At 45.6% G+C, this 57,671-nt stretch carries 53 protein-coding genes, 1 rRNA gene and 1 riboswitch (1 of these 55 running past the window's edge); of the genes, 10 read left to right on the top strand and 44 right to left on the bottom strand.

The window, feature by feature from the left end; genetic code table 11:
* Positions 1-564: the beginning of a 23S rRNA (uracil(1939)-C(5))-methyltransferase RlmD gene (gene rlmD / locus B5X77_RS01700; protein ID WP_079505824.1), read on the bottom strand. The gene continues 816 nt to the left of window position 1, outside the view; only the first 564 of its 1,380 coding nucleotides appear in the window; its start codon is at positions 562-564; its stop codon lies off the left edge, out of view.
* A gap of 233 nt (positions 565-797) precedes the next feature.
* On the bottom strand, positions 798-1,136 hold the full coding sequence (locus B5X77_RS01695; RefSeq protein WP_079504480.1) for a hypothetical protein: 339 nt from the start codon (positions 1,134-1,136) through the stop codon (positions 798-800).
* A gap of 335 nt (positions 1,137-1,471) precedes the next feature.
* Between B5X77_RS01695 and B5X77_RS01690 the strand changes: the two genes are divergently transcribed.
* The gene (locus B5X77_RS01690) at positions 1,472-1,852 is read left to right on the top strand and encodes a hypothetical protein (RefSeq protein WP_079504478.1); all 381 of its coding nucleotides are present in this window, start codon (positions 1,472-1,474) and stop codon (positions 1,850-1,852) included.
* A 333-nt stretch (positions 1,853-2,185) separates the two neighbouring features.
* Positions 2,186-2,461 carry a hypothetical protein gene (locus B5X77_RS01685; protein WP_079504476.1) on the top strand — a complete coding sequence of 92 codons (276 nt, stop codon included), beginning with the start codon at positions 2,186-2,188 and terminating at the stop codon, positions 2,459-2,461.
* Positions 2,462-2,489: 28 nt separating this feature from the next.
* On the opposite strand, the gene B5X77_RS01680 is transcribed toward B5X77_RS01685, so the two are convergent.
* The 9 genes from B5X77_RS01680 to B5X77_RS01640 all read right to left on the bottom strand — a co-directional run bounded on the left by B5X77_RS01680 (position 2,490) and on the right by B5X77_RS01640 (position 12,715).
* Positions 2,490-2,939 carry a BsuPI-related putative proteinase inhibitor gene (locus B5X77_RS01680; protein ID WP_079504474.1) on the bottom strand — a complete coding sequence of 150 codons (450 nt, stop codon included), beginning with the start codon at positions 2,937-2,939 and terminating at the stop codon, positions 2,490-2,492.
* Positions 2,940-3,262: 323 nt separating this feature from the next.
* Complete coding sequence (locus tag B5X77_RS01675; RefSeq protein ID WP_079504472.1) at positions 3,263-4,153, bottom strand: ABC transporter permease subunit; 891 nt, start codon at positions 4,151-4,153, stop codon at positions 3,263-3,265.
* Complete coding sequence (locus B5X77_RS01670; RefSeq protein WP_079504470.1) at positions 4,146-5,099, bottom strand: ABC transporter permease subunit; 954 nt, start codon at positions 5,097-5,099, stop codon at positions 4,146-4,148. Before B5X77_RS01670 ends, B5X77_RS01675 begins: the two co-directional genes overlap by 8 nt.
* Before the next feature lie 61 nt (positions 5,100-5,160).
* A complete protein-coding gene (locus B5X77_RS01665; protein ID WP_079504468.1) occupies positions 5,161-5,583 on the bottom strand; it encodes a hypothetical protein in 423 nt (140 codons plus the stop codon).
* 414 nt (positions 5,584-5,997) lie between these two features.
* Entirely contained in the window at positions 5,998-8,130 is a 2,133-nt protein-coding gene (recQ, locus tag B5X77_RS01660; RefSeq protein WP_079504466.1) for a DNA helicase RecQ, read from the bottom strand.
* A 119-nt stretch (positions 8,131-8,249) separates the two neighbouring features.
* The gene (locus B5X77_RS01655) at positions 8,250-9,305 is read right to left on the bottom strand and encodes an ATP-binding protein (RefSeq protein WP_079504464.1); all 1,056 of its coding nucleotides are present in this window, start codon (positions 9,303-9,305) and stop codon (positions 8,250-8,252) included.
* A gap of 122 nt (positions 9,306-9,427) precedes the next feature.
* Positions 9,428-10,903 carry a nicotinate phosphoribosyltransferase gene (locus tag B5X77_RS01650; protein ID WP_079504462.1) on the bottom strand — a complete coding sequence of 492 codons (1,476 nt, stop codon included), beginning with the start codon at positions 10,901-10,903 and terminating at the stop codon, positions 9,428-9,430.
* Positions 10,904-10,945: 42 nt separating this feature from the next.
* Positions 10,946-11,497: a cysteine hydrolase family protein gene (locus tag B5X77_RS01645; RefSeq protein WP_079504460.1), complete on the bottom strand. Its 552-nt coding sequence runs from the start codon at positions 11,495-11,497 to the stop codon at positions 10,946-10,948.
* Between the two features lie 276 nt (positions 11,498-11,773).
* Positions 11,774-12,715, bottom strand: coding sequence for a diacylglycerol kinase (locus B5X77_RS01640; RefSeq protein WP_079504458.1), 942 nt, complete (start codon positions 12,713-12,715; stop codon positions 11,774-11,776).
* Between the two features lie 310 nt (positions 12,716-13,025).
* Here B5X77_RS01640 and plsY point away from each other — a divergent pair, with 310 nt between their 5' ends.
* The 3 genes from plsY (at position 13,026) to B5X77_RS01625 (ending at position 16,167) form a co-directional block, all read left to right on the top strand.
* Positions 13,026-13,640, top strand: coding sequence for a glycerol-3-phosphate 1-O-acyltransferase PlsY (gene plsY / locus B5X77_RS01635; RefSeq protein ID WP_079504456.1), 615 nt, complete (start codon positions 13,026-13,028; stop codon positions 13,638-13,640).
* Positions 13,641-13,827: 187 nt separating this feature from the next.
* The gene (gene putP / locus B5X77_RS01630; RefSeq protein WP_079504454.1) at positions 13,828-15,303 is read left to right on the top strand and encodes a sodium/proline symporter PutP; all 1,476 of its coding nucleotides are present in this window, start codon (positions 13,828-13,830) and stop codon (positions 15,301-15,303) included.
* Positions 15,304-15,423: 120 nt separating this feature from the next.
* Positions 15,424-16,167, top strand: a complete 744-nt coding sequence (locus B5X77_RS01625; RefSeq protein ID WP_079504452.1) for a hypothetical protein — start codon at positions 15,424-15,426, stop codon at positions 16,165-16,167.
* Between the two features lie 73 nt (positions 16,168-16,240).
* Here B5X77_RS01625 and gatB read toward each other — a convergent pair whose 3' ends face one another.
* The 8 genes from gatB to pruA form a co-directional block, all read right to left on the bottom strand.
* The gene (gene gatB, locus B5X77_RS01620) at positions 16,241-17,668 is read right to left on the bottom strand and encodes an Asp-tRNA(Asn)/Glu-tRNA(Gln) amidotransferase subunit GatB (protein WP_079504450.1); all 1,428 of its coding nucleotides are present in this window, start codon (positions 17,666-17,668) and stop codon (positions 16,241-16,243) included.
* A gap of 13 nt (positions 17,669-17,681) precedes the next feature.
* On the bottom strand, positions 17,682-19,139 hold the full coding sequence (gene gatA / locus B5X77_RS01615) for an Asp-tRNA(Asn)/Glu-tRNA(Gln) amidotransferase subunit GatA (RefSeq protein ID WP_079504448.1): 1,458 nt from the start codon (positions 19,137-19,139) through the stop codon (positions 17,682-17,684).
* Positions 19,140-19,150: 11 nt separating this feature from the next.
* Positions 19,151-19,441 (bottom strand): Asp-tRNA(Asn)/Glu-tRNA(Gln) amidotransferase subunit GatC, encoded by a 291-nt coding sequence (gene gatC, locus B5X77_RS01610; RefSeq protein ID WP_079504446.1) that lies wholly within the window; start codon positions 19,439-19,441, stop codon positions 19,151-19,153.
* Positions 19,442-19,667: 226 nt separating this feature from the next.
* Positions 19,668-20,177: a hypothetical protein gene (locus tag B5X77_RS01605; RefSeq protein ID WP_079504443.1), complete on the bottom strand. Its 510-nt coding sequence runs from the start codon at positions 20,175-20,177 to the stop codon at positions 19,668-19,670.
* Positions 20,178-20,442: 265 nt separating this feature from the next.
* On the bottom strand, positions 20,443-20,892 hold the full coding sequence (locus B5X77_RS01600; protein WP_306807279.1) for a YueI family protein: 450 nt from the start codon (positions 20,890-20,892) through the stop codon (positions 20,443-20,445).
* Between the two features lie 440 nt (positions 20,893-21,332).
* A complete protein-coding gene (aceA, locus tag B5X77_RS01595; protein ID WP_079504439.1) occupies positions 21,333-22,613 on the bottom strand; it encodes an isocitrate lyase in 1,281 nt (426 codons plus the stop codon).
* 46 nt (positions 22,614-22,659) lie between these two features.
* Positions 22,660-24,255 carry a malate synthase A gene (gene aceB / locus B5X77_RS01590; protein WP_079504437.1) on the bottom strand — a complete coding sequence of 532 codons (1,596 nt, stop codon included), beginning with the start codon at positions 24,253-24,255 and terminating at the stop codon, positions 22,660-22,662.
* A gap of 333 nt (positions 24,256-24,588) precedes the next feature.
* Entirely contained in the window at positions 24,589-26,136 is a 1,548-nt protein-coding gene (gene pruA, locus B5X77_RS01585; RefSeq protein ID WP_079504435.1) for an L-glutamate gamma-semialdehyde dehydrogenase, read from the bottom strand.
* A 365-nt stretch (positions 26,137-26,501) separates the two neighbouring features.
* On the opposite strand from pruA, the gene B5X77_RS01580 reads away from it, so the two are divergent.
* Entirely contained in the window at positions 26,502-26,960 is a 459-nt protein-coding gene (locus B5X77_RS01580; RefSeq protein ID WP_079504433.1) for a DinB family protein, read from the top strand.
* 34 nt (positions 26,961-26,994) lie between these two features.
* Here B5X77_RS01580 and B5X77_RS01575 read toward each other — a convergent pair whose 3' ends face one another.
* The 9 genes from B5X77_RS01575 to B5X77_RS01535 all read right to left on the bottom strand — a co-directional run bounded on the left by B5X77_RS01575 (position 26,995) and on the right by B5X77_RS01535 (position 38,674).
* Complete coding sequence (locus tag B5X77_RS01575; protein WP_079504431.1) at positions 26,995-27,462, bottom strand: hypothetical protein; 468 nt, start codon at positions 27,460-27,462, stop codon at positions 26,995-26,997.
* Positions 27,463-27,668: 206 nt separating this feature from the next.
* Positions 27,669-28,880 carry a CamS family sex pheromone protein gene (locus B5X77_RS01570; RefSeq protein WP_079504429.1) on the bottom strand — a complete coding sequence of 404 codons (1,212 nt, stop codon included), beginning with the start codon at positions 28,878-28,880 and terminating at the stop codon, positions 27,669-27,671.
* A 14-nt stretch (positions 28,881-28,894) separates the two neighbouring features.
* Positions 28,895-30,901, bottom strand: coding sequence for an NAD-dependent DNA ligase LigA (gene ligA, locus B5X77_RS01565; protein ID WP_079505822.1), 2,007 nt, complete (start codon positions 30,899-30,901; stop codon positions 28,895-28,897).
* A 172-nt stretch (positions 30,902-31,073) separates the two neighbouring features.
* On the bottom strand, positions 31,074-33,302 hold the full coding sequence (gene pcrA, locus B5X77_RS01560; RefSeq protein ID WP_079504427.1) for a DNA helicase PcrA: 2,229 nt from the start codon (positions 33,300-33,302) through the stop codon (positions 31,074-31,076).
* 66 nt (positions 33,303-33,368) lie between these two features.
* Positions 33,369-34,055: a heptaprenylglyceryl phosphate synthase gene (locus B5X77_RS01555; RefSeq protein ID WP_079504425.1), complete on the bottom strand. Its 687-nt coding sequence runs from the start codon at positions 34,053-34,055 to the stop codon at positions 33,369-33,371.
* A gap of 249 nt (positions 34,056-34,304) precedes the next feature.
* Positions 34,305-35,345, bottom strand: coding sequence for a DUF3231 family protein (locus tag B5X77_RS01550; protein ID WP_079504423.1), 1,041 nt, complete (start codon positions 35,343-35,345; stop codon positions 34,305-34,307).
* A gap of 135 nt (positions 35,346-35,480) precedes the next feature.
* Positions 35,481-35,801 carry a YerC/YecD family TrpR-related protein gene (locus tag B5X77_RS01545; protein ID WP_079504421.1) on the bottom strand — a complete coding sequence of 107 codons (321 nt, stop codon included), beginning with the start codon at positions 35,799-35,801 and terminating at the stop codon, positions 35,481-35,483.
* Between the two features lie 31 nt (positions 35,802-35,832).
* Positions 35,833-36,870, bottom strand: a complete 1,038-nt coding sequence (locus B5X77_RS01540; RefSeq protein ID WP_079504419.1) for a DUF3048 domain-containing protein — start codon at positions 36,868-36,870, stop codon at positions 35,833-35,835.
* A 64-nt stretch (positions 36,871-36,934) separates the two neighbouring features.
* Positions 36,935-38,674, bottom strand: a complete 1,740-nt coding sequence (locus B5X77_RS01535) for an adenine deaminase C-terminal domain-containing protein (protein ID WP_079504417.1) — start codon at positions 38,672-38,674, stop codon at positions 36,935-36,937.
* Between the two features lie 345 nt (positions 38,675-39,019).
* Here B5X77_RS01535 and B5X77_RS01530 point away from each other — a divergent pair, with 345 nt between their 5' ends.
* Both B5X77_RS01530 and B5X77_RS23950 read left to right on the top strand, forming a co-directional pair.
* Positions 39,020-39,292, top strand: coding sequence for a YgaP family membrane protein (locus B5X77_RS01530; RefSeq protein WP_079504415.1), 273 nt, complete (start codon positions 39,020-39,022; stop codon positions 39,290-39,292).
* Positions 39,293-39,372: 80 nt separating this feature from the next.
* Positions 39,373-39,486, top strand: a complete 114-nt coding sequence (locus B5X77_RS23950) for an EYxxD motif small membrane protein (protein WP_324782409.1) — start codon at positions 39,373-39,375, stop codon at positions 39,484-39,486.
* Here B5X77_RS23950 and purD read toward each other — a convergent pair.
* From purD to B5X77_RS01460, 14 genes are all read right to left on the bottom strand, one after another.
* A complete protein-coding gene (purD, locus tag B5X77_RS01525) occupies positions 39,464-40,726 on the bottom strand; it encodes a phosphoribosylamine--glycine ligase (protein WP_079504413.1) in 1,263 nt (420 codons plus the stop codon). The two genes, B5X77_RS23950 and purD, sit on opposite strands and share 23 nt — an antisense overlap.
* A gap of 56 nt (positions 40,727-40,782) precedes the next feature.
* The gene (gene purH / locus B5X77_RS01520; protein WP_079504411.1) at positions 40,783-42,321 is read right to left on the bottom strand and encodes a bifunctional phosphoribosylaminoimidazolecarboxamide formyltransferase/IMP cyclohydrolase; all 1,539 of its coding nucleotides are present in this window, start codon (positions 42,319-42,321) and stop codon (positions 40,783-40,785) included.
* On the bottom strand, positions 42,300-42,902 hold the full coding sequence (gene purN, locus B5X77_RS01515; RefSeq protein ID WP_079504409.1) for a phosphoribosylglycinamide formyltransferase: 603 nt from the start codon (positions 42,900-42,902) through the stop codon (positions 42,300-42,302). Before purN ends, purH begins: the two co-directional genes overlap by 22 nt.
* Positions 42,899-43,936 carry a phosphoribosylformylglycinamidine cyclo-ligase gene (purM, locus tag B5X77_RS01510; protein ID WP_079504407.1) on the bottom strand — a complete coding sequence of 346 codons (1,038 nt, stop codon included), beginning with the start codon at positions 43,934-43,936 and terminating at the stop codon, positions 42,899-42,901. The genes purN and purM overlap by 4 nt, the downstream gene beginning before the upstream one ends.
* Before the next feature lie 246 nt (positions 43,937-44,182).
* Positions 44,183-45,595: an amidophosphoribosyltransferase gene (purF, locus tag B5X77_RS01505; RefSeq protein ID WP_079504405.1), complete on the bottom strand. Its 1,413-nt coding sequence runs from the start codon at positions 45,593-45,595 to the stop codon at positions 44,183-44,185.
* Positions 45,580-47,796 (bottom strand): phosphoribosylformylglycinamidine synthase subunit PurL, encoded by a 2,217-nt coding sequence (gene purL, locus B5X77_RS01500; protein WP_079504403.1) that lies wholly within the window; start codon positions 47,794-47,796, stop codon positions 45,580-45,582. The genes purF and purL overlap by 16 nt, the downstream gene beginning before the upstream one ends.
* On the bottom strand, positions 47,780-48,466 hold the full coding sequence (gene purQ, locus B5X77_RS01495) for a phosphoribosylformylglycinamidine synthase subunit PurQ (RefSeq protein ID WP_079504401.1): 687 nt from the start codon (positions 48,464-48,466) through the stop codon (positions 47,780-47,782). The genes purL and purQ overlap by 17 nt, the downstream gene beginning before the upstream one ends.
* Entirely contained in the window at positions 48,463-48,717 is a 255-nt protein-coding gene (gene purS / locus B5X77_RS01490) for a phosphoribosylformylglycinamidine synthase subunit PurS (RefSeq protein WP_079504399.1), read from the bottom strand. The genes purQ and purS overlap by 4 nt, the downstream gene beginning before the upstream one ends.
* Positions 48,710-49,429 (bottom strand): phosphoribosylaminoimidazolesuccinocarboxamide synthase, encoded by a 720-nt coding sequence (gene purC, locus B5X77_RS01485; protein WP_079505820.1) that lies wholly within the window; start codon positions 49,427-49,429, stop codon positions 48,710-48,712. The genes purS and purC overlap by 8 nt, the downstream gene beginning before the upstream one ends.
* A 348-nt stretch (positions 49,430-49,777) precedes the next feature.
* Positions 49,778-51,070 (bottom strand): adenylosuccinate lyase, encoded by a 1,293-nt coding sequence (purB, locus tag B5X77_RS01480; protein WP_079504397.1) that lies wholly within the window; start codon positions 51,068-51,070, stop codon positions 49,778-49,780.
* On the bottom strand, positions 51,067-52,227 hold the full coding sequence (purK, locus tag B5X77_RS01475) for a 5-(carboxyamino)imidazole ribonucleotide synthase (protein WP_079504395.1): 1,161 nt from the start codon (positions 52,225-52,227) through the stop codon (positions 51,067-51,069). The genes purB and purK overlap by 4 nt, the downstream gene beginning before the upstream one ends.
* The gene (gene purE / locus B5X77_RS01470) at positions 52,214-52,696 is read right to left on the bottom strand and encodes a 5-(carboxyamino)imidazole ribonucleotide mutase (RefSeq protein ID WP_079504393.1); all 483 of its coding nucleotides are present in this window, start codon (positions 52,694-52,696) and stop codon (positions 52,214-52,216) included. Before purE ends, purK begins: the two co-directional genes overlap by 14 nt.
* Positions 52,697-52,829: 133 nt before the next feature.
* Positions 52,830-52,931: riboswitch (purine riboswitch) on the bottom strand.
* Between the two features lie 95 nt (positions 52,932-53,026).
* A complete protein-coding gene (locus B5X77_RS01465) occupies positions 53,027-53,233 on the bottom strand; it encodes an NETI motif-containing protein (protein WP_079504391.1) in 207 nt (68 codons plus the stop codon).
* Positions 53,230-53,772 (bottom strand): DUF2179 domain-containing protein, encoded by a 543-nt coding sequence (locus B5X77_RS01460; RefSeq protein WP_079504389.1) that lies wholly within the window; start codon positions 53,770-53,772, stop codon positions 53,230-53,232. Before B5X77_RS01460 ends, B5X77_RS01465 begins: the two co-directional genes overlap by 4 nt.
* Positions 53,773-54,035: 263 nt before the next feature.
* Here B5X77_RS01460 and B5X77_RS01455 point away from each other — a divergent pair, with 263 nt between their 5' ends.
* Complete coding sequence (locus B5X77_RS01455) at positions 54,036-54,401, top strand: NIPSNAP family protein (protein WP_079504387.1); 366 nt, start codon at positions 54,036-54,038, stop codon at positions 54,399-54,401.
* Positions 54,402-54,420: 19 nt separating this feature from the next.
* On the opposite strand, the gene B5X77_RS01450 is transcribed toward B5X77_RS01455, so the two are convergent.
* Entirely contained in the window at positions 54,421-56,127 is a 1,707-nt protein-coding gene (locus B5X77_RS01450) for a methyl-accepting chemotaxis protein (protein ID WP_176167193.1), read from the bottom strand.
* Positions 56,128-56,500: 373 nt separating this feature from the next.
* Between B5X77_RS01450 and B5X77_RS01445 the strand changes: the two genes are divergently transcribed.
* Complete coding sequence (locus tag B5X77_RS01445) at positions 56,501-57,358, top strand: manganese catalase family protein (protein ID WP_079504385.1); 858 nt, start codon at positions 56,501-56,503, stop codon at positions 57,356-57,358.
* A 46-nt stretch (positions 57,359-57,404) separates the two neighbouring features.
* On the opposite strand, the gene rrf is transcribed toward B5X77_RS01445, so the two are convergent.
* Positions 57,405-57,520 (bottom strand): 5S ribosomal RNA (rrf, locus tag B5X77_RS01440).
* Positions 57,521-57,671 lie beyond the last annotated feature (151 nt).

Genomic DNA, 57,671 nt, shown 5'->3' with positions numbered 1-57,671 from the left:
CTGAATTCCAAGCTTGCCTGCAATTTCTTTTACCGCCTTAATCGCATCATTTATTTCATCAAGGTGGAGCAGACTCTCGTCTGTATCGACAATTTCATGGCTGCGTGGCTTGAAGAATCCAGCGACCAGCTTGCCATCCTTCTCGCCAACCGGCACCTGTGCTTTATTACGGTAATGCCATGGGTTGTCCATTCCCAAAATTGGGTGCACTACTACATCCTCAAGCTTGCCGATTCTTGTCAATACCTGCTTCACCTGGTTTTCTTTATACTTCAGCTGTCCTTCATAACTGATATGCTGCAGCTGGCAGCCGCCGTATTTATGGGAATCCTCAGCTGGGCACTCAACACGGAAGGTGCTTCTTTCCAAAATCTCCATCAGGCGTCCAAAGCCGTAGCCCTTGTTCACCTTGGTCACTTTAATTTTTGCTCTTTCGCCAGGAAGTCCCCCCTGGACAAAAATCGGATAGCCATCAACCTTGGCCACACCCGCTCCGTCATGCGACAAATCCTCAAACTTAACATCTATATAATCATTCTTTTTTACAGGAGTCGTTTTGCTCATCATTTCCGTCCTTTGCTGTGAATTAGCTAAGTCAGATTTTATCATATTGCTGGTGTGATTGCGAAACGAGGTCTGCAACTTTTTTGAATACAGTGCATTTAGATCAAGACCCATTCGCCACTCTTCGACATCTACTTTAATATCTAAGTAAATAAGCACAGCGAATGGGAATAAATTCGCTGTGCTTTTCTTCAGTTTTTAAATTGAGTCTCTTATCATTCATTATAAAATCCCTACCGGCCGTGCCAATGGCCTCCATGCCAGTGCGGGCCCCCTATCCATGGACCGCCAGGATATCCGGGACCTCCTCCATGCCAGGGAAATGGTCCGGGACCACCATGCCAATGGTGATGATGTCCATATCCGCCCTGCCACGGCATTCCATGGTATGGGCCCAGCCCTCCAAATTGGCCATATCCTGGCATTCCCGGATAGCCGAATCCACCGCCATAGCCTGGTCCTCCCTGGTAACCGTATCCCCCGGGCTGCAATAACCCAGCTAACGATCCCATACCGCCTGCTCCGAAGGTTCTCTCATCTGCAAAATGGGCATTCATTGTATCTGTATACATCTAAACTCTCCTCTCATTGGGTTTTCAATAGTTCCCTTAACACCCTATGTAAGTTTAGGCAAATCGCTTAGTACAATTGCCTATTTTTGCGGGAAATGGGCAATATGAGGTAAAGTTCGTAAGCTATGAGACTATCTAATTCTGATATAGGAACGGGTTGGAGCTCTTTTCTTCTGCTCCTGAAAAACATCAATATATATAATTCATATTATGAGTAAACAATATGTCTCTTAGGCACTTCCCTATAGCCGATTCACTTTACATGAATATAATTCATTATCTGGACTATCACCATGAGCCGGGAAAATCTGCACAATGGACTGGAGGAATACTAAGTGGAGTCATTTTATAAAGAGAAGGACCGTTTGAGCAAAGAGGAGCTTATTGCACAAATTGAAAAGCAGATTTCAATCTCACTCTACATTCAGGCAGCTGCCCAGATTACAGAGGCGATTTTATTATCCAGGTTATATGCCCTGAAAGAAGAAACAGATGGAGAAAGTGAAATTGTCACCGGCGTGTGGCTGCAGTCAATCGGACAGACGATTGAAGCTATAGCTGTAAGCAAAGAACTTTCTGCCATAAACCAGGAGGATCTGATTACCCTGGAGAAAATAATTGTCTCTTCTGACTTTATACAATCTTTCGGTGCGGCAATAGAGGGCATTGGAGGATTAAAGGTTTTGAGGCAAACACCCCTACCTTTTATTCCATAAAAAAGAAAGCCAAAACCATTTGATTGGCTTTGGACCTTCTTCAATTTACTAGCATTCAACTCTATTTGATGCAGCCTGCTCAGGGACGTAACTCTTACGGCTCCGTATGACCGAACACCTTTTGATTGCATTTTTTTAGTCCATTCCCCTGCACCCATACTCCAGCCAGATTAACTCCTCAACCGAGACACAATACTTGGAACATCTGGGTTCATTCTAGATCACCTATTCATCTCAAATGTGGGCATCACTAAAACCTTTCGATTAGGTACAAGCCCCGTCTTAAAAACTTTTTACGAATAGAATATAAAAAAGCACAAAGGATGATTTGGAATGGATAATCTAAAACTTAAGATAAAAGAACTGGAGCTGAAAATAGAGGAGCTTGAAGCCTTGCTGGATAACCTTCAAGAGTCTTCACAGCAACAATTGAATCATGATGACGTACGGACATTGCTAAATCAATTGCTTGATGAAAAAGAAATCGTTGCCTCTGCAGACCTCGAAAAAAGATTGAGCCAAAATCAGGTTCAGACAATCAAGTGGATTGTTGGAACCGGTATCAGCATCGTATCCATAACATTCGCCATGATTCAATTTCTATTGTAATTCCTTCCGCCTTTACCGTACAGGGTTCTCAATCAACGGAGAAAGGTTTCGTCACCTTAAACTTTTTTCCTTCTTTCGGAGTCATCCAGACAGAAAGAACATAGTCCCCTTTTTCAAGGGAAAGCTCATGAAGGTCGATTTCATAGCTCAAAGCCTCACCCTGCTTTACCTTTTCTTCCCCTAATACTTGTAAAAAGTTTGCGACACTGGAGAAGAGGAAAATTTCCTTCCCGCCCTTCGCTTCTACTGAATAATCGAACCGCTGAGAACTTGTAAATTCTAAGGTTACTTCCTGTTCCGTCTGATTTTTCACTTCATATTGGAAAATGAACGGGCTTTTCTCAGTTATAGTTGCAGCCATCTCTCCTGCCACGATTCCAGCACCTCCCTGTTCTTGATCATTATTTGAAACCTGGTTACCTGTTCCACAACCGGTCACCAACAATCCAAACAGCAACGCCATTAATAATTTTCTCATCTTAAGTTCCTCCTGATGAATCTATTCTTAATATATTTGTCAGATGAAACAATCAAAAGGTTACATTCATTGATAAACATAATTAGCCCTTTTTAAACAAGGCTCTTTTCTCAAACTTTGTTGCTATTGATGACAAAATAGGATGGAATTGCCTAAGTTTCTGCACAAAATGAACGCTTCTGAAGAGAAAAGAGCTTGCCAACTTAGTACCGACCTACAAAATGGCTATAATCACGTTAAAATCGGCTTTAGGATTTTAACAACAATCTTTACGAAAACAGCCTTAAACAAAAAGGAGAAGTGCCCATACACCTCTCCCACGTTTACGCTCTTTTATACTTTTTGTCAAAATACTTCTGCAGCCCGCTGCTCATCATTGAAAATGCAAAAATGGTAATTCCGATTGCAATGGTTCCGGTGATCGGCAGCCATGGGTGTGACCAGATATGGTTCGTGATATCCACAAAATAGGTTGGCCATACATTGGAGGTGTTCAATGCTTTATAAGCTCCATCGAGTTGGGAAACGAATTCGACGCTCAAGAAGATCCCGACAATTCCCAGCTGGCCGATGAGGAACAGCGTCCTTCCAAGGTCTGAGAAAAACTGGACGATGAAAAATGGTCTTAATGGCGGCCAGTAGTAGTTTTTCAGCATCTTCAATGGTGAAGAGCCCGAGACAATCCCTGCTTCCACATAAGGTTTTTTTGAGATATCCACCATCCCCTGATAAAAAATGTCCGCAACCCGCCCTACTTCAATAAGGGCAAGGACAAGCATGATCCAAAGATACCGATTACCTGAAAAAATAATAAACGGAGTGCCCAGAATTAAAATCACAAAGAAAATTGGCGGCATGAAAGAGAACAACCGATTCCAAACAATAAGGATTTTGTGAAAAAATCCCGAATAAAAACTCGCCACCGCCAACGGAATGGCAATGATATACCGAATCAGGACGATTGCCAATATGGTCAACAAAGTTTCTTTCGTCCCCAATAGCACCCTGCTCAATAAATCAACGCCATTTGCATCTGAACCGATTGGGAAATCAGCTGATGGCCCGAACGGAGGAAGCTCAAGTCCTCCACCTTCCTTTTGCCTCATCACTGTTTCCTTTAATGACGTATCCACGATTGGGAGATATGGCGCTATCAATGCGATGACAACTAGAAAAGACAAAATAATGAAGCCAAATAATAATGATTTATTCATGATTCATCTCCTGCGAAATCGGGCTGACAAGACTTTTGAAAATCTGTGTAACCAGATTGGAAACCAAAATGATTGAGGCAAAAAAAACTGTATAGCCGGCTGCCGAGATACCGTCGACCATGATTTCCAGCCCCACCGTGAAGCCTGTCCCCCTTAGAACAGCATTAAACAGCCCATCTGCAGCCCCTTGAAAGTTCATCAATTTTTCAACAATGAATAGATTTGATAAGACATAGAGTGTGATTGTATTTGCATGCGCCAGAATTCTAGGAAACGAATTTTTCAGAATATGTATGAATAAGATTTTCACGCCAGGAGTCCCTTTTGATTTCGCTGTTCGAATGTAATCATTCCCCGTCTGCTCCTGCAGACTCACATTAGTAATATTAGCAAGGTAGAATACAGGATAAATCAGCAAAAATAGAATCCCAACCACATAGGTTTCAAGCTTTTCACTCCCATACAACGTCACATGGAAAAACAAGCCTTTTTCATATAAAAACATCAGGCCTATCTGAATGATGATGATGAAAAAAAGATCCGGCATCGAGATGAACAGCCAGGTCGTCCCATTGCCAAGAAAGTTCAGTCTTCTTTTTTGCATCCGGAAATCAAAGATTCCTTTCAGGACCCCAAAGATATAAGCTAGACCCAAAGTTGGCACGATCAAAAGCAAGCTCTTCCACGCTTTGCCCGCAATCCTGTCTGCATTCGACTGTCCAGGGACAAACTCCCCGAGGTCTGGGTTTTCTTTTATATAAGCAAAAAAACCTTTAATATTCTCAATATGCTTGTCCATCTCATAATCATAGCTAGCGGATTCAAACTGTCCGCCCGGTCCAGTCTCGAAGTCCGTCGTAACCGGCAAAAACAATATCCCGATAAACAAAAATACACAAACGATCCATAATACAAACTGTCCGATTGCCTTTTTAAAATAAACCATGTAGCCTCCTGCTGGAAAATGATAAAAAAGCTGCTATGAAGCAGCTCATCCTACTTTTCTCTTAATCTCCCAAACCCTCATAGTGAAGCCCTTCTTCAGGCAATTCAGCATCCGGCACACCTATCCCCACCTGTTTAATCTGATTGTCGTTGACAGAATAAGAGTAACTCCAGCCCGGCTCATTAGCGAACCTTACGTCCATATGATAAGGATTATAGCTTCGGCTCGTTCGATAGCTGATCTTGAATTCCTCTCCAGGGTATTTCTCCTCCAGATGTTGGGTGAGCTGCTCCGTTTTTTTTCCAAGATGATAGTCAATCCAAAGAGGGCGGATTGCAAAAAAAGCCAGCTCTATGACTATTACAGTCAGGACAATTTTCATCGCAGTTTTTCGCTTTCTCTTGGGCAAAAAATAACTGCCCACTAAAATCAGCAAGACCAAACCCACAGCCAACAAGATCTCAATTACTGTAATAGGATGCATCCTAACACCAGCTTTCTTAAGTCACTAGTTATATTTTACCATTTTTAACTTTTCTGAAAAGTATTAATTTAATTTAGTTTTGAGTCATGCAAGCTTTCCCGCACTTACCCTATCTTGTAAGTTACCCTTTTCGTCTGTTCGGGCAAATTTCCTTCCTTTATGTGACCGGTTTTCCCCTTACTTCACCTAACGAGGAACATATTAGTTCTTTATTTGACCGGTTTTTCCTTTTTTTCACCTGACCGGGGACATATCGCTATTTGTGTGACCGGTTCTTATGCGGGTAGACGCTTTGGGGTACACAACGCTTTAAATGTAACCTGACGAAATTAAGTAAATCACAACAAGATCCTTAGCAAGAGAATCGACGGAAATAGTCACAAAAAAAGACGAAGCCCGCGGGCGTCGTCTTCCTTAATGTACTTTCTTCTTAGACATATACAAAAATGCTTTAATCATAAAATAGCTGACTTCATCGGGCAGCAATTCCTTGATAGGTTTTAGCCTGTCGCGGCCTGCTTCTGCTACGGCCCGCTCCAGGTCATCGATATGCCCGGCGGGGATCAGCAACTCATAATCGACTTCCATTCCCTGCTGGATACACTGGATAATATGATTTTCAACCGTGCTTTCCACCAGCTCGCGCTTTGCAGCAATCTCGGCTACGGTCAGTTTCTCCTGATGCAGCTTGTAGGTTTCGAGATGGGAATCTCCGACAGCCTTCCTCGCCGGTTTCCTGACAGGTTCCGAAACGGCATTCAAAACAGGCTGCCGATCCGGATTCTCCTCGCAAAACTCGATAATTCGTTCAATGAATGGTGCGCCATACTTCTGCAGCTTGTGCTCTCCGACTCCAGCTACATTGAGAAATTCCCCATCCGTGAGCGGCAGCTTGAGGCACATGTCCTTCAATGAGGAATCCGAGAAAATCACAAATGGCGGCACTTTTTCCGCAGCCGCTATATTCTTCCGCAATTCCCGAAGCTCTTCAAACAGTGGATCATCATTCGAAACCTGCTTGACCTGCAGAGCTTCCTTCCTGAACACCTTCGTCTTGCCAAGCAAAACTTCCTTCCCTTTTTCCGGAACATAGATCGTCGGGTAGGTCCCGTGCTCAACGCCAATCAGTTCCTGGGAGATCAGAAATTCAATCAGGTCATTCACCTGCTTGGTGCTCCGATTCTTCATCAACCCGTAAGTTGGCAATTTATCCAGGCGGAACTCAATAACTTTTTTATTCCGGGAGCCGGTCAAAACATTCGCCGTCATCGCCTTGCCATACTTCTGCCCCATCCGGATGATACACGACAGCACCATCTGGGCATCCTTTGTGACATCCTCAGTCTCACGGGAATCTGTACAATTGCCGCAGCGGCCGCACGGTTCTGTTTCCGTCTCGCCAAAATAATGAAGGATATAGGATTGCAGGCATTCCTCGGTATGGCAGTAACCGACCATTTGCTGCAGCTTTTCCAGCTCTGGAGCTATCCTCTCTCTGTCAGCAGACTGGTCGATCAAAAAGCGCTGTACCTGGACATCCTGCGAAGAATACAGCACGATACATTCACTGTCCAGTCCGTCACGACCGGCACGGCCGGCTTCCTGATAATAGCTCTCCATATTCTTTGGCAGCTGAAAATGGAGGACATAACGGATATTGCTCTTATCAATACCCATTCCGAAAGCCGATGTTGCGACCATGACCGTGGCCTCGTCCTGTAAAAACCGCTCCTGTTCGCGATTTCGGTCTTCATCATTCATTCCAGCATGGTAACGGGACGCATTGAAGCCTTCTTTCTGCAGCCATTCATACAGTTGGTCTACAATTTTTCTGGTTGCTGCATAAATGATTCCAGCTTCCTTTTCATTCTTTTTGATAAAATCCCTCAAATAAGCCTGGCGATCTTGGCCTTTTACAACAGAAAAACTCAAGTTACTGCGCTCAAATCCTGTAATCACCGTGTTCTCAGGGTTTATTTTTAGTGAGGCGCAAATATCCTCGCGTACTTTTGGCGTTGCTGTTGCGGTCAATGCCAGGACGACCGGCTTCTTAGGCAGACGATCCGCCAATCCTGAAATCTGCAGGTAGCTTGGCCGAAAATCATGACCCCACTGGGAAATACAGTGCGCTTCATCCACCGCAATCAAAGGAATTTCCATATCCTGCAGATCATCAATAAACTCCCAGGAACCAAGACGTTCGGGTGCGATGTACAACAGCTTGTACTTTCCGTTCCTCGCATCATTCATCCTTGCCGCAGCTTCACCTGAAGTCAGCGAACTGTTGATATATGTCGCCGGAATGCCAAGCTGGATGAGGGTATCCACCTGGTCCTTCATTAACGAGATCAGCGGCGAAATGACGATTGTTGTCCCTGGCAGCACGAGTGCCGGGATTTGGTAGACAATGGACTTGCCTCCTCCAGTCGGCATGACGCAGACGGTATTCTTTCCTTCGAGTACAGAGGTGATTGCCTGTTCCTGTCCTAGGCGGAATGAGGAATAGCCGAAATGGGTTTGCAATAATTCATGGGCTTTTTGCAGCATTTTGCGGGCTCCTTTCAGTGAGAAAAAATGGGGGGATGATGAGGGACATACTCTTTCATTGTAACAGAGAGACAGGAAAAATGCTCTGCTCCAATAGAAGCAAAGCATGTTTTATTTCGCTATTCGCAACCATGAATTTTTGGCAAACTGATCCTGATCGTTGTGCCCTCTCCGAGCTTGCTTTCAATATCAATAGTCCCCTTGTGGAGGTCAATGATCCGTTTACAAGTGAGCAAGCCTAACCCTGTCCCTTTTTCCTTCGTAGAATAGAACGGTTCGAAGAGGCGATTGAATCGTGCTTCTGAAATCCCGCAGCCCTTATCTATAATCGTCACCGCGACTAAATTCTCGCTCATATCATCGAGTCTCACATTGATAAAGTGGCCGTTATCGTCCGTAGCTTCAATTGCGTTCTGAAGCAGGTTGATGAAAACCTGTTTCATTTGATTTCGGTCACAATTCAAGCTCATGTCGTCCTTTATTTTACTTTCTATTTTTATACTTTTTAAGTTCGCCTGTGGTTCCATGAAGTGGATACAATCATGTAATAGCTGGCTGAAGTTGGTATCCTGGAATTTCACATGCTCCTTCGGTTTGGCTATGAACATGAACTCATTGACGATTTCATTGATCCGGTCCATTTCATTCAGCATGATATCAAGGTATGGCTCGAGCTTCTGGTCAGCTACACTCTCCTTCACGATTTTAGCAAAACCTTTCAGCGAGGTGAGCGGATTCCGGATTTCATGCGCGATGCCAGCCGCCAATTCTCCTACCACAGAAAGCTTTTCCATTTGCTGGACGTGTTTCTCTCTGTCTTTTTCCTTCGTAATGTCAATTGCCGTCCCAATTACTTCAACTGTCACTCCTTGTTCGCGCACGGGGCTGAGGACAGCCAGATAATGAATACCGCCCAGGCTCCCTTCATAGTTGACATGCTCTCCATTCCATGCCTTTTCGTAAAAGGCTCCTTTGAGGAGTGCATGTTCAGCAGGAAGGAACTCAGATAATGTTTTCCCGACAATTAATTCAGGGAAAAAACCAATCTTTTCGACCAGTTTACCTTCAATAAAAGTATGAACAAAGGTGTCGTCTTTTTTTTCAAACTTGAAAATAAACCCCGTTTCTCTAGGAATGAACTGTTCGTAATCTACCTTGCACTTCTGGTCATTCACGTGGCCACACCCTTAAAAAAGATTCGTTCTCTAATAATTCTTTTTTTATAAAAAAAATCCTTTTTATGGGATGACAATATATTGAAAAAGCTGTCTTCCTTTTCGGAAGGCAGCCCTTACGATTATTTATTCTCTCCAGTCATCTCCATGACCTTTTCTTTCACTTCTTCTATATTGCGCATTTTGTTATCCCAGCATTTTTGGCTGAGATCGACCGGGTATTCTTCAGGATTGAGCATTCGCGTATATTCTTCCCAAAGCACCCCCAGGCAATATTTTGAATGCTTGCGGATCTCATCCAAACTTGGCTGCTCGTACACCAGCTCTCCATTTTCGAAAATATCATGGTGCAAATCCCTGGCATCAAAGTTGGTGACGAACTTACTGACAAAGGTGTGCACCGGGTGGAACATTTTCAGGCGCTTTTCTTGCTGTGGGTTCTCGCCTTCAAGCGTGATATAATCACCCTCTGAACGGTTATTGGCTTTGTTGATGATTCTGTATACATTTTTAATTCCAGGGGTGGTGACCTTTTCTGGATTGGAGGAAATCTTGATCGTGTCCTCCATCGTTCCATCTCCCCGTTCCACTGACACAATTTTATAAACAGCCCCAAGCGCAGCCTGTTCATAGGCAGTAATCAGCTTGGTACCGACTCCCCAGGTATCAACCTTTGCACCTTGCGCTTTCAGGTTCATGATTGTGTACTCATCCAGGTCGCTGGATGCCACGATTTTAGCATCCTTAAATCCTGCTTCATCCAGCATTTTACGGGCTTCCTTGGATAGGTACGCAAGGTCCCCGCTGTCGAGACGGATGCCGATAAAGTTAATTTTGCCGCCGAATTCCCTGGCAACCTTGATGGCATTCGGCACCCCTGACCTTAATGTATCATACGTATCTACGAGGAATACGCAGTCCTTATGCGTTTCGGCGTATTTTTTAAAAGCAAGGTAGTCATCCTTGTAGGCCTGAACCATTGAGTGGGCATGTGTACCAGCGATTGGGATGCCGAAAAGCTTACCCGCACGCACATTACTCGTTGAATCAAAACCCCCGATATAAGCAGCACGAGTGCCCCATAGCGCCGCATCCAGTTCATGGGCTCGGCGCGTGCCGAATTCCATTGCCACTTCATTCTTCACTACCTGCTTGATGCGGGACGCTTTAGTCGCAATCAATGTCTGGTAGTTCACTATGTTTAGAAGCGCTGTCTCGATTAACTGGGCTTCAGCAAGCGGAGCATCGACCCGGACCAGCGGCTCATTGGCAAAAACAATTTCGCCCTCCTGCATGGCCCGAATTGAGCCTGTGAACTTTAAATCTTTTAAAAAGGCCAGGAAGTCATCACCGAATTTCCCTTCTTCTCTCAAATACTGAATATCATCCTCTGTAAAGCCAAAGTTCTCGATATAATTGATGATTTTTTCAAGTCCGGCGAAAACCGCGTAACCATTGCCAAAAGGCAGCTTGCGGAAAAATAAATCAAACACTGCCCGGCGATTATGGACGCCATCCCGCCAGTAAGTTTCCATCATATTTAATTGGTATAAGTCCGTATGAAGCATTAAACTATCATCCGTGAATTTCGTACTCATTAAAAAACCTCCAAATTTACTGCGATATAAGTAATTGATATCCTACCTGACCTCTGCCCCGATCGAGCTCTCAAAGTGGCGGAGCGACCATTCATGGCCGACTTGGTCAAAGGAAGCCACCGCATTCTTATACACAATAACCTTAAATCCTTTGTTGTAAGCATCCACCGCTGTATGAAGTACGCAAATATCCGTACATACGCCTACAAGATGAACTTCCGTTATGCCCCGCTCACGCAATTTTATTTCCAAATCCGTGCCTGCGAATGCTGAATATCTTGTCTTATCGATATAATAAACATTTTCAAGGCCCTTGTTTTCCTCATAAACCTCTTGAAGGCTGCCGTACAAATCTCTTCCCTTCGTACCGCGGATATTATGAGGCGGGTACAGCTTCGTCTCCGGGTGGAAATCGTCTCCCTCATCATGGACATCAATAGCGAAAACCACATAGTCACCATTTTTGATGAATTCCTTTGTCACGCCAACAAGGTTTTCTTCAATCGCCTGTCCAGGCTCCCCGCAAGTAAGCCGTCCATCGTCTGCCACAAAGTCATATGTATAGTCGATATTGATCAACGCCTTCTTCCCCATTATGTATCCACATCCTTTTATCATATTATCTATTATTTTCTTCCAATTATGTTTTATAGGCAAATTTTTCATATCGAAGGCCAGTTATGCATTCATGAATTTTAATTTAGGAATAAATTGCACTTTACAGGAATATGTCCGGCTTTCCAGGAATATATCTGTAGTTTTAAGGAATATATTTTAATTTTAAGGAATATAACCTCTTATTAAGGAATATCCTTCTATACCCTATTTCAAAACACAAAAAAACCACCCCAGCACCGGAGTGGTTTCCAATCATTCTGCTTTAAAATTCAATTCGAGGTTCTCCGGACGGTCTTCTGGGCGGATTTCGTCAAGAGGCACATAGACTTCGATATGCCTGAACAGGTTTTCGAATTCGGCTGGAAGGTTTCCGCCGTATTCACCATCGAGATTCAACTGGACCGTTTCCTTCGCCTGCACCTTAATCCGATTTGCCTGTGTGTAAATTACGCCAGGATCATGGATGTGTTCGCCTCTCACTGCCAGGGAAGCAATCCTGATAAAATCAGCCAGGTTTGTCTTTTTTAAGATCAACAGCGAGAACAAACCGTCGTTAATCGATGAATTAGGTGCAAGGCGCTCAAATCCTCCGACAGAGTTCGTCAGGCCGACAAGGAACATCATGGCCTCACCTTCGAACAGCTTGCCATCGTATTCAATCGTCACTTCGGATGCACGTATGGATGGCAGCATCTCGATTCCTTTTAGATAATAAGCGAGCTGGCCCAGCATCGTCTTGAGCTTGCTTGGAACTTCATATGTAAGCTCAGTCAGCCTGCCGCCGCCTGCGATATTAATGAAATATTTATCGTTGATCCGGCCTACGTCGACCGGAATCGTTTCACCTTTTACAATGATGTCCACCGCTGCCTCGATATCCCGTGGAATATGCAGCGCGCGTGCAAAGTCATTCGTTGTGCCTACTGGAATGACGCCAATTTTTGGGCGGTATTCCTGCTCAGCAATGCCATTGACCACTTCATTGATCGTCCCATCACCGCCAGCTGCAATCACCAGGTCATAACGCCGCTCGACCGCAATCCTCGCAGCCTGCGTCGCATCCCCTTCACCTGTCGTTGCGTGGCAGGAGGTTTCAAAGCCGGCATTTTCCAGCTTCACCAAAACCTCGGCAAGATGCTTTTTAAAAACTTCACGTCCTGAAGTCGGATTATAAATGATTCTTGCTCTTTTCATACCCATCATCCTACTTAATATGGTTTTTGATTCCATCATTTTACATCATAGCTTATATTTCTCGTCCAGGCAATCACCCGAATACTACCGGATATATCATAAACCACTTACACCTATTTATCAAAGAGAAACATATCATTTAATCAAAGTGGTAACTATCGTATTTTTCGAAAAACTCTTCCAATCATACAAGTTATTTTTTACAATACAGGGAGGGTGGTTACATAAATTGGTAATACCCCCAATGGCAACTTTCACAGATGAGGCTTTCCATCTATCTATCATAAACTAGATTAGAGGGGTGATTTTTATGACCTGGATGATTCTCCTGGCTGCATATTTAATCGGTTCAATTCCCACGGCAATATTGATTGGCAAATACTTTTTCCATGTAGATATCAGAGACCATGGCAGCAAAAACCCTGGTGCAACCAATACGCTGCGGGTAATGGGAAAAAGAGCCGCCCTCGTTGTCCTGCTTATTGATGTGGCAAAAGGCATGCTTGCAGCCTCTCTTCCGCTGATTTTCAATATCCCGGTAGATACATTGTATACCGGATTAATTGGGGTTATTGGACACTGCTTCCCGATCTTCGCAGGATTCCGCGGTGGAAAAGCAATTGCCACAACTGCCGGAGCATTATTGATAATTGATATCGGGATGTTCCTCACAGTTTACATAACTTTTTTTGCCGTGATCTACCTGACCAAATATGTGTTCATGGGTTCCATTTCAGTTGGGGTCGCAATGCTCATTTATTCTTTCTTCACTCCGGACAAAAATGAACACCTAATTTTTACTGCTTTTATTATACTTTTAATTTTTCTGCACCGTTCAAATTTGCAGAACTACTTTAACCGTACAGAACCGAAGATCAATGATAAAAAAGTGAAGAAAGACCGTCTCCCCCCTAAAAAAGCATGATGATAAACCATGGTGATCCAACCATGGCTTTTTTCTATAAATATATTAACAAAGTAAATTACTATTTATTAGATAGCATTTTCAGCAAAAAAATAGATTGTTATTCATTTAAATGAAATGATAGAATATTATTTGTATTAGCAATATTTTTTTAATATTTTTTCAAAATAATAAAGGGGGAAAGATGATGTCCAACGATATGTATCAAATCATTTCTATCGGAATTTACATGGCCGCGATGCTTTATATCGGCTGGTACTCCTACAAAAAGACAACCAATCTGACGGACTACATGCTTGGCGGCAGATCACTCGGTCCGGCAGTCACAGCACTTAGCGCAGGAGCGGCCGATATGAGCGGCTGGCTGTTAATGGGGCTGCCAGGCGGAATTTATGTAAGCGGTTTAGCGAGCGCGTGGATTGCCATCGGCCTGACTGTAGGCGCATATCTAAACTGGCTGTATGTAGCACCTCGACTTCGTTCATACACACATGTGGCGAATGACTCCATCACAATACCAAGCTTCCTGGAAAACCGTTTTAAAGATGATACAAAGCTTTTAAGAATTGTATCCGGAATTGTTATTCTTCTATTTTTCACTTTTTATGTTTCCTCCGGAATGGTTGCCGGAGCAGTTTTCTTCCAGAGTTCATTCGGCCTTAATTATCATACTGGCTTAGTGCTGGTTTCCGTTGTTGTAGTGGCATACACATTATTTGGCGGCTTCCTGGCGGTAAGCTATACCGACTTCATACAGGGAATGATGATGGTCCTCGCTCTGCTGCTTGTCCCGATCATCGGATTCACAAAAACAGGCGGACCTGCAGAAACGTTCGACACTATCCGTTCCATCGATCCTGCATTGCTTGATTTATTCAAAGGAACAACAGTACTCGGCATCATTTCAACTGCAGCATGGGGCCTTGGCTACTTCGGCCAGCCGCATATCATTACCCGCTTCATGGCCATCACATCAATAAAAGAAACAAAGAGTGCTAGACGAATCGGAATGGGATGGATGATTTTCTCCTTACTTGGAGCCATTCTAACCGCTCTGGTCGGTCTTGCTTATTTTAAACAGAATCCGGATGTTAAGCTGGATAACCCTGAAGCAGTCTTCATTGTGCTCGGGCAAATCTTCTTCCATCCGTTGTTTGCAGGATTCATGCTTGCCGCTGTCCTGGCTGCAATCATGAGCACGATTTCCTCCCAGTTGATCGTTACATCAAGCGCCCTTACAGAAGACTTATACAAAATCTTGTTCAAAAAAGAGAAATCAGATAAGCAATACGTATTTTTCGGACGTATGGCAGTACTCGTTGTAGCAATCATCGCTGCTGCTCTTGCATGGGTACAGAATGACACGATTCTCGGCCTGGTTGCATACGCCTGGGCAGGCTTCGGAGCAGCGTTCGGACCAATCATCCTCCTCAGTCTATACTGGAGGAAGATGACCAACTGGGGTGCCATTCTCGGTATGATTGCCGGTGCAGCTACAGTTGTCATCTGGAGCAATGTCGGCTTGAGCGATGTGATGTATGAAATCGTCCCTGGCTTCCTTATCAACCTGGTTGTTTCCATAGTGGTCAGCCTGGTTACTTATACTCCGAATTCAGAGATTGAAAAGGAATTCGATATGAGTATTGAAAATTTAAAATCCTAACCTGATGCCACAGAGAACCTTTCTCTGTGGTATTTTTATTTTTTCGATAAAATCTTACAGGAATTTACATATCTTTAAGGGAATTGATATAAAGAGAAAATCAATTCTTAGGAGAAAATAATGAAAAGAAAGCTGTTATTCTATGGAACTACTGCTATATTGCTTTTAACCGTATTGATTGCCATGGACCGTTTCAAATTATACAAAGAGGAAAAGCCGCCTGAACCCAGCATCACGGTGAATGGACAGGAGATTCCAATCATACTCGGCCAGTATGAGTGGCATGGCACCAAAACGAAAGAAATAAATCCAATCAAAGCCATGGCTGGCATGAACCCATCTAAAGTGAAGGAAAAAGAGATACTAGCAGTCTCTTTTCCTTCAGGTTTTAAACCTGAAAGAATAGAAATCAGCCAGGTTAACGCCGCACCCGGGATGGAAAAGAAAAAGGTTGTAGCGCACACCATGTCGATTCCTAAAAGCCTTTATATGGATAGGATTTACTTTAAGATAAAAGCAAAATGGGAAAAGGGTTACAGCACATATTATGTAAAAATAATAATTGAAAACCTGCCACCTTTTAATGATTTCCTTTCGAAGAATCCTGAGAAACTTTCTGTCCTGGCAATTGTTCCACGTGGAGAGTCAGAAAAGTATGACATTCCCGACGACGCAAAGGAAAAGCTAGACTCCTTCCATATATCAGATGATATCGAAGGACTGAAGAAGCAGTATCCTGAGCTGCAAACCAATATGGTTCCTGTCTATATGATCTTTAATACAGAATCTATGCAATATGTTGTTGCAGATAAGAAGGCATTCTTCAGCATCATACACGATCATGAGTTGCAGGTGGGAAATTAGTATAATTTCGTTTTTATCATTTCTCGGGAAATATCGACAAAAAAGCTGACGAACAAATCGTCAGCTTTCGCTATTATCTCTTATTCAATTCCTCAACAAGCAATTTGTTTACCAGCGGCGGGTTAGCCTGCCCTTTTGTAGCTTTCATGATCTGGCCGACCAAGAAGCCTTTTGCTTTATCTTTCCCGCCTTTGAAATCTTCTACAGACTGCGGGTTAGCATCGATAATCTCGGTAATGATCTTGAGCAGCGCTCCTTCGTCAGAGATTTGGATTAGTCCCTTCTCCTTGACGATTGTCTCTGGGTCGCCGCCGTTTTCGACCAATTCTTTGAACACCTGCTTGGCAATCTTGGAAGAGATTGTGCCGTCTTCAATCAGCTTAATCAAACCGGCAAGCCCTTCAGGAGTCAACGCCGTCTCATTCAGTTCTTTCGATTCAGCCTTCAGGTAGGCTGAGAACTCACCCATCAGCCAGTTGGATGCCTGTTTTGGGTCAGCTTCTGCTTTGACCACTGATTCAAAGAAATCCGCCATCTCTTTTGATACAGTTAAAACCTCTGCATCGTATGCTGGCAATCCCATCTCCTCGACATATCGCTTTTTGCGCTGATCTGGCAATTCAGGGATTTCGGCACGGACTCTTGCCTTCCACTCTTTATCGATATAAAGGTCAGGCAGATCAGGTTCAGGGAAATAACGATAGTCATCCGATCCTTCCTTTACTCGCATAAGGATGGTGGAGTTCGTTGATTCGTCATATCGCCTTGTTTCCTGCTGGATTTCACGGCCAGCGAGAATTTCCTCTTCCTGCCGCTTTTCCTCGTATTCCAGACCTCTGCGTACGAAGTTGAAAGAGTTCAGGTTCTTCAGCTCTGTTTTTGTACCAAATTCCTTTTGGCCAACCGGCCTGATCGAGATGTTGGCGTCACAGCGCAGTGAACCTTCTTCCATTTTACAATCCGATACGCCCGTGTACTGTATGATGGACTTTAACTTTTCAAGGTAGGCATATGCCTCATCCGGCGTTCGTATATCGGGCTCCGATACGATCTCTACAAGCGGTGTTCCCTGGCGGTTGTAGTCAACTAGAGAATATCCATTGCCATGTGTCAGCTTGCCTGCATCCTCTTCCATATGGATCCGTGTAATACCGATTTTCTTTTTATAGCCATTGACCTCAATTTCAATCCAGCCATTCTCGCCAATTGGCTTATCAAACTGGGAAATCTGATAGGCCTTCGGGTTGTCCGGGTAAAAATAGTTTTTCCGGTCGAATTTCGTGTGCTCAGCAACTTCACAGTTCAGAGCCATAGCGGCCTTCATAGCGTACTCAACTGCTTTTTTATTCACCACCGGCAGTACGCCAGGGTAACCAAGATCGATCACGCTTGTATTTGTATTCGGCTCCGCTCCAAAATGGTTCGGGCTCGCCGAAAAGATTTTCGATTCTGTTTTTAATTCTACATGGACCTCAAGGCCAATTACCGTTTCAAATTTCATCGTGTTCCCCCCTTTACAGCTCAGGTTGTTGTTTATGGAATTCGGTTGCCTGCTCGAATGCATGTGCAACCTTATATACAGTGCTTTCATCGAAATGGCGGCCGATAATTTGCAGCCCAAGCGGCAGGCCTTTGTCCAAGCCGCAAGGTACCGAGATGGCCGGTACACCTGCCAGGTTGACCGGGATTGTCAAAATATCATTTACATACATCGTCATCGGATCCTTAGTGTTTTCGCCAAGCTTAAATGCCGGAGTTGGTGCTGTCGGTCCGATGATGACATCATACTGCTCAAACACTTTCTCGAAGTCCTGCTTAATGAGAGTACGGACCTTCTGAGCCTTTTTATAGTAAGCATCATAATAGCCTGAGCTGAGAGCAAAAGTTCCAAGCATGATACGGCGTTTTACTTCCTCTCCGAAGCCCTCTGCACGAGTCTTTTTATACATTTCAATCAGGTTCTCAGCATTTGGTGAACGGTAGCCATAGCGGACTCCGTCAAATCGGGCAAGGTTGGCAGACGCTTCAGAAGATGACAACAAGTAATATGTCGACAGAGCATACTTCGAGTGCGGCAGTGATACCTCTTCCCAAGTTGCACCCAGGCCCTCAAGTACAATAAGTGCATCCAATACTGATTTACGGACTTCTTCACTAACGCCCTCACCGAGGTATTCCTTCGGCACAGCGATCCGAAGCCCCCTGATATCACCAGTCAATGAAGCGATATAGTCAGGGATGTCCACGTTTGCGGAAGTTGAATCCATTTCATCATATCCTGCGATCGCTTTTAATAGAAAAGCATTATCCTCTACATTGCGTGTAATTGGTCCAATCTGATCCAGTGATGACGCAAAGGCAATCAGGCCGAAGCGGGAAACAAGCCCATAAGTAGGCTTCATGCCGACCACCCCACAATATGATGCGGGCTGGCGAATCGAACCGCCTGTATCGGATCCAAGCGAGAAGAGCACCTCTCCTGCCGCAACCGATGCTGCAGATCCGCCAGAAGAACCTCCCGGCACTCGATCAAGATTCCACGGGTTTAATGTCTTTTTAAAACCTGAGTTTTCATTTGATGATCCCATTGCGAATTCATCCATGTTCAGTTTGCCGATTGTTACCGTTTCCTCTTGCTTCAATTTCTGGACAACCGTAGCATCATAAATAGGATCAAAGTTTTCGAGGATCTTGCTCGCTGCCGTCGTCCGCAATCCCTTGGTGACAATATTGTCCTTGATTCCGATAGGAAGGCCATATAATTTATTGGTTGGAGCGTTCTGTACCGCCTTTTCATCCAATGCTCTCGCTGCTGCTCTCGCATTTTCTTCATCCAATGTTAAAAACGCCTGAACCTTGCCTTCAACCTCGCCAATCCGCTTGAACGATTCATCAACCAGGTCGGAAACGCTTAGGTCTCTTTTATGTAAAAGCTCATGAAGCTCTGAAATCTTATGTTCAAATAAACTCATCGACGATCCTCCTACTCCATAATTCCAGGTACTTTAATCTGTCCATCCTTATGTTCAGGCGCATTCTTCAAGACCTCTTCGCGTGGCAGTCCCTCTTGTGCACGGTCTTCGCGCATAACATTTTTTATTTCAAGAACATGTGCTGTCGGCTCAACATTATCTGTATTCAGCTCATTCAACTGCTCTGCATATGTAATAATTTTAGCCAGCTGGTCTGACAGCTTTTCTGCCTCTTCTTCAGTTATCGCTAATCTCGCCAGGTGTGCGACATGCTTCACCTGTTCCTCTGAAATCCTTGTCATAAAAGCACCTCCATTGTAAATCGTCAGACAATAATAATATTGATGATAGCAAAGTTTTGCACGTTAAAGCAATACAAGCCTTGCTGTTTGTTCTATTGTATCAAAAGTCAAAGGATCGCAGGAGATAAAAGACGTTTTCAACATCATTCTGAATTTTACGAATACTAATAAGTTAAAAAACAAAAGGGACAAAGCATGTTAGCTTATCCCTATTGCTGTAAGTTATTTACTCATCTAGCCATTTATTTGTCGATTGAGTATTAATATCGTTTAATGATGGAATCGAGTGGATTCGGGTATTTCTGACTACAAGAAGATCGGAGTGGCGAAAGAACAGTGTGGGTTCGTTCATTTGGCTTCCATCTGTGACCCTTTGTCCAACAAAAGACAACTCTAGCTTTTCTGCCTCATCACCAAGGTCGCCTACTGCAAAAAAACGCAGCTGATCACCTACTCTGGCTCCAATGTCCGGAACTATTAAAAATGGGAATGTTCTGTTTCGACAATTATTTGCAGGTATAATAAATTCATCATCCGGAAAAATCTCTTCTCTTAATCCAACTCCTGAACCATCCTGTGCTATATAACATACTTCTGCAAACAGCCTAATCCTAAAACTTCTTGTTGTTGGATTCTTAATCGACACACGCATCACTTCAGGCGGCCCGCCTTCAGGGTCACCTGTAACCCTTCCCGGAATTTTCATAGGTCCCGTTGTTAAAATATTGTTGTGCATACAACCTTCACCTCCTTAAAAGTATCTAAAATAATATATGAGGAGGTGAGAAAATTTGAATGGACAAACCTGCTAGGATAGATGTACATTTTTCAACTATTTTATGAATAAGATAAATGGCTTCTTAGTAGTGGAAATTACCATTTTTCTAAGCACCCGTGAAGAAAAAGTAAGGAACAAACAATCGAAAAGTTAATTTTAAATCGAAGTATTTGTGCTTCTTAAATAAGCAAATAAAATAAGCGGTCCTCGCAAGCCGCTTATTTTATCTCCCGAACAGCTTTGAAAAAAAGCCCTTCTTCTTTACCTTAGGACTCGTTTGTACGACTGGCCTCACTTTTTTCGAAAGATAAATCTCCTCTTTATCAATCGCATGGTCATGTGCCAAAACAAGTCCAAGCTCCGAATCATACTCCTTGTTCGTGACAATCGTAAACTCGATGCCGCGCTTTTCTGCCGCTTTAATGTATTCAGATAAATGAGTATAGGCTATATTTCCGTTTAAAAAGAGGTGGGCTTCACGATTTTCATCCATCAGCTGCTCCACCTCGGGTTCAACGCCCTTCCTCATGACTTCACCCTGAGAAAGCGCAATGATCACCCGCTCCCTCAGTGTGGTAAGGAATCTCCTTCTCTCATCCGGCTTTGTCTGTTTCGCACCATGGATCCCCTGCTGCAAGTAATCATCCAATTTGCTGTTGCTCAACTTAGTCACCCCCAACTTAATACAACAATGGTTTTGTGTTTTACATTCAATACACTAATATTAACCCTTTAGACTGGCCTTGAGCTAAAACCACGCTCCCTGCTGATTCAATGACGGACAAAAATCATGATTACCCTTCACTTTCTGTCCATCATTGCCTTGATGACGGACAAAAATCCTTAATTCCCTTCATTTTTTGTCCATCATTTCCTTGACCGCGAACAATCTCATTTTCTGTCTTTATGATCAATATAATACTATGTATGTTTCCGCCCAAGAGTCTGTGCTAGTTTAAGGTTATCCTATTTTCCCGCAAAAAAACCTCCTCTTCAGATCGAAGAGGAGGACACAAATAGGAGAATGCAAGGTGAAAAAGTCTAAAACATTATGGTAAATCTTCGCCTGAATTGGAGGGCCCAGGCGAAGAGCAAACCCGCAATAAAGCTAAATCAAGAAGCAGTAAACTGCGCTTCTTCCGTTGAGCCTTTCAAAGCAGTCGTTGAAGAAGTCCCTCCGGAAATGACCATTGATACATCATCGAAGTAGCCAGTTCCGACTTCGCGCTGGTGCCTTGTTGCTGTGTAGCCATACTGCTCGCTGGCGAATTCAGCCTGCTGCAGCTCGGAGTATGCAGCCATGCCGCGCTCTTTGTAGCCGCGTGCCAGTTCAAACATGCTATGATTCAGGGCGTGGAAGCCTGCAAGTGTGACGAACTGGAACTTGTAACCCATCTTGCCCAGCTCCACCTGGAACTTAGCAATCGTTTCGTCATCCAGCTTCTTTTTCCAGTTGAATGATGGTGAGCAATTGTATGCAAGCAGCTTGCCAGGATACTTTTCATGGATTGCTTCTGCAAAGCGGCGAGCTTCCTCCAGGTCCGGTTCAGATGTCTCGCACCAAACCAGGTCTGCATATGGAGCATAAGCAAGGCCACGGGCGATGGCCTGGTCAAGGCCAGCCTTGACACGGAAGAATCCTTCAGGAGTCCTTTCACCTGTGATGAACGGAGCATCATATGGATCAACATCGCTTGTGATCAAATCCGCTGCATTAGCATCTGTACGTGCCACGATCAACGTAGGCGTTCCCATTACATCAGCTGCAAGGCGCGCCGCAATCAGGTTGCGTACAGCCGTTTGTGTAGGAAGCAGCACTTTTCCGCCAAGGTGTCCGCATTTCTTTTCGGAGGAAAGCTGGTCTTCAAAGTGGACTCCGGCAGCACCAGCTTCAATCATGCCTTTCATTAGTTCAAACACATTCAACTGGCCGCCGAAGCCTGCTTCTGCATCCGCCACGATCGGTGCAAACCAATCGATTGAATCGTCTCCTTCACCGTGAGTAATCTGGTCAGCCCGCTGAAGTGCCTGGTTAATGCGCTTGACGACTGCAGGAACACTGTTTGCCGGGTACAAGCTCTGGTCAGGATACATATTTCCGGAAAGGTTTGCATCTGCCGCAACCTGCCAGCCGCTCAGATAAATTGCCTTCAAGCCTGCTTTTACCTGCTGAACCGCCTGGTTACCGGTCAGAGCGCCCAGTGCATTGACGAAGTCCTCTTCATTCACAAGCGTCCAAAGCTTTTCAGCACCGCGACGTGCCAGTGTATATTCAATATCAATCGAACCGCGGAGCTTGATGACGTCCTCTGCAGTATATGTCCGTTCCACTCCAGCCCATCTGCTATCCATTTCCCAGCTTTCCTGCAATTGCTTTACACGATTTTGAGTCATTATCTGTTCCTCCTAATAATTATTTTTATATTAATCTATCAAACTATTAAGCCAGCGCCCGGTATCCAGGCAATGTCAAAAACTCAACAAACTCATCGTTTAAAATTAATTGATCAAACAGTTCTGCTGCCTGCTCAAATTTTCCGTTTTCAAAAACGGCTTCGCCGACTTCCAGTTTAATTTTTTCAAGTTCTTCTACTTTCAGCTCATGATACATTTCTGCTGTCACTTCACGGCCATCATCAAGAACACCTTTCGGGTGGCGGATCCATTGCCATAACTGCGCACGGGAAATCTCCGCTGTTGCTGCATCTTCCATCAGATTATGGATCGGGGCTGCGCCGCGGCCATTCAGCCAGGAAGCGACGTACTGGATGCCGACATTGATATTCATGCGGACCCCAGCTTCTGTTATAGTCCCCTCTGGTACAGCCAGAAGGTCTTCAGCATTTACTTCTATGTCCATCTGCTTACCTGATTCAATTTGATTCGGCTGCAGCATTTCCTGATTGAATGCCTCCATCGCTACAGGTACCAATCCCGGATGTGCGACCCAGGTTCCATCATGGCCATCGCGGGCTTCACGTTCCTTATCAGCTCGGACCTTGGCGAATGCTTCAGCGTTTGCTTCCTCATCGTTCTTAATCGGAATTTGTGCCGCCATGCCGCCCATTGCTGGTGCCTTGCGCCTGTGGCAAGTCTGGATCGTCAGCAGGGAGTATGATCTCATGAACGGTACCGTCATCGTCACCTGTGAGCGATCAGGTAAAATTACATCATCCTGCGAGCGTAGCTTCTTCAAGTAGCTAAAAATGTAGTCCCAGCGGCCGCAATTGAGTCCAGCCGAGTGCTCCTTCAATTCGTAGAGAATTTCATTCATTTCGAATGAGGCCAGGATGGTTTCTATTAAAACAGTTGCTTTAATCGTTCCCTGTGGAATGCCGACGTCATTCTGTGCGTAAACGAACACATCATTCCATAGGCGGGCTTCAAGGTGGCTCTCCATTTTCGGGAGATAGAAGTATGGCCCTGTCCCCTGCTCCACCAACTTTTTCGCATTATGGAAAAAGTACATTGCGAAATCGAATAATCCGCCTGAAATTGGGTTACCATCGAGCAATATATGTTTTTCTTCCAGATGCCAGCCTCGCGGGCGAACCATTAAAACAGCTGTTTTTTCGTTAAGTAGATACTTCTTTCCGTTAGGATTTTCAAAGGAAATCGTCCGATTGACAGCATCCCTTAAATTGATCTGCCCCTCCACTATCGCTTCCCATGTCGGCGAAGTTGAGTCTTCACAATCAGCCATAAATATTTTCGCTCCGGAATTAAGCGCGTTGATGATCATCTTCCTGTCTGTTGGACCTGTGATTTCCACCCGCCGATCCTGCAAGTCTTTTGGCAGCGGAGCGATCGTCCAATCTCCTTCACGAATATGCTTTGTTTCTGGCAGGAAGTCCGGCAGCTTGCCAGTATTAATTTCCGCCTGACGCTTTTTACGGGCTGCCAGCAGTTCCACCCGGCGCTCTCCAAAATGTCTCTCAAGCCGCTCAACAAAATCAAGCGCTTCCGGCGTCAAAATTTCTTCATATCCGCTTTTCATGCTGCCTATGATTTCAATACCTGTAGTTTGCGTCGACATTTACTATCCTCACCTCTTTGTTATAGTACAGTATCAATAACTCTAATATGTATTATATAACAGTGTTTTTAGATTGCAACTATTTTGTTAAATTTTTCTGAAAAATTTTTCAGATTAAGAAAATCGACCTATAGAAAAAAGACTCTTTTCATCAAGAAAAGAGTCTTGAAACCTTACCATATCAACGTTTGGACCAAAGAGGAATATTTCAGACCTAACAGTACAGAAGCCCTCCATATCATAAAAGAGGTTCTCGTGCTTTGCCCTTAGTTACAGGTTTTTTGTGAAAACAAAAAAATCCCCTCTCAAAATGAGAAGGGATTTAAATCTGTATTAGTACATTTCAGATGTAGTTTTTGCTTGCATGTGAAGAAGCAGATAGTCTGGTCCGCCAGCTTTTGAATCTGTTCCTGACATGTTGAATCCGCCGAATGGCTGGTATCCTACGATTGCACCTGTGCAGCCGCGGTTGAAGTAAAGGTTTCCGACATGGAAATCTTCACGAGCCTTCTGGATGTTTTCACGGTTGCGCGTGATGACAGCTCCAGTCAGGCCGTACTCAGTGTTGTTCGCGATTTCAAGGGCATGGTCGAAGTCCTTCGCCTTTGCGAATGCGACAACTGGTCCGAAGATCTCTTCCTGCATGATTCTTGCATTTGGATCAAGATCAGCGAAGATTGTAGGCTTGATGAAGTAGCCTTTTGAGCTGTCTCCTTCGCCGCCAGTCATCAAACGGCCTTCTTCTTTGCCGATTTCGATGTAGCTCATGATTTTGTCGAACGCACCCTGGTCATTAACAGGACCCATGAAAGTGCTTTGATCTGTAGGATCATCAAGCTTAAGCTCATTTGTAAGCTCAACTACACGATTAAGAACTTGATCATATACATCTTCTACGATTACAGCACGTGAACATGCAGAGCATTTTTGTCCTGAGAAACCGAAAGCGGAAGCAGTGATCGCCTGGGCTGCTAACTCAAGATCAGCATCTTTGTCGACAACCATAGTATCTTTTCCGCCCATTTCAGCGATTACACGCTTAAGCCAGATTTGGCCTTCGCTCAATTTTGAAGCGCGCTCGTAAATGCGCAGACCCACGTCACGTGAACCTGTGAAGCTTACGAAGCGAGTATCCTTATGGTCAACAAGGTAGTCGCCCACTTCTGCGCCGCTTCCCGGTACAAAGTTAAGAACACCCGCAGGAAGACCTGCTTCTTCCATAACTTCAACAAACTTTGCTGCAACTACTGGAGTTGTAGAAGCTGGCTTTAATAGAACTGTGTTACCAGTAACGATCGCTGCTACAGTAGTACCGGCCATAATCGCTAATGGGAAGTTCCAAGGTGAAATAACGATTCCCACTCCGAGAGGAATGTAATCATAACGGTTATATTCATTTGGACGGCTGTTTACTGGCATACCGTCTTTGATTTTCAGCATTTGGCGGGCATAGTACTCTAGGAAATCGATTGCTTCTGCTGTATCAGCATCTGCTTCGTTCCAAGGCTTGCCTGCTTCTTTTGTTAAAAGGGCAGAGAACTCATGCTTGCGGCGGCGGATGATCGCTGCAGCCTTGAATAATACATCTGCACGTGTTTCAGGCTTTACTTTCTTCCATGTTTTGAACGCTTCAACAGCAGCCTGCATTGCTTTTTCAGCTAAATCGCGGTTTGCCTTTGAAACGCGTCCAATAACTTCTTCTTTATTGGATGGGTTGTAAGATACAATCTTGTCTTCAGTTGAAATTCTCTCTCCGCCAATTACCAAATCGTAATCCTGGCCAAGATAGCCTTCTACTGTTTTTAGTCCTGTTAAGTATCCTTCACGGTTTTCATCAACTTTAAAATTCGTGAAAGGCTCGTGTTTGTATGGCTGAACCATTCTATCCCCTCCTGCATACTAAAACGTTTTCATTCCTTCCCCATTCTATCATGAGAGTCTTGTAGTGTTCAATGCCAACGTACTAGCAAGTCTTGGATTGCGAATTTTCTCATTTTTTATTATGTCAATATTATAATTTGGAGGTTTTTTTCAGTGTGGTCGATATATTTTAAAATGTGATCGATATATCCCGAAATGTGGTTGATATATTTCATTTTCCGCTGATATATTCAAGAATGTGGTCGATTAAATCAGATTATCGCCAATAAATTGATCCTTACAATAAAATCGCACTCTCCTTCAGAAGGGAAATACGAAAAACTAGAGAATATTTATCTATCATTCATAAAAGGAGATCATTTTATATGAAAAAACGTCACGAAGTCTTGTTCAATCTACTCGAATCCTGCCGCAGCGAGGTTTTAGCTGTTTCAGATACGGTTACTGCTGAGGATGCAGAAAAGATCCCCGCGGGTTTCCATAACAATTTCCGCTGGAATCTTGGACATATTTATCTTGACCAATATCTATGGATCCAGGCTGTGACAAAGGAAAAAGCGGATATTCCGGAAAACTTCAATAACTGGTTCGGCTATGGAACTTCTCCAGCGAATTTCACCGAAGAAACTCCTTCCTATGCTGAGTTAAAAGAATTGCTCAAAGCCCAGCCTGCGAGAATCAAAGAGTTGTACGGCGATCGCCTTGAGGAGGAATTCCCGCCAACCGAGATGGGGATGCACACCATCGAACAGGTTCTCGTCCGGACGATTTTCCATGAAGGAATGCATCTCCAGACAATACTTGATATCAAGAAATGCATGTAAAAAGCAAAGAGCAGCCCTCTTTGCTTTTTCAATACTATTTTCCATCAACTTCAGCCTCAATCTCTTTAACCAGCTTGTCTACATGGCTTGTTGGGTAGTTAAGGGCTTTTTTCTCAGCATAGTAGGGGAACATGTCTTTAATATCAGCAGCATAAAAACTTCCGTCTCTTGGCTCAGTATGGCTGAGTACTTTTAGGGGACTTTCAGTTTGATCAACCTTGAGCACCATCGGAACAGACATTCCAGTACCCTGTTCTATATTTGTGCCTTCCCTGTAGTATTCCTCGATTAACGCCCAAATGTATAGTTCACTTTTCTCATGGTCAGAGCCCAATATCTCATATGCACTAAAGATTTCTCCGCCAAAGTTTGCTGACATCACTTCCTGCCGGATGTATTTTTCAATCTCCTGTTGGTCTTCTGCTGTAACAGGGATGGACCCAGATTGTGTACAACCGGCCAATAAAATGAGAAGCATCCCACACAGGAGTAGAGACTTCATCTAATTCCTCCTCAAACCAGTTTCTTATTTAGACGAATTACTTAGAATGATAGATACACCTTTAATGACCAAAATTTCCGGGCTGCCCTCACTTCAATAAACCTCTTTTTAATTCCCAATATCCCGTTCCCTGCAAAGCACGCATATGGCTTCGCCTTTCTCTCCAATGTAAAAAAACAAAGAGCCAATTAGCTCTTTGCTTTTCCTTATTGATAAATATGGACAAATGGTTCATCCTGATCTGGCTTTTTGACAATCAGGGCTTCCTGGCCAACGACGGAGGATACACTGACCTGAACGGAGATGTAGTTAGGGAAATGCTCCATCACCAGGCCGGTCACGTACTGGGTGAATCCGATTGATTCTGCTTTTCCGTAAAACTGGATAGGAATCTCGATGTTAAGCTCCTGCAGCTGTCCATCCACATAAAAGCCTTTTCCTATGACGCCGTTGAAGTTAGGGAAGTACTCTTCTACGTCTTGTTTGAAGTTTTCAAAAAAGGTCAGGTCATCTCTGTGTTCCTTCTCGGCTTTGGCAGATGGGAAGAGAATATACTCTTCTTTTACATCTTTCCAGCTGCCGATATTGTTGCTGCCTTGTGAAACTTCGGCATAAGTGAAGAAGTTTCCTGGTACAACAGAAGACCGGCTTTCCTGCTCAAACAATCCAATAGTGATTGGCACATTCCTTAATTCTTCGATGTTCCGGAGTCTGCTTACGACCTGCTGGGCGATTTTTTTGCCTTCTGCCTCCAGCACTTTACGAGAAATATTTTTCTCGAACACAGCTCCAAATGCTTCCTCACGATAATAGTGGACGGAATTCAGCGCCAGCCCAATGGCAATGCCGCCAAGCTGGTACGTATCCTTTTCACCCGACTGGACGAGATAGTTATGTTCCAGGATGTGGGCGAGGTAAATAGGGTTCTTTTTATTTCGATCGTGGACATCTCCCTTGCCGGGGTCGGCAGGGTTTAGGCCCAGGTTTTTCACTGTAACCTTCTTATTTTTGTTTTCTTGCTTGGCTTTGAGCTCTTTTTCCTTTGCCGCAGCCTGCGCCGGAGTCATTTCGCGTTCCAGCCAGGCGGAAACTGTGTCTCCATCAAGGTACTGTCCTTCTTTAAAAACATACTTATCGGTTGGAAAAGAGTTCTGGGCCACGCGCATCAGTCCGGTTTCGAACTCGGTTATGTCATAGCGCGTATTCAGGTTGTTGACGACCATGCCGCGTGCTTCCCCGGGCTCAAACGGCATGATTGTACGGTAATATTCTTCCGAAATCTTGTATTTCGGGATAATCGCTTTTTCTTTAGTATCATCATCCTTCTTCTGGACAACCTGTTCCTGCTTTTGAAAATTCGGGGCACAGGCCGTCAGCAGAAGGACAAGGGATAGAGCGACCATTGAGAGCTTTCTCATGGCGTGTACACCTCTTATTTGTTTAATTCTTCAAGCATTCTCTCCTCATTCCACACTTCAATCCCAAGGCTTTCAGCTTTTGTCAGCTTCGAGCCGGCATCTTCTCCGGCAATGACCAAGTCTGTTTTCTTGCTGACGCTGCCGGCTACATTGCCGCCTAGCGCCTCAATCTTATCTTTCGCTTCGTTTCGGCTCAACTGCTCGAGCTTGCCTGTCAACACGATTGTTTTACCGGCAAAGAACGAATCAGAATCTTCTGCGGTAATCTTCTTAGGGCCTTTGTATTCCATATTGACGCCGACTGCTTTCAACTCGGAAATCAGTTCGCTCACTTCATCGCTGTCAAAATAAGTGACGATGGAGTCGGCCATTTTATCGCCGATTTCATTGATGGCAGTCAATTCTTCTTTCGATGCCTTCATCAGGTGGTCCATCGTTCCAAATTCCTGCGCCAATGTCTTGGCGGCTTTTGCTCCAACCAGGCGGATACCGAGGCCAAACAATAGCTTCTCCAATGAATTTTCCTTTGTGGCTTCAATGGCAGACAGCAGATTATTGACGGATTTCTCGCCCATTCGCTCGAGAGCCAGCAATTGCTCCCGTGTCAGCTTATAAATGTCGGCTACATCCTTGATCAATTCTTGTGCAAACAACTGGCTGACCACTCTTTCTCCCAGCCCGTCAATGTTCATCGCATCGCGGGAAACAAAGTGGATCAAGCCTTCTCTTATCTGGGCAGGGCATTTCGGATTGATACAGCGAAGCGCGACTTCGCCTTCAATCCTCACAAGCTCACTGTCACATTCAGGGCAGTGGGTTGGCATATGGAATTCAATCTCTTCGCCCGTCCGCTGCTCGGCAAGGACATTGACGACTTCAGGAATGATATCCCCCGCTTTTTTGATGACGACTTTGTCACCAATTTTAATATCCTTTTCGCGGATCAGGTCTTCATTATGCAAGGATGCACGGCCAACTGTCGTGCCGGCTACCTGGACTGGTTCAAGGATGGCCGTCGGCGTGACAACTCCGGTGCGGCCAACGCTCAATTCTATGTCCTTCAAAGTTGTCACGACTTCTTCAGCCGGGAATTTGAAAGCGATGGCCCAGCGAGGGCTTTTTGCCGTTGTTCCCAGTTCTGCCTGCTGATCGAGTGAGTCAACCTTGATGACGATGCCATCAATATCATACGGAAGCTCTGGGCGTTTTTCGACCCAGCCGTTAACATAGTCAATAACGCCCTCGATGCTGTCCACTTTCCGGCGTTCTTTATTTGTTTTAAATCCAAGCTGCTCCAGATAGTCCAGGCCTTCGCTGTGGGAGCGGATTCCGGTATCACCGACATTGGCGATTCCATAGAGGAAGACATCAAGATTTCTTGAAGCCGCAATCTTCGGGTCGAGCTGGCGCAAAGAACCAGCTGCCGCATTCCGCGGATTGGCAAATGGCTCTTCTTCCCGTTCTTCCCTTGCTTTATTCAAGGCTTCAAATGACTTCTTCGGCATGAACGCCTCACCGCGGACTTCAAGCGAAACCGGCTCCTTCAAGCGGATGGGCATAGAACGGATTGTCTTCAGGTTAGACGTAATATCCTCACCTGTGGTTCCATCTCCGCGAGTGGCACCTCGCACCAACAGGCCATTCTCATAAATGAGCGACACTGCAAGACCATCGATCTTCAGCTCGCAGACATAGGAAACATTGTCGCCAACACCCTGGCGCACACGACGGTCGAAATCACGGAGGTCCTGGTCATTAAATGCATTTCCGAGACTTAGCATCGGAATCGCGTGCTGGACCTTGTTGAACATCGTTAAAATTTCCCCTCCGACACGCAGTGTAGGAGATTCTGGTGTCTGCAGTTCAGGGAATTGCTCCTCTATTTCAATCAGTTCCCGCAGCAGCCTGTCATATTCCGAGTCGGGAACCGACGGCTGATCCAGTACATAATATTCGTAAGCATATTGATTCAGCAGATTTTGCAAATCCTTGGCTTTTTTCTCAGCGCTTTGAAAATCCATAAATCCAGCCCTTTCATAACCGTAAAGGACAAGCACCTTAGCCAGCCCGGATAAGTGACTCGAACTCTCAAAGCTAACGCTTCTCGCAAGATAATCGAGGAAACTCTCACAGGGATGATAACTGGCAAGGCACTTGAGCCAGACAGTAATTTAATTGTAAGAATGATATAGTTTACGCCTTGGTAATCGGTGCGAACTTGGCCAGCAATCGTTTGATTCCGGTTGGGCTTGGGAACGCGATATCAAGCTCGGTTCCTTCTCCGGATCCTTTTACGCTGACCACCGTTCCTGTTCCCCACTTGCCATGCTGGGCTTTATCGCCGACCTTCCATTCAATGCCTTCGCCCCCGCTGGCTGCAGCAACCGGACGGGTAACAGCTCCGCGAGTTGGCATGGATGGTCTTCCTGACACGGCAGGCCTGCCGCCGCTCATTGGTGAAGGTTTTCTTACTTTCGGAACGGCGTCTTCAATTAATTCAGCTGGAATTTCCTTGATGAAGCGCGATTCCGGATTCATATTCGTGCGGCCGAAAAGGGTGCGCATCTGTGCATTCGTGATGTAAAGCTGCTCCTCGGCGCGGGTAATTCCCACGTAGGCAAGACGGCGCTCTTCCTCCATTTCGTCCTCTTCCATCAAGGAGCGGCTGTGAGGGAAGACTCCTTCTTCCATCCCGATCAGGAACACGACCGGGAATTCAAGGCCCTTGGCTGAGTGCAGTGTCATCAGAGTAACATAATCGGTTTTTTGCTCGCCATCATCGTCCAGTCGATCGATGTCGGCAACAAGCGCCAAATCCGTCAGGAAAGCTACCAGACTCTTGTCTTCACTGCTTTCTTCAAAGCTTTTTGTTACGGTTAAAAATTCATCTATGTTTTCAAGTCTGCTCTGTGATTCCAGCGACTTTTCCGCCTTCAGCATGTCACGGTAACCGGTCTTATCAAGCACTTCCTCAACCAGCTCGGTTACTGACAGATACTCCTGCTGATGAGTGTAATTGCTGATCAGGTTGCGGAACTCGGCAGCTGCTTTTTCTGCTTTCGGGCTCAGGCCGATCATTTCAATCGTTTCAAGTGCCTGGAACATGGACAGATCATGCATTGTTGCGAAGTTGGCAATTTTATCGATGGATGTTGAACCAATCGCACGCTTCGGAACATTGATGATCCTTTGCAAACTGATGTCATCATCCGGATTTGAAATCAGACGGAGGTATGCAAGGATGTCCTTGATTTCTTTTCTGTCATAGAACTTGATGCCGCCAACGATCGAGTAATCGATATTGGATTTCAGGAACGATTCCTCGATGACACGCGACTGAGCATTCGTCCTGTACAGAATCGCGATATCAGACAGCTTGCGGCCATTGCGGACAAGTTCCTGGATTTTACCAATAACGAACTGTGCTTCGCCCTGCTCACTGTCAGCGCGATAATGCATGATTTTGTTGCCCTCCGCATTTTCTGTCCAAAGATTCTTCGGCTTGCGGTTTAAATTGTTCTGGATGACCATATTCGCAGCCAGCAAAATCTTCTTCGTTGAGCGGTAATTCTGCTCCAGTAAAATGACACTCGCTCTTGGATAGTCCTTTTCAAAAGAAAGGATATTCGCTATGTCAGCACCGCGCCAGCGATAGATCGACTGGTCGGAGTCACCTACAACACAAAGATTCTGGAAGCGCTGCGCCAGCAATTTTACCAGCATGTATTGTGCCCTGTTTGTATCCTGGTACTCATCGACGTGAATATACTGGAACTTGCGCTGATAATACTCCAGCACTTCAGGTACACGGATGAATAGCGTAATCGTCGTCATGATCAAATCATCGAAATCAAGCGCGTTATTTTTACGAAGCCTGCGCTGATACTCTTCGTACACATCGCTGACCTTCTGTGAAAAATAATCTCCTGCTGTTTTCGCATACTCTTCCGGCGTGATCAATTCGTTCTTCGCCGAGCTGATTGTCCCCAAGATTGCACGCGGATCGAATTTCTTCGGGTCCATATTCTTGTCCTTCAGGATCGACTTAATGACCGACTGCTGATCAGTCGAGTCAAGAATCGTGAAGTTGCGGTTGTATCCGAGACGGTCGATGTCTCTGCGTAAAATCCGCACACACATCGAGTGGAACGTCGAAATCCAAATCTCATCCGCCGCGCCGCCCATCATCTTCTGGATCCTCTCCCGCATTTCGCGCGCTGCCTTATTCGTAAAGGTTATCGCAAGGATGTTGTAAGGATTGACTCCTTTTTCCACCATTAAATATGCAATCCTGTGTGTCAAAACCCTTGTTTTACCAGAGCCCGCTCCTGCCATCAGGAGCAGCGGCCCGTCGACTGTCTTTACAGCCTTCTGCTGCTCAGGATTCAGGCCGTTCAATAATTTATCCGTTAAAAATTGCACAATCGTCACCACCATACAAACATTTGTTCTTATTTTATCTTATAATATATCTCTATACAATATTGGTTATTTCTTTACTGCTACAATTGTCTTCAATGCCTCATCAAAGTTGGTGTACACAACATTTCCAACCACAATGACATCGGCATGGCTGGCCATCTCTTCAGCCTGCTGTGCCGTTTCGATTCCGCCGCCGTAAAAGAGCACGGTTTGGTCGAGAACTCCTTTTGCTGCTTTGACCATTCCAGGGTCGCCGTACGTGCCGCTGTATTCCAAATAGAAAATCGGCAGGTTGAACATTTTTTCCGCCATCATCGCGTAGGCCCTTACATCATCGACCGAAATCTCAGTCTTCGCATCAGTCAGTTTGGCTGCCTTGCAATCCGGATTCAGGATGCAATAGCCTTCCATTTTCACTTCGTCCCAATCCATCAGGTCGCCGTATTCCTTGACCGCTTCATGGTGTAGACCGGTTATCCACTGAGGGTTTCCGCTATTCAGCACCGTCGGGATAAAATAAAAATCGAATCCCGGCGTGATTGAGTCGATTGTCGATACCTCGAGAACGCATGGAACTGTGTAGCGGCGGACACGGGCCATCAGGTCCAGCACGCCTTCTAGCGTCACACCATCTGTGCCCCCAACCATGATCGCGTCGGTACCAGACTCGCAAATTCTTTCTAATTTTTCATCAGTGATCTCTTTATTTGGATCGAGTTTAAACACATGTCTCCACTCGCGAACATCGTACATCCGTGAATTGCCCCCATTCTATCTATCCATTCCACCATTATAGCATTTGTTGCTGTTATATAAAAAAGGAAACATGTGAGAAAAGCTCATTCGCCCCGAGCAGCGCTGGCCGCCTATATTTCCATGCATCTGGCTGACAGGGCTGACCGGAACGAAGGGAAAAGTCGTTCTTTAACGTCCTAAGAAAAACTTTTCCGAAAAGAAATAAATAACCAAAAAAAGAGCCTGCAGCTGCAAGCTCTGTTTTGGTTATTCTGACGCCAATTTATTTCGGTCAGCGGCCTGCGGCGGCTGTTCCAGCCAGCTGTTCTCTATCAGGATTTCCGCAGCATCCTCTGCATATAATGCCACACTTATGAGAAGTTTCCCATATAAGATTCCAATATCCTTCCGGCCATTGACCGCCATAGAATTTCCCATCGACCGGACCTTCATAGAAAACATATCCGCTTTATGGCTGAGCATTAGTTTTTCGGAAAAGGGCGAGATTGTCGAGTTGGTCACCAAATGATCCAGCAATGCCGGTGATGGCAGATTTTCCTTATGCAGCTTAGTCTTCATCTGCTCTACCATTTTATCAGTCATTTCAATTCCCCTGATAAAAAATGTACGCACCTTCTCGGTCCTTGCAACCTGGCTGAACCCGAGCAGCAATGCCTTGCTGGTGACATTATTCTCTATATTGTCATATAGGTGGGTCACCTCAAGAGCATGGAGCGGCCTGACTTCATGGCCAAATCCATTAAAATAACTTTTTCTTCCCACAAAATCCACTTTTTCCGGTGTTGGCAGAACAGGCGGTTTAATAATGAAGCCTTTGTCCATCAAAATTCCGTTGATTTGCCCCAGGAGTTCTGCCGTCACCATACCGCATTGCACAAAAAATTCCCTGATATCAAGCCTCATCACAAGCGGAAGTGCAATAGCATATAGGCTCAACCCTGCTTTGGCTGCATATTTCAAGTAGTGGACATAGAACTCGTCTTCAAATAAACGCGGGGCAGAAGAATTAAGGTCGCGTTCGGTATAGCCCTCAGGCACAGGAAAGTTTTCGTTCTCCATGAATCGTTTAATCGTCGCCATAAAGTCCTCTGTTAGATGCAGCGCATTCTCAAGCAGCGTCTTGATATCCTCGTCATTCACATGCTGGAGGAAATGTCTGATGAGTTTATTTGACATGCTATTACCCACATATGTAGCCCACAGCTTTCCCATCTCCACGCTTGTGAACTTTTCTGAGGGATTTAACTTGCTTGTATCATATTGGATCGGCTTGATTGATGATTTCATAATTTACCCCTAACCCGTCTTTTTGGTTAGTTTTTTTCTCATGGCACAATATTATACCGCACATCGTCCATTTGAATTCTAAGTCAAAAAAAAAAAGACGGGATCCATTTGGATACCGTCTTTGCTGCTGCAATATTACTTTGCTTGTTCCCTCTCGGAATTCTCTTCCTCTTTCAATCTTTCAAGCGCCATTTCATAAGCGTCGTTTCCATAGTTCAAGCAGCGCTTGACCCGGGAGATTGTTGCCGTGCTCGCACCAGTTTCTGTTTCGATTTTATGATAGGTCTTGCCTTCGCGGAGCATGCGTGCCACTTCAAGACGCTGCGCAAGCGACTGGATTTCGTTCACTGTCGCCAGGTCGTCAAAGAAGCGGTATGCCTCATCGAGATCTTTCAGCGATAGAATCGCCTTGAATAATTGATCGAGTTCCTTGCCTCTTAATTTATCAATTTGCATATAGTCTACCCCTTATTTTTTCTCAGAATTTTTATTGTTGAGAGTCGAATGAGACATCGCTGATTGATGGGACAATGTTGATCCATGTTTTCCCCGGAACGAAACCAGCTTGTGCTCCATCCTTATAAGGGACGATCCTGCCAGCTTCATTTTTCCATTGTATCTCATTCACTTTTCCTTTTTGGAAAAGGTATCCCTTGCCGCCAGAAGTCATGTCGATATCCCTGCGGCCTGCATCATCCATTATTTTATGGTTCATTTGCACAACAAGGATGTTGTCGAGCAGAACAGGTTCCTTTGATTCAAGGTCCACTGTTTCTTCACTTCCATTAAAACGGTGGTACTTCTGCAATTTAGCATCATACTCGTAAATTACGTCAAACGATGGTGTCCCATAGGAGACCATCAATTCCTCCGCCGGAGTGCCCTCCAGCTTATCAGCATCCTCACTGCTGAAAAATACTGCAGGTTTTGGGGCCTCGTTCATGTCATAGCCCCTCATTTCAGCTCCCTTTAAGATATTCTTATAGGTGATATAGGAATTATGGGGTGCCTTCCTGAAATCCGCGCGTTTGAATAAGCTGCCATCATATTGCATTCCGTTGATATTATCAATCACTCCGCTTTCAAGCATTTCCTTCGCTTCTGGACTGTATCCATGGGCGATGAAAAAGCTGTCAAACCCGGATGCAAGGCCGACAAAGTATTCCCGCGCACTTCGGACTGGCCCTATTTTTTCCGGCTTCTCACTCTGAAAAATCGCCACGAATCTAGTGACGTCCCCTTCAGCAAGAACTTCATGAACAACGTCGGCGTGCTGGAGGCCAGACTGCGGCCGAGCCTTCGGATGGTTGTTCACCACTACAGCTACCGCACGGTCCGAACTTTCTTCTTCAGTACCAATGCCGGTAAGAGGGAACTGATACGGAAGTTCCTCTGGTGCGACAACCTCTTCTACTTCCATCTCTTTTTCTTTATGTTCTGTAGCCTCTTTTTTCTCTGTCTCTTTACTGCACCCGCTAGCAAGCACCATTGCCGCTGCCAGCACAGCGATCCATATTTTTCTCATTTTCGCCACCCCTTGAACTCCCAGTTCGTACATGGCTGTCTATATCTAGATGCACTGTTATATTTTAACGCATTATCGTTGGAAAGAGTACCGTTTTTTTCATCACGTCATAGATGCCCTGCTGTGTGATGCGGATATATGGCAAGTGAGTTGATGAAAAGAATAACAGTGAATAAATCGGATCTGCAAATTTATATCCCTTTAGCTTCAAGTATTCAAGTAAATGTTTTTCCTCAGCCATCAGCTCCGTTACAGGATGGCTTGACATGATTCCCTGGAGCCTTAATGGGATTTCCCTGACAGGGACACCATTTTCACATGCTACAATGCCGCCGCCAATCTCCTTCATCCTATTGAAAGCAGCAATCATATCCTGCTTGCTTTTACCGATTAAAATAATGTCTCCTGTATTGGAGAACGAGCTTGCCAGCCCCTGCAAATCAGTGGCAAAGCCCTTAAGGACTGTGTTGATGCGCCAGCTCCCATGTCGGTCTATCAATGTAAAAAAGCACTCGTCATGGCTCGAAGGCAATTGATCTTCGGACACATCAATTGAGATGGAATAAGGCTTCGTGATCACCGAGTTCTCCATCTTGATTCCAAATGGCATTGAGAACTGCAGATCATCCATCGTTAAATCCCATTCCATTTCTAGCGGCGCAAAACCCATATCCGGCCAATCCAGCTCTTTTGCAGCATCAATTGCCTGGCCATCGCGTTTGACCCAATGGCCTTTTGCCAGCACAGAAATAGGAGTAGGGTTCATTTCGTCGCTCAGGATATTGATGTTCGCAATCCGGCCGGTCGCGATGTTTCCATGCAGATGCTCAAAATTGTAATAACGCGCTATATTTATTGTCGCCATGTTGTAGGCATCAATAACAGGAACGCCACGGTCGATAGCTATCCGGATCAATTCATCGATCACGCCATTTTCATAAAATGCGGTTGATGCCCCATCAGTCGTCATCATGAACCGGTCATACACCGCGATGTCCAGCTCATGGATTTCATCGAGCAGCTTTGGCAAATCAGGACGAATTGACGAATGCCGAAGTGACACCATATAACCCTGCATCAGCCTTCTTCTGACTTCCTCGCCTGTCATCGCCTCATGATCGCAATCAGCGCCGAACAGCATCATTTTCGCCAGTGTTTTCTCAGATGCACCCGGGAAGTGCCCTTCAATTTTCTTGTGCAGACGCTTAGTTTCCTGCATCCAGTGAAGGATCATGTCATCTCCGTTCATCAGCTTCGGCCAGCAAGTCAGCTCCCCGCCCTGGACGACATTCTCATGCTCCAGCCACGAACGGACATTGCTGTTGGAGAATACCTCCTCCTCATTCTGGATTTCCGTCTGTGCGTCAAAACGGCTCCACCAGTACATCGTAACAGGATTATCATTAAGCTCATCAATAAAAGAAAACGCTTTCTTTTTACCTAATTGTAAAGCAAGCACCATATTGTCGTTAATCAGTGTTGTTGTCCCTGTCTGTGATGCATACGCAGCGAAAGAATGGGGATTATAAAGTTGAAATGGGTGGGCGTGAGGTTCAATATACCCCGGCACCAGCTTCAACCCGGTGCACTCCACTATTTCACACTGCTTTGTATTTTCCGGCAGGTTATCACCAACATACACAATCCTGTCATTGTAAATCCAAATGTTCGCAGTCATCCACTTCCGGAATGTCTGGTTCAAATACGTTGCATTTTTCAATAAGACCGTTGGTGAAAGGGTGCCGTCCAAAACAGCAGCATGGTTGCGTAATTGTTTGTTTTTCCATCGATAACGTTGTTCCATACCATGTTCCCCTTTTCTTTATGTTAAAAATTAGTGGTTAATTTCAAAAGGCTGTTTTCGTAAAAATTGTTGTTAAAATCCTAAAGCCGAGTTTAACGAGATCATAGCTATTTTGTAAGTCGGTACTAAGTTTGCAAGCTCTTTTCTCATCAAAAGGGTTAATTTTTTGAAGAAATTTAGGTAATTCAATTTTATCTTGTAGTCTATAGCAACAAAGTTTGAAAAAAAGAACCTTTCAAAAAGAAAGCCCTTACATTATTGTACTATCGTAACATATTTCGCTGTTTAACGCACTAAAGAATTTCAAAATAACTGTAAATCAATATATAGAGGAGTGATGGGAAAATGAAGGTGCGTCCAAATATTGGAATAGTGAATGCATTAGTGAGGATTACAGCAGGGCTGACTATCCTGGCATGGTCAACCTCCAAAATGGTAAAACGTCCATGGAAGGATTCCTATCTTTTCATTGCCATGCTTGGGGCAATGAAAGTCGGTGAGGGGATTGTCCGCTATTGTCCGATGACTGCTGCCTATGAAAAAGGCCAGGATATGATGGAGCAGAAAAACTCTGAGGATGAAGATTCCGACGGCTGGATTCAGTATAACCCTAGTTAAATCAGAAAGGGTTACCCCATAGAGCTATATTAAAAAAACAAGCCCCCAAACCTGGGGGCTTCCAAAAAGGAGATGATACAATGTTTTGGGAATATATCATGGATGTCAGCTTTGTCTGGATTGCGCTGATTGGTAGCATCATCGCCCTGCTTCTCGTCTACATGAAGGGTTCTAGCAAGAGACGTGCCCGATAGCCTTGCTGCCGATATCCCTGCGGTAAAAGGTTTCGGGGCAGTCCAGCTTTTCAAGCTCAGCATATACTTTTTGCTGCGCTTCTTTTAACGATACTGCTTTTGCACCTACAAGCAGCACCCTGCCGCCGTTCGTCACGAACTCTCCGCGGCTGTTTTTTGCCGTGCCGGCATGGAAAACCTCCGACATGTTCTCTATTCCTTTAAGAACTGCTCCTTTTTCATATTCCTCTGGATAGCCATTGGCAGCTACAACCACACCCACCATTGCTTCATCATGCCACTCCACCAAAGGCTTCTTTCCTTCTAACAGTTCCAGGATGACCTTGACAAGATCAGATTTCATCCTCGGCAGGATTACCTGTGTTTCCGGATCACCGAACCTGGCATTGAATTCGATCACCTTTGGCCCTTCCTCCGTCTCGATCAGTCCTGCATATAGGATGCCTGTAAAGCTCCTGTCTTCCATTTCCATTGCAATTGCCGCGGGATGAAGAATTTTTTGGACAGCCTCTTCAATCGATTCCGTGCGAATATGGGGAACCGGAGAGTATGCACCCATCCCGCCCGTGTTCGGCCCCTGGTCGTTGTCAAAGGCACGCTTATGATCCTGGGCTATTTCAAGCGGGATTACGGTTTCCCCGTTCACGAAAGCCATCAGTGAAAACTCTTCTCCTGTTAAAAATTGCTCGATGACTACACTTTGTGAAGCTTGACCGAACTTTCCATCCAGCAGCATTTCCTGGAGGGCCTGTTCCGCCTGCTGCATGGTCATTGCAACAACCACGCCTTTTCCGGCCGCTAGTCCGTCTGCCTTAATGACGATTGGCGCTCCTGCTTTGGCGAGGTAGTCTCTTGCCTCGGCATAGTCTGTGAACGTTTCGTATGCTGCAGTAGGAATGCCGTACTTCTTCATTAAATCCTTCGCGAACGATTTGCTGCCCTCGATGATGGCAGCCGCTTTCCTCGGGCCAAAAACCTTCAGGCCTTCCTCGATGAAACGGTCTGCCAGCCCTTCCAGGAGAGGAACTTCGGGCCCGATGATCGTCAGTCCAATATGCTGGTCCTTTGCAAATGAAACAAGCTCCTCTGTATCTGTTTCGTTTATGGAGACCAGGTTTGCGCAGTCCTCCATGCCCGGATTACCCGGTGCTGCAAAAACCTCCGTCACCATCGGGCTCTGACTGACCTTCAAGCAAATTGCATGCTCCCGTCCGCCTTTGCCAATCACAAGAACCTTCATTACACGCACCCCCGTTAATTTCAGAACTGCTTTCCTGACTGTTACAAAACTGAATTTTAATGCCTGAAATGCCTTACTCCTGTAAATACCATTGCTATTCCGTATTCATCGGCCTTTTTGATTGAATCCTCATCACGGACCGAACCGCCAGGCTGGATGATGGCCGTGATACCTGCTTTTGCCGCTGCTTCCACAGTGTCATCCATCGGGAAGAACGCATCAGATGCCAGCGCCGCTCCATCCGCTTTCGAACCTGCCTGTTCAAGGGCGATTTTCGCTGCGCCAACCCGGTTCATCTGGCCAGCACCAATTCCTAGAGTCATATCTTTATTCGCAACGACAATCGCGTTGGATTTTACATGTTTAACTACCTTCCAGCCCAGCTTCAGCGCTTCCCACTCAGCTTCCGTCGGTTCACGCTTCGTTGGGACAGAAATGTCCGCATCCTCCAGGCTGTATGCATCCTGTTCCTGGACGAGCAGGCCTCCTTCTATGGAGGACAGTGTATTCTCTTTTGCTGCATTGCCCTCAAATGAGACCTTTAACAAACGAAGATTTTTCTTCGCCGTTAAAATCTCAATTGCTTCGTCGCTAAAAGAAGGCGCAATGATGATTTCAAGAAAGATTTCATATAGCTTTCGTGCCGTCTCTCCATCGACCTCACGATTCAAAGCAATGATGCCGCCAAAAATAGAAACTGGGTCGGCTTCAAATGCTTTTCCAAAAGCATCAAAGATGTCTTTCCCAGTGCCAACACCACATGGGTTCATGTGCTTGACGGCAACTGCAGCAGGCTCGGAGAACTCTTTTACAATCTGCAAAGCCGCATTGGCATCATTGATATTGTTGTATGACAGCTCTTTCCCGTGAAGCTGATCTGCTGCTGCGACCGAGAATGCTGAGCCCAGCGGCTTTTGATAGAAAGCAGCCTTTTGATGAGGATTTTCCCCATAACGGAGACCTTGTTTCAGCTCATATGTAACCGTCATTTTTTCCGGCTGTTCCTCACCAGAAAGACTCGTCATGTATTCAGCAATCAGCGCATCATATGCGGCCGTGTGGCGGAACACTTTCGCTGCAAGGCGGCGACGTGTTTCAAGAATGGTTTCATTTTGATGTTTATACTCCTCAATCACCTGCTGGTAATCCGCAGGGTCGACAAGCACTGTTATGTATTGGTGGTTTTTCGCAGAGGCGCGCAGCATGGCCGGACCGCCGATGTCAATGTTTTCAATCGCATCCTCCGGCGTCACACCTGGTTTTGAAATGGTTTCTTTGAAAGGATACAAATTGACGCAGACAAGCTCGATTTTCTCGATTTCATTTTCAGACATCTGAGCCTGGTGTGAAGGGTCGTCATACTTCGCAAGCAGGCCGCCATGAATTTTCGGGTGAAGCGTCTTGACGCGTCCCTCAAGGATTTCCGGAAATCCAGTGACGTCACTTATGCCGATGACCGGTACTCCGGCTTGCTTCAATGTATTTTTAGTACCTCCAGTGGAGACGATTTCGAAGCCTAGTTCGATAAGCTGCTTCGCCAGCTCCACAATTCCTTCTTTATTTGAAACACTGATCAGTGCACGCTTTTTTCCCATTTTACTGCCTCCTCTTTTCCGTTCAGCAGCTCCTCCAGCACCTCTGGATACAAGCTGTGTTCAATCCGCTGTATTTTCTTCTGGAGTGACTCCCGTGTCTCGCCGGCAGCTACCCTAACTGCAGCACTCGCGATGATTGGACCGGTATCCATGCCCTCATCCACATAGTGAATGGTCACTCCTGTTGTATCGACTCCTGCTGCCAGCGCCTGGCCTATCGCATCCTTCCCGGGAAAAGCCGGCAAAAGCGACGGGTGGATGTTGATGATTTTTCCTTCATACGAGTTCAGCAAAGTCGGGCCGATCAGCCTCATATAGCCTGCAAGCACAATCATATCTATATCCAGACTAATTAGTTTTTGCAAAATCTCTTCTTCGTATGCTGCTTTGGAAGGGTAGCCTTTTGGGCTGATGACCAGTGCAGGAATCCCGAGCATTTCTGCTCGATCAACCGCAAAAGCCCCTGGCTTATCGCATACGAGCAAACTGATTTCAGCCTTCAGGATTCCGGACTGGGCAGCGACAGCGAGCGCCTGAAAATTGCTTCCGCTTCCTGATGCTAACACGGCAATTTTCTTCATTTTGCTTCACCCTTTAATTGGATTCCTTCGGTACCTGTAACCTTACCGATTACAGCAGCCCGCTCGCCCTGCTCGTTGAAAAACTTCACTACCTCATGGGCAATCCCTTTATCCACAGCAGCTACCATACCGATTCCCATGTTAAATGTATTATACATGTCCGTCCGATCTAGCTGGGCTAGAAATTCTAATGTTTTGAACACCTGAGGAATTTCCCAGCTGCCTTCTTCGATCTCTGCGCCAAGCCCTTCAGGCAGCATTCTCGGGATGTTTTCGATAAAACCGCCTCCCGTGATGTGGGCAAGTCCCTTTAGCTCGAATTGCTTCAACGCGGCAAGCACAGATTTTACATAAATGCGGGTCGGCTTCAACAGTTCCTCTCCAAGTGTGCAGTCAAACTCATCAACATAGCGTTCCAGCTCCCAGCCCGCCTGTTCTAAAAACACCTTGCGGACAAGCGAGTAGCCATTGCTGTGGATTCCGCTGGATGCCAGCCCGACCAGCACATCGCCTTCCTTGATTCCCTGCCCGTTGATAATATTTGCTTTTTCACAGGCTCCGACTGCGAATCCCGCAAGATCATATTCTTCTGGAGAGTACATTCCTGGCATTTCCGCGGTCTCGCCGCCGACAAGCGCGCAGCCGGCCTGCTCACAGCCATCGGCTATCCCTTTGACAATCGCTTCGATTTTTTCAGGCTGGGCCTTGCCGCAGGCGATATAGTCAAGGAAGTACAATGGTTCAGCTCCCTGGACGACGATATCGTTGACACACATCGCGACCGCATCAATGCCTATTGTATCATGGCGGTCCATCATGAAAGCGAGCATCAGCTTCGTGCCGACACCATCCGTACCGGAAACGAGCACCGGCTCCTTCAATCCGAGGCTCGATAGGTCGAACATTCCGCCGAATCCGCCCAGAGCCCCGATCATTCCTGGCCTGGCCGTCCGATTCACATGCTTTTTGATTCGTTCAACCGCTTCATATCCGGCCTCAATATCGACACCAGCCTGCTTATACGCGTTTGCCATGTTCACTACCTCCGATTTGGCTGTTTTTCTAAAATAGCATTAATTGAATTCTGTTGATTCACAGAACGTTTTCTCTACTGGTTTTTATACAGGTTTATCAGAAATTCGGTTTACATTTTCCTTCGACGGCTTTCAATCTTGTAAACGCTAGGAAGCCTGAATTACGTTCCCTTTGGCAGGCTTACCAGCTTCAGCAAATTGCCTTTCATTATAAGAAATGGGATATCAATATGGAAACAGCCTTTTTCAGCACTTCTGCCCGGCAGGAATTGCCTGCGGATAGATTTCCGTTGGATATTTACCGGTAAAACAAGCAAGGCACTGTCCGCGCGTCTCGCCTGGTTCATTGCGTCCGATTGCATCCAGCATTCCCTCGACACTTAAGAACGTCAGCGAATCAGCACCAATCAGTTCGCGTATCTCTTCAACCGATTTCTCGGAAGCGATCAGCTCTTCACGAGTCGAAGTATCGATTCCGTAAAAGCACGGGTTTTGTATCGGCGGCGAGCTGATGACAACATGCACTTCAGTTGCTCCTGCTTCCTTAAGCATCTTCACGATCCGGCGGCTTGTCGTTCCGCGCACTATTGAGTCATCAACCATAATCACACGCTTGCCTTCAACAATCCCGCGGACCGGGGAAAGCTTCATTTTCACTCCCTGCTCCCTCAGTGACTGCGATGGCTGGATGAAGGTACGGCCGACATAACGGTTCTTGATCAAGCCCATTTCGTACGGAATTCCTGATTCCTCCGCATAGCCGATAGCCGCAGAAATACTGGAATCCGGAACACCCGTGACCACATCTGCTTCGATCGGCACCTCTTTAGCCAGCTGCTTGCCAAGATTTTTCCGGGCCGCATGGACGTTAATCCCGTGGATATTGCTGTCAGGTCTGGAAAAATAAATATATTCCATCGTACAGATGGCCGTTGTTGAATTCATCGAATACATTTCAGAGTGCAGGCCATCCTCATTGATCACGAGCAGCTCGCCAGGAAGGACGTCCCTGACAAATTCAGCACCGACAATATCGAACGCACAAGTCTCAGATGCTACTACATAAGCATCTCCAAGCCTGCCAAGTGAAAGCGGGCGAAGGCCATGCGGATCTAAAGCCACCATGAATTCCGTCTCGGTCATGATTAAAAATGCATAAGCACCCTTCAGCATCGGCAAGGCATTTTTTACGCGATCCCTCAGCTGGCTGAAACCGCCGCGCTTAATCAAATGGGCAAGTACTTCGGTATCAGAACTTGTCTGGAAGATACTTCCCTGAGCTTCAAGCTGGTTCCTCAATGCATCAGCATTCACCAGATTGCCGTTATGAGCCAGGGCAAGGCCGCCGCTTTGCGATTGGAACAGAAGCGGCTGTACATTCTCGTAGCCGCCTCCTCCTGCTGTGGCATAGCGGACATGGCCGATCGCCCCAACACCCTGAAGGTCATCCATTGCGTCTGCCGTGAAAATTTCCGTAACAAGGCCTTCACCCTTCCGGCCCTTAAGCTGCTGCCCATCACTGACAACGATTCCAGTTCCCTCCTGGCCGCGGTGCTGCAGACTGTGAAGACCATAATAGGTGATTTGTGCTGCCTCGGGATGTCCCCAGATTCCAAAAACGCCGCATTCCTCATTCAAGCCTTTTAGTTCAGCAAGCATGGGATGGCTCCTTTCCAGGCCTTTTTCAGCCCCTCTGCATCTTGACTGATTACGCTCTTTCCGTTCACATCAATCTTTAAAACAGGTGCTTCAACTACTTTCCCAATCAGCACTGCATCTGTTAAACTCTCAAACTTAATCTGGTGCTCAGGTTTTACGGATAAAATGAAGCGGGATTGCGATTCGCTGAACAATGCCGATACAGCATGGCCTTCCAGCTTAACTTCAGCTCCAAGCCCTTTGCTGCCGATCACCGATTCAGCAAGCGCTACAGCAACTCCGCCCTCTGCAACATCATGCGCAGAAGCAACAAAACCATTTCTGATCGCTGTTAAAATTTGACCTTGATAGCTTGCTTCTACTTCTAAATCGAGTTCTGGCGCCTTGCCAAAGATCCGGCCATGAATCAGCTTCTGCAGCTCGCTGCCGCCAAACTCATCCTTCGTGTCTCCCAACAGATAAATCAAATCGCCGTCATTTTTAAAATGCTGCGTTGTAACGTGCTTAAGATTCTCAACTAATCCAACCATTCCGACAACCGGAGTTGGGTAGACAGCCGTTCCATTCGTTTCATTGTACAAACTTACATTCCCGCCGATGACAGGGGTGCTCAATGTCCGGCACGCTTCGCTCATGCCATCAACCGCTTTTTCAAACTGCCAGAAAATCTCCGGCTTCTCCGGATTACCGAAATTGAGGCAATCCGTGATGGCCAATGGTTCGCCGCCAGAACAGACAATGTTGCGCGCCGCTTCGGCAACGGCAATCTTCCCGCCTGTTTCCGGGTCAAGATAGATATAGCGGGAATTGCAGTCCGTTGTCATTGCCAGGCCCTTTTCAGTGCCGCGGATTCTTACAACCGCTGCATCGGATCCAGGAGACACGACCGTGCTCGTGCGCACCATGTGGTCATATTGATCATAGACCCACTCTTTGCTCGCAATTGTCGGCTGCTGCAGCAGCTGCAAGAGAGCAGTTTCATAGTTTTCTATTTCCGGAATCTCATTATCCATTGCCTGGAACTCACGGAAGTAAGCTGGTTCACTGGAAGGCTTGTAATAGACAGGAGCCTCTTCAGCTAGCGCATCTGCCGGAACCTCAGCTACTACCTCTCCTTTATGTAAAAGACGAAGCATCTTGTCGTCCGTTACTGTTCCAATCGAAACCGCTTCAAGCTCATATTTTGAAAAAAGATCGATGATTTCCTGTTCACGGCCTTTTTCCACAACGATCAGCATGCGTTCCTGTGATTCGGAGAGCATCATTTCATAAGCCGTCATGCCTGTTTCACGCTGAGGCACAAGGTCAAGATTCATCTCAATCCCAGAACCTGCCTTGCTCGCCATTTCAGCAGAGGAACTTGTCAAACCTGCAGCACCCATGTCCTGGATGCCAACAAGCGCATCATTTTTAACAAGCTCAAGGCATGCTTCCAAAAGCAATTTTTCCATAAAAGGGTCGCCAACCTGGACAGCAGGACGCTTCTCTTCAGATGCTTCATTCAGTTCCTCTGACGCAAACGTCGCGCCATGGATCCCATCTCGTCCAGTCTTTGCGCCAACGTACATAACGGTATTGCCTGCTCCATGTGCCTGGCCCTTCTTAATATCCTCATGGTTGATCAGCCCGACACACATCGCATTCACAAGCGGATTGCCATCATAGGCAGAGTCAAACTGAACCTCACCGCCAACAGTCGGAATACCGATACAGTTTCCGTAGCCGGCAATCCCGGCAACCACCTGTTCAAACAAATATTTCACCCGAGGCGACTCCAGCTCTCCAAAACGAAGGGAATTCAATAATGCAATCGGCCTTGCTCCCATCGAAAAAACGTCGCGGATGATTCCGCCAACACCCGTAGCTGCTCCCTGATATGGCTCGATTGCTGAAGGATGGTTATGGCTCTCGATTTTGAAAACAACCGCCTGGCCATCGCCGATATCAACGATACCAGCACCTTCACCCGGCCCCTGCAGCACGCGCTCGCCGGTGACAGGGAACTTTTTTAGCACGGGCTTGGAGTTCTTATAACTGCAATGCTCCGACCACATGACGGAGAACAAACCAGTCTCTGTATAGTTAGGTGTACGTCCAAGAATCTTTTCGGCAGAAGCAAACTCGCTGTCTGACAGTCCCATTTCACGATAAATTTTATCCTGCTTAATTTGCTCTGGACTTGGTTCAAGCATTAACCGCATTTGCTTCCCTCCATTGTTTGACGATTGATTTGAAAAGCTTCAGGCCATCTGCGCCGCCAAGCAGCTCGTCGACCGCACGTTCCGGATGAGGCATCATCCCGAGGACATTTCCGCGCTCGTTAATGATACCCGCGATTCCTTCAAGACTACCGTTCGGATTCTCGCCACTATATGTGAACACAATTTGATTATTTGCCTTTAAACGGGCCAGCGTTTCTTCATCGCAATAATAGTTGCCTTCACCGTGGGCAACCGGAATCGTGATAACCTCACCCTTTTCATAGCCTGCTGAGAACATCGTTTCGTTATTTTCAACCGTCAGCTCCACCTGTTTGCAAATGAACTTCAGGCTGTCATTCCGGCGCATCGCCCCTGGCAAAAGTCCTGCCTCCAGCAAAATCTGGAATCCATTGCAGACTCCAAGCACAGGCTTCCCTGCTTCCGCTGCCTTCACAACCTCTTTCATGACATTGCTGAATTGCGCGATCGCGCCAGATCTTAAATAATCTCCGTATGAAAAGCCCCCAGGCAAAAGGACCGCGTCATAGTCTTCTAGACTTTGAGCATCATGCCAGACATACTCCGCTTGTTCACCAAGCTCATCCTTTGCGGCATGGTACATGTCGATGTCACAGTTCGAACCCGGAAATACGATCACCGCAAATTTCACTGTGCAACTACCTCCTCAACCTCGTACCTGTAATCCTCGATTACCGTATTTGCCAGCAGGCGCTCGCACATCTCTTTAACAGCACCATCTACATCTTTAACACTTTCGTCTAAAGTCAGTTCCAAATACTTGCCGATGCGTACATCATGGATTCCCTCATAACCATGTGTCGCAAGTGCATTCTTCACTGCCGTTCCCTGAGGATCCAATACACTTTCCCTTAACGTGACATACACTTTTACTTTATACATGCAATTGTCCTCCCAATCTCGTTAAAATGGTTTCGTAAGCATCAGTCAAGTTTCCCAGGTCACGGCGGAACACGTCCTTATCAAGCTTCTGCTGTGTTTCCATGTCCCACAGGCGGCAGGTATCAGGCGAAATCTCATCAGCCAGCAGGATTCTGCCTTCCCCATCCCTGCCAAATTCAAGCTTGAAATCTATTAACCTCACGCTGATTTCCTCGAAAAACCCTCCGAGGATTTCATTGATTTTCAGAGCGGCTTCCTTCAATTCAGCCGCTTCTTCTTCTGTCGCAAGATTCAGTACGTCCACATGGTCATCGGTTAGTAGCGGGTCTCCAAGTGAGTCGTCCTTCAGGTAAAACTCAACGATCGAGCGCGGAAGCTTTTGGCCTTCCTCGACGCCAAGCCTTTTTGAAAAGCTGCCTGCAGCATAATTCCTCACGACCACTTCAAGCGGTATGATTTTTACTCGCTTCACTAGCTGTTCCGTTTCGGAGATCTTTTTTATAAAATGGGAATGGATTCCCGCTTCACTAAGCTTCAAGAATAATAGACTCGTAATTTCGTTATTCAACCTGCCCTTACCGGCAATTTCGGCTTTTTTCTCCCCATTGTAAGCCGTCGCTGAATCCTTGTATTGAACTCTTACAATGTCCTCTTGATCCGTTGCGTAAATCCGCTTCGCTTTCCCTTCGTACAGCAATGTCTGCTCTTCCATTTCAACGCCCTCCGATTGAGATAATTGGCAATCTTCAGTCACATCGAAAAGTGCAAGCGCCTTGGTCAGCCCCGACAAGCGCTGCCCGCCTAAACCGCCACATCGTGTGGCTGGCGGGTCTAGCACGTCCTGTGCCTCGGAGGGCCGAACGAAGAAGTCGTTCTTTGACTTCATCGGGCGGACCGAAGCGACTCGAGCTGCTCAAAGCTAACGCTTCTCGCAAGATACTCGAGGAAGTTAAGTCAGGGTGAAAACTGGCTAGGCGCTGGAACTGGACAATTCTCGCAGTTAATTTTTTACACTTTTCTTATCATTTAAAAGATGGGCAAGAAATCTTGCCCATTCGTATTAAAGTCCTAAACGCTCAAAAATCATATCAACATGCTTGATGTGATAGTTATAATCAAAGCAATCGTCGATTTCACCTTCACTTAAAAGTCCGGCGATTTTCTCATCGCTCTCGATCAGGCTGCGGAATTGCACCTGCTTCTCCCAGGCTTCCATCGCACGCGGCTGCACTGTATCGTACGCTTCCTCACGGGACATTCCTTTGTCAATCAAGGCTAGCAGCACACGCTGGGAGTAAATCAAGCCAAGCGTCCGGTCCATATTGCGCTTCATGTTCTCCGGATAAACCGTCAAGTTCTTAACGATATTGCCGAAACGGTTCAGCATATAATTCAATGCAATCGTTGCGTCCGGTAAAATAATTCTCTCAGCAGAAGAATGCGAGATATCGCGCTCATGCCATAAAGGCACATTTTCGTAAGCCGTTGTCATATAACCGCGGATGACGCGTGCCATACCGGTCATATTTTCAGATCCAATCGGGTTACGCTTATGCGGCATCGCTGATGAACCCTTCTGTCCTTTTGCAAAAAACTCCTCAACCTCCCGAGTTTCACTCTTTTGCAGGCCGCGGATCTCAACCGCAAACTTTTCAATTGAAGTCGCAATCAATGCAAGCGTCGACATATAAAATGCATGGCGGTCACGCTGCAAAGTCTGTGTTGAAATCGGTGCCGGCTGCAGGCCAAGCTTTTCACAAACATAAGATTCAACAAATGGATCAATATTCGCGTAAGTTCCAACCGCACCGGAAATCTTGCCAAACTCGACATCACGGGAAGCCATTTTGAAACGCTCGAGATTCCGCTTCATTTCCTCCAGCCAAAGAGCAAGCTTCAGGCCAAATGTCGTCGGCTCTGCATGCACACCATGCGTACGGCCCATCATAACTGTGTACTTATGTTCTTTTGCCTTATTCGCCAAAATTTCAACGAAGTTCTCAAGGTCCTTCAATAAAATCGTATTTGCCTGCTTAAGTACATAAGATAAAGCTGTATCCACTACATCTGTAGAAGTCAGGCCATAATGCACCCACTTGCGCTCTTCACCAAGAGTTTCGGACACTGCTCTTGTGAAAGCAACCACATCATGACGTGTCTCTTCCTCGATCTCCTTGATCCGGTCAATATTAAATGAGGCATTCTCCCTGAGCTTCTTCACATCTTCCCTAGGGATTTCGCCAAGCTCAGCCCAAGCCTCACATGCAAGGATTTCCACCTCGAGCCATGCCTTAAAACGGTTTTCCTCCGTCCAGATTGCTCCCATTTCCGGTCTTGTATAACGATCTATCATCTCTTTTGTCCTCCGATCAATTCTGCTGCACCTTCCCAGATTCCGCTTCTCTCAGCTTCATCCAGTGCAACATCTACTCTGTCTCGCAAAAGGGTCACATGCCCCATTTTCCGTTTATACTTCGCTTCCTTTTTTCCATATAAATGGATTTTCCAATCCGGCAAATCAGCGATTTTATCCAGCAATGGCTGCTGGTGCTGCCCCAGGATATTCACCATCACAGCTGGCTTCAGCAAATTCGTGCTTCCCAGAGTCCAGCCGCATACTGCCCTAATATGCTGTTCAAACTGCGAAGTCTCACATGCTTCGATGGTATAATGCCCCGAATTATGCGGTCTCGGCGCCAGTTCATTTATGTAAAGCTCATCATCACCCGCTAAAAACATCTCAACCGCCAGCGTCCCGGTTAACTCCAACGCTTCCGCAATCTGTTTGGCTGCTTTTATAGCCTTTGCTTCAGCCTCTGTGCTGATTCTTGCCGGCACAATGGTTTGATGCAGAATATTTTCCTGATGGATATTTTCAGCCACTGGGAAAATGGCCGTTTCCCCATTCGTACTGCGGGTGACGATCACTGAAATCTCTTTCTCAAAAGGAATCCATTTTTCCAGTACGCATGTCCCCTGACTGACAAGTGTTTCAGCCAAAGGGATATCATCGATTGACCTGATCACCAGCTGCCCTTTGCCGTCATAACCGCCGCGTGAAGTTTTCAGAACAGCTGGCATTCCCAGCTTCTCGATTCCAGCCCTGACATCTTCCACTTTTTCAACAACTGTGTATGGTGCAACTTTCACACCTGCTGCCTCAATATGGCGCTTCTCTTCTATCCTGTCCTGTGTGACCCGCAGCAATTCTGTGCCCTGCGGCACATAGGCGTATTTATTCAGCCATTCAAGACCATCCGCATCGATGTTCTCAAACTCATAAGTTATCACATCACTTTGTTGTGATAGCTGCTTTATTTTTTCAAGATCATCATACCCGCCGACAATCTGCTCATCTGCCACCTGGCCGCACGGGCAATCCTCTGTCGGGTCAAGGACAATCACTCTGAACCCCATTGCCTTTGCCGACAGCGCCATCATTTTTCCAAGCTGTCCGCCGCCAATTATCCCGATTGTCTCTCCTGGTAAAATCAATTTAGACAAGCTCATCACTGCTTTCCATCACTGATATTTTTGTCTGCTCCCTCATCCGTTCCAATCTCTCGGCAACCTCATTGTCAAAAGCCCCAAGGATCTGCGCTGCGAGCAAACCTGCATTCGTTGCCCCTGCTTTGCCGATCGCTACAGTCGCAACTGGCACCCCGCCAGGCATCTGGACGATTGATAAAAGTGAATCTAATCCATTGAGAGCCCGCGACTGCACTGGCACACCGATGACCGGAAGTGTTGTTTTCGCCGCTACCATACCAGGCAAATGAGCTGCTCCTCCAGCTCCGGCAATGATGACCTTTATGCCCGCTTCCCTGGCATTTTCAGCAAACTCAAACATCAAGTCAGGTGTCCTGTGGGCCGATACAACCTTCTTTATATATGAAATTTCCAATTGCTCAAGTATGTCACATGCATGCTTCATCGTTTCCCAATCTGACTTGCTTCCCATTATGACTGTAACCGACATATCCCTTACCCCCTTTGGAGTTAAAAACAAAAAACCCGGATAGACTGCTTCCTCCATAAAGAAGAGAAAGTAGTCTGTCCGGGTGCGTGCGCGCAAGAAATCCATAAGTGAACGCGATTTCTGTTCCCTTCGCTTAAAAACTACTTTCCCTCATAGTCCGGCCATTTACGGCAGCCGGGTAGAGACTCATGGGCCATATCCCCATTATTATACGAGGGAAAACTAAATTTCACTTTCGACATCTACATATTAACAACCATTTCGACTTGTTGTCAATCAATAATCGAACATTAAAAAGTTAATTATTTTTTTCGTTCGTGTTTTATATGACTATTCTTCTATTACCCTGGCTTCAAAAATGATTTGTCTGCCTGCAGGCTCGTACTCCACTGTCCCGTTTTTTTCTACTTCCTTGAAGATCGGCTTTTCCATCCTTCGTACAGGGGCAAACCCATCCTTCTTCATCCTATTAAGGCAATCATCGATCGATTCCTGTTCTCCAACTTCATACATCTGTTTCTTTTTTCCTTTGCTCATGAAAACAGCTTTCCTTTCCGAACAGATTTCACCCAGAACCCGCCATGGATAGCTTTCGGTTCATAGGCGATAATGAATGCCTTTGGATCCAGTTCCTTGATGGTCTCGTAAAGCTTCAATTCATATTTCCTCGGCGTTAGGATCTGCATCGCCATCCGGTTGCCCTCAAGCCCGTGAGCAGCCCAGTCCGTGACACCATACCCCTGTTCCCGCAATGCTTTAGGGAGATCCCGATCATATTCCTTTGTAATCACATTGATAGTAATATATCCAAGTGCCAGCTTCTCCTCAATCTTCATCCCGACAATGACACCAATCCCATATCCGACTGCATAGGCAATCAAGTTTTGTATCTGATTTAGATTATCAAGTACAAGTCCAAGTCCCACGACATAAATAACGACCTCGATCATGCTCAGACCCGCGGCCAAGTAACGCTGTCCCTTCAAAGTCAGGATCATCCTGATTGTAAAAAAAGACACATACACAATGTTGATGAGTAAGATGATGGCTACCATGATGAAACTATTCTCTAGCATTCCAAACCCTCCAGACATCTCTTCTAGTAAGCCTTAATGTTCGCATTAATCAAATCGCTTGTAAAGCAACTTGCAGATTTTTCAACTAAAACTCATCTAATAGTAAGGTTTCCTTAAGTGTTGAGTTTGAAACTTTTTTGAAGAGATCGTTCCGAAGTTTTTATTTCAAAAAAACGCTGTAAGTGGAATTGATATAAAAATTGACGGACATCTGAACAAGTGAATATTATGGAAGAGTGTACGATTTTTAAGGAGCTGAATATATGTTTTATCGCAGGAAATTTTACATAGTTAAAAATGATTTTATAGAGCCATTCAATAAGCTATTCAATGAAATTAACATGCCTAATCAACTAAAGCATGGGGCCAGGTTAATCGGGAGATGGATGGTTCCGAAAGATGAGGAAACTACAGAGGTATTTGCTATTTGGGAATACGACAGCTATGAGGCTTACCTTGAAATAGAAAAAGGTGTGAGAAGTGATACAGAACATCTTAAGAGAATTCAAACATGGTATGAGAGCCATGGCGGGAAGGAAAATGTAAAAAAAGAAAATTTCTTGGAAGTCAGGAATGAGCAGCTGATTTCAACAGTCAAGGAAGATAAAAAAACATCAAACCTTATGTAAAAAGGCTTGATGTTTCATTTTAGATTTTGAATGCTGTTACTGTATCTTTCAAGGTATCAGCCATCGTGGACAGATTGTTTGCCGAGGCTGTCACTTCCTCCATAGAGGCTAATTGTTCCTCTGCTGAAGCGGCTACATTCTGGCTATGTAAGGATGATTCCTTTGAAATAGAAGCGATCCCATTGACAGTCGCAGAAATTTCTTCTGTGCTCGCTGACATCTGTTCTGCAGTGGCTGCCATCCCTTCGACCTGCCCTCCCAGACTTTCCATTGACCGAAGGATTTCTAGGAAGCTTCGTTGTGAGCCGTCGACAATCTCCAGGCCACTTAGCACTTCTTGTTTCACAAGATCCATCGAAACATTTGAATGCTCCATATCGGTTTGGATCTTCCTGATTAACTCGGAAATCTGTGAAGAAGAATTCTGGGATTGCTCTGCCAATTTCCTTACCTCTGCCGCGACCACTGCAAACCCTTTACCATGCTCTCCTGCTCTCGCTGCTTCAATGGCTGCATTGAGTGCCAGTAAATTGGTTTGATCCGCAATTTCAGTAATAGCCTGAGAGATGCTTCCAATTTGCCTGGACCTCTCATTCAGCAGGCGAATGATTTCTCCCGTCTCATTAACAGATGTATGGATCATATTCATCTGGCTTGCCGTCTGTTGAACGAATGCCTCACCCTGTTTAGCATGGTCACTGGCCCGTGAACTGGACTCAGCGATTAAAGAGGAAGTCTCCGCAATATTCATTACTCCCTTTGCAAGTTCATCCAACGCTCTTGCACTTTCTTCAATCCCCTGTGTTTGTCCCTCAGCACCCCCAGCAATCTGCTGGATTGCCTCGGTTATCTGCTCCGTAGCTCTGCTAGTCTGTTCAGCCCCTGCATTCAGCTCTTCTGATGAAGCTGCTACCTGTTCAGAAGTTTCGAGCACCTCTCTCAGCATTGCACTCAAATTATCCTTCATTTTATTATAGCTATTGGCGAGGTCACTCAGCTCATCCCCAGTATGGTCTTCCACATTACCTGTAAAATCACCGGAACCTGCCATTGTCATCGCATTCGCTACCGACTCGAGCCTTCTTTTTAACCCTCGTGTAAACCAGTAAATCCCTATTGATGCGATAATGACAACTATGATTACCTGGATGATAAATTTAATCATAAAAGAGGATAAGATCTCCTCAATTATCTTTTCTGAAGCACCCACATATAGAATTCCTATTGTTTTGCCATCCTGGTCCTTTATCGGTGTATAAGCTGTTTGATAAGCATTTCCTGCTACTATCGCTTCACCATAGAATGGTTTTCCCTGCTTGAGAACCACACTGGCAACCTCTTCAGAAACCCTCGTTCCTACCGCCCGTTTTCCTTCAAGCATGACATTAGTAGCTATGCGGGTATCACCTTGAAAAATCGTGACCGTATCCCCTGTATCATTTCCAATCTTGTCTACAATCTCGTAATCCTCATTAAAGAGTTGACTACCCTTATACAGCTGCCCATTTTTAATCTCCCACTCACCAGGGAACTTATTGTTAATATATCTTTCACTTAGCGCAAGATCTCCCTTAGCCTTCTCCACTGCAAAAGACTTTATTCCCTTCGTGACTTCCCTTGTCACGACCAGTCCTATTATCACAGAGAGCAACAACACTGTGATCAGAACAATCAAATTAATTTTAGTCCCTAATTTCAACCTCAAACCAGCTTTCCTTTTCCCCAAAATCCATGCTCCCCCTTGATGAAAGTAACTGCTATGTAAAAAATAAAATACTTGCTAAAGTAATATCGGACGGGTCGAGTTTTTATTAACAAAAAGAGGAATTCATAAATTGGACACAGTTCATGACAACGATAAGTATTGCACTGTCATGTTTAAAGGGTACATCGTGGGTGTAGTGATTTTCCCTTCATTAAAAAGGAATACTTTATGGAAGGCAGGAACAAGAAGCTAAGTTCGACATTGATAACTGTTCAACCTAATGGGGTGCTAGTAGTTGACCGTGGCGATGGAGCAAATTCCATGCAAGGAATAATATTTCAAATTGTAAGGCATCATATATAAGAATTTTTCATACAAAAGGTGGCTGATTCGAGTGTATTTCTATAAAGAAGATTTGATTAATATGATAGTGCCTGATAAGCCTGATCCCCATGCAGCAAGAGTACTCCAGGAAACCCTCGGGGGACAGTTTGGTGAAATGCGGACTATGATGCAGTTTTCCTTCCAGAGTGCCAACTTCAGGGGAAAAGCTAAACAATATCGTGACCTCATCAGGGGTGTTTTCCTTGAAGAGCTTTCACATGTTGAACTGGTCCAATCGACAATCAATCAGCTTTTGAATGAGTCTGGTGGCGATATGCCTGGCAATCAGGCATTGGATGGTGCTCCATTAGATGATGTCATTCAATCTGGCGCAAATCCACATCATTATATTATTGGGGCAAAGGCTTCCCTGCCAGTCGATGCAGGCGGCAACCCTTGGAATGGATCATGGGTATATGACCACGGAAACTTAGCGGCAAACCTCTTAAATAATGTTGTATTAGAATCAACTGGTGTCCTTCAAAAATCAAGGATTTACGAAATGAGCGATAATAAGACTTTAAGGGAAACTATCGCTTTCCTAATTGTCAGGGACAATGCCCACCAAAACGCTTTTGCTAAAGCTCTGGAAACGCTTGGCGTAGATTGGGGCAAAATGTTCCCGATTCCAAATTATGATTTAAATAAGTATCCAGAGTGCCGCAAATATGTTGATATGGGCTTTCATAATGCACAATTCAATTTCCGTCTGGATGATACAAGGATTGGGGAAATCTTTCAGGGACAATCCCCAAGCAGAAACGGCGGCGATTTGTCGGTAATTGAACCTCCAAAAGGCTATCCGGTGCCTGAAATGCCAGAAATGCCAAATGAGCATGCTCCCGGCCTATATGATTTAAACAATTAAAATTATTTACAAAAAAAGAACAGCCATTACAGCTGTTCTTTTTTTTGCCCGGCGGCGTCCTACTCTCACAGGGGGAAACCCCCAACTACCATCGGCGCTGAGAAGCTTAACTTCCGTGTTCGGTATGGGAACGGGTGTGACCTTCTCGCCATCGCCACCAGACTATTTGGTTTGAGGTTTTTTGCGCCCTCAAAACTAGATAATGTTGTAAGAAGAATTCAAGAAGAACGAATGATCATTGTCCAGCTCCGGCTCCTAGCCTTTGCTTTTCGTTTTTGGTTAAGTCCTCGAACGATTAGTATCAGTCAGCTCC

Source organism: Mesobacillus jeotgali, assembly GCF_900166585.1.
GTDB lineage: Bacteria > Bacillota > Bacilli > Bacillales > Cytobacillaceae > Mesobacillus > Mesobacillus jeotgali_A.
Note: the sequence above shows the minus strand (reverse complement) of the source record. Positions and strands in the feature narration are given on the sequence as shown.

What these genes read in the sequence shown, in the direction of transcription:
- gatA (WP_079504448.1), bottom strand. Translation starts at nt 19,139, where the DNA reads ATGAGTTTATTTGAACATAAGATTTCAGAGCTTCATGAGCTTTTACAT.
- B5X77_RS01675 (WP_079504472.1), bottom strand. Translation starts at nt 4,153, where the DNA reads ATGAATAAATCATTATTATTTGGCTTCATTATTTTGTCTTTTCTAGTT.
- B5X77_RS01650 (WP_079504462.1), bottom strand. Translation starts at nt 10,903, where the DNA reads ATGAGTACGAAATTCACGGATGATAGTTTAATGCTTCATACGGACTTA.
- B5X77_RS23950 (WP_324782409.1), top strand. Translation starts at nt 39,373, where the DNA reads ATGTTTTGGGAATATATCATGGATGTCAGCTTTGTCTGGATTGCGCTG.
- purS (WP_079504399.1), bottom strand. Translation starts at nt 48,717, where the DNA reads ATGTATAAAGTAAAAGTGTATGTCACGTTAAGGGAAAGTGTATTGGAT.
- B5X77_RS01685 (WP_079504476.1), top strand. Translation starts at nt 2,186, where the DNA reads ATGGATAATCTAAAACTTAAGATAAAAGAACTGGAGCTGAAAATAGAG.
- purC (WP_079505820.1), bottom strand. Translation starts at nt 49,429, where the DNA reads ATGGAAGAGCAGACATTGCTGTACGAAGGGAAAGCGAAGCGGATTTAC.
- B5X77_RS01460 (WP_079504389.1), bottom strand. Translation starts at nt 53,772, where the DNA reads ATGCTAGAGAATAGTTTCATCATGGTAGCCATCATCTTACTCATCAAC.
- putP (WP_079504454.1), top strand. Translation starts at nt 13,828, where the DNA reads ATGTCCAACGATATGTATCAAATCATTTCTATCGGAATTTACATGGCC.
- purF (WP_079504405.1), bottom strand. Translation starts at nt 45,595, where the DNA reads ATGCTTGCTGAACTAAAAGGCTTGAATGAGGAATGCGGCGTTTTTGGA.
- purD (WP_079504413.1), bottom strand. Translation starts at nt 40,726, where the DNA reads ATGAAGGTTCTTGTGATTGGCAAAGGCGGACGGGAGCATGCAATTTGC.
- gatC (WP_079504446.1), bottom strand. Translation starts at nt 19,441, where the DNA reads ATGACAAGGATTTCAGAGGAACAGGTGAAGCATGTCGCACACCTGGCG.
- B5X77_RS01570 (WP_079504429.1), bottom strand. Translation starts at nt 28,880, where the DNA reads ATGAGAAAGCTCTCAATGGTCGCTCTATCCCTTGTCCTTCTGCTGACG.
- purB (WP_079504397.1), bottom strand. Translation starts at nt 51,070, where the DNA reads ATGATAGATCGTTATACAAGACCGGAAATGGGAGCAATCTGGACGGAG.
- pruA (WP_079504435.1), bottom strand. Translation starts at nt 26,136, where the DNA reads ATGGTTCAGCCATACAAACACGAGCCTTTCACGAATTTTAAAGTTGAT.
- B5X77_RS01550 (WP_079504423.1), bottom strand. Translation starts at nt 35,345, where the DNA reads ATGAAATCATCAATCAAGCCGATCCAATATGATACAAGCAAGTTAAAT.
- B5X77_RS01680 (WP_079504474.1), bottom strand. Translation starts at nt 2,939, where the DNA reads ATGAGAAAATTATTAATGGCGTTGCTGTTTGGATTGTTGGTGACCGGT.
- purH (WP_079504411.1), bottom strand. Translation starts at nt 42,321, where the DNA reads ATGGGAAAAAAGCGTGCACTGATCAGTGTTTCAAATAAAGAAGGAATT.
- B5X77_RS01555 (WP_079504425.1), bottom strand. Translation starts at nt 34,055, where the DNA reads ATGTACGATGTTCGCGAGTGGAGACATGTGTTTAAACTCGATCCAAAT.
- recQ (WP_079504466.1), bottom strand. Translation starts at nt 8,130, where the DNA reads ATGCTGCAAAAAGCCCATGAATTATTGCAAACCCATTTCGGCTATTCC.
- gatB (WP_079504450.1), bottom strand. Translation starts at nt 17,668, where the DNA reads ATGAAATTTGAAACGGTAATTGGCCTTGAGGTCCATGTAGAATTAAAA.
- B5X77_RS01465 (WP_079504391.1), bottom strand. Translation starts at nt 53,233, where the DNA reads ATGAGCAAAGGAAAAAAGAAACAGATGTATGAAGTTGGAGAACAGGAA.
- B5X77_RS01535 (WP_079504417.1), bottom strand. Translation starts at nt 38,674, where the DNA reads ATGGAACAACGTTATCGATGGAAAAACAAACAATTACGCAACCATGCT.
- B5X77_RS01665 (WP_079504468.1), bottom strand. Translation starts at nt 5,583, where the DNA reads ATGCATCCTATTACAGTAATTGAGATCTTGTTGGCTGTGGGTTTGGTC.
- B5X77_RS01540 (WP_079504419.1), bottom strand. Translation starts at nt 36,870, where the DNA reads ATGAGAAAAATATGGATCGCTGTGCTGGCAGCGGCAATGGTGCTTGCT.
- B5X77_RS01625 (WP_079504452.1), top strand. Translation starts at nt 15,424, where the DNA reads ATGAAAAGAAAGCTGTTATTCTATGGAACTACTGCTATATTGCTTTTA.
- B5X77_RS01530 (WP_079504415.1), top strand. Translation starts at nt 39,020, where the DNA reads ATGAAGGTGCGTCCAAATATTGGAATAGTGAATGCATTAGTGAGGATT.
- plsY (WP_079504456.1), top strand. Translation starts at nt 13,026, where the DNA reads ATGACCTGGATGATTCTCCTGGCTGCATATTTAATCGGTTCAATTCCC.
- aceA (WP_079504439.1), bottom strand. Translation starts at nt 22,613, where the DNA reads ATGACTCAAAATCGTGTAAAGCAATTGCAGGAAAGCTGGGAAATGGAT.
- purK (WP_079504395.1), bottom strand. Translation starts at nt 52,227, where the DNA reads ATGAGCTTGTCTAAATTGATTTTACCAGGAGAGACAATCGGGATAATT.
- purL (WP_079504403.1), bottom strand. Translation starts at nt 47,796, where the DNA reads ATGCGGTTAATGCTTGAACCAAGTCCAGAGCAAATTAAGCAGGATAAA.
- ligA (WP_079505822.1), bottom strand. Translation starts at nt 30,901, where the DNA reads ATGGATTTTCAAAGCGCTGAGAAAAAAGCCAAGGATTTGCAAAATCTG.
- B5X77_RS01670 (WP_079504470.1), bottom strand. Translation starts at nt 5,099, where the DNA reads ATGGTTTATTTTAAAAAGGCAATCGGACAGTTTGTATTATGGATCGTT.
- purN (WP_079504409.1), bottom strand. Translation starts at nt 42,902, where the DNA reads ATGAAGAAAATTGCCGTGTTAGCATCAGGAAGCGGAAGCAATTTTCAG.
- B5X77_RS01575 (WP_079504431.1), bottom strand. Translation starts at nt 27,462, where the DNA reads ATGAAGTCTCTACTCCTGTGTGGGATGCTTCTCATTTTATTGGCCGGT.
- purM (WP_079504407.1), bottom strand. Translation starts at nt 43,936, where the DNA reads ATGGCAAACGCGTATAAGCAGGCTGGTGTCGATATTGAGGCCGGATAT.
- B5X77_RS01455 (WP_079504387.1), top strand. Translation starts at nt 54,036, where the DNA reads ATGTTTTATCGCAGGAAATTTTACATAGTTAAAAATGATTTTATAGAG.
- B5X77_RS01605 (WP_079504443.1), bottom strand. Translation starts at nt 20,177, where the DNA reads ATGCACAACAATATTTTAACAACGGGACCTATGAAAATTCCGGGAAGG.
- purE (WP_079504393.1), bottom strand. Translation starts at nt 52,696, where the DNA reads ATGTCGGTTACAGTCATAATGGGAAGCAAGTCAGATTGGGAAACGATG.
- B5X77_RS01695 (WP_079504480.1), bottom strand. Translation starts at nt 1,136, where the DNA reads ATGTATACAGATACAATGAATGCCCATTTTGCAGATGAGAGAACCTTC.
- B5X77_RS01645 (WP_079504460.1), bottom strand. Translation starts at nt 11,497, where the DNA reads ATGGGGAAGAAGGCGTTGATCAATATCGACTATACATATGACTTTGTG.
- B5X77_RS01580 (WP_079504433.1), top strand. Translation starts at nt 26,502, where the DNA reads ATGAAAAAACGTCACGAAGTCTTGTTCAATCTACTCGAATCCTGCCGC.
- B5X77_RS01640 (WP_079504458.1), bottom strand. Translation starts at nt 12,715, where the DNA reads ATGAAAAGAGCAAGAATCATTTATAATCCGACTTCAGGACGTGAAGTT.
- aceB (WP_079504437.1), bottom strand. Translation starts at nt 24,255, where the DNA reads ATGTCGACGCAAACTACAGGTATTGAAATCATAGGCAGCATGAAAAGC.
- B5X77_RS01545 (WP_079504421.1), bottom strand. Translation starts at nt 35,801, where the DNA reads ATGCAAATTGATAAATTAAGAGGCAAGGAACTCGATCAATTATTCAAG.